Below are 57,671 nucleotides of genomic sequence, written 5' to 3' on the forward strand. Positions count from 1 at the left end.
GGCCTCCTCCTACTCGATTGCTGGTCTTCAATGGTTCTCTCTGCGGCATTTATGTCGTTTCGAAACCTGCTACTGTTAATAACAAGCGGTTTAATGATGGTGTTACAGCAAGCACTCTTTTCCTTGCTTCACTTTCTCATGTATAATTCGCGCCCTTAGATTTAGATATGATCTATTCTTGCTTCAAGTGCTGTGTAAATTCTCTAATTTACTTGGCGATGAGCGTTTTCAAAATTTTGAACATTAATGTTGTGAAAGTACTATGAAATTTATTGTTAAGCCCCATCCGGAAATTTTTGTAAAAAGTGAATCGGTGCGTAAGCGCTTCACAAGGATTCTAGAGTGCAACATTCGTAACGTTATTCAACGTCGCTGTGAAAGTGTTGCGGTATTCAACCGTCGCGATCATATTGAAGTGACGTCTGAGAGTGACCAGTACTACGCAGAAGTGTTAGAGGCTCTGACTCACACTCCAGGTATTCACCACTCTCTTGAAGTTCAACAGTCTGAATTCAAAGACTTGCACGATATTTACGAGCAAGTACTAGAACGCAGCCGTGCTGACATTGAAGGCAAGACTTTCTCTGTACGTGCTAAGCGTCGTGGTAAGCATGACTTTACCTCTATTGAACTTGAGCGCTACGTAGGCGGCGGTCTAAACCAAGCAGTTGAGTCAGCGAAAGTTCGACTTAAGAACCCTGATGTAACCGTTAAGGTTGAAGTGGCTAACGACAAGCTAAACCAAGTTCTAGCTCGTCACAAAGGCCTCGGTGGCTTCCCTCTTGGTACTCAAGAAGATCTACTGAGCTTGATCTCTGGCGGCTTTGATTCTGGTGTTTCAAGCTACCTGCACATCAAACGCGGCTCTAAGGTTCACTACTGTTTCTTCAACCTTGGTGGCCCAGCGCACGAGATTGGTGTTAAACAAGTGGCTCACTACCTATGGAATAAATACGGCTCATCTGCAAAGGTGAAGTTCATTTCTGTAGACTTTGAACCTGTGGTTGCTGAAATCCTTGAGAACGTAGAAGACGGCCAAATGGGCGTTGTTCTTAAGCGTATGTTCATGCGTGCTGGTGGTATGGTTGCAGACAAGTTCAAGATCGAAGCGTTGGTTACTGGTGAAGCACTAGGTCAGGTATCAAGCCAAACGCTAACTAACCTGCGTCACATCGACAACGTGACAGATACTTTGATTCTTCGTCCGCTTATCAACTGGGATAAAGAAGACATCATCGACCTTTCTCGTATCATCGGTACTGAAGACTTCGCTAAGGTAATGCCTGAGTACTGTGGTGTTATTTCTAAGAAGCCAACAGTGAAAGCGAAGAAAGGCAAACTGGAAGCAGAAGAAGCTAAGTTTAACTTTGAAGTGCTGGATCAAGTGATCGAGAACGCTCGTGTTATGGATATCCGTGACATCGAGAAAGAGAGCCAAGAGCAAGCGCCTGAAGTTGAACAAGTTCAAGCTGTTGCTGAGCACGCTATCGTTCTTGATATCCGTAGCCCAGAAGAAGAAGACGAAAGCCCATTAGAGATCGAGGGTGTTGAAATTAAACACATCCCATTCTTCAAGCTTTCGACTCAGTTTGGCGACCTAGACCAAGCGAAAGAGTACTTGCTGTACTGTGACCGTGGTGTAATGAGCCGTCTACAGGCACTTTACCTACAAGAGCAGGGCTTCCATAACGTTAAGGTTTACCGCCCATAGTGGTGTGTTGACCAAGCGTTAATCATTTTGCAAAGCCGTTTACTGAAAAGTAAGCGGCTTTTTTATTTTCTATTGTGAATGATTTACAGTAGTCAGACAGAGGCGTGAGTTTGGGCGTGCTATCGTCATGCTCAGCTTTGAAATTTTTGATTGATAGAAAGAGTGTGTTCTAAACGGGTTTATAAGTACCGAAGAAGTGTGAGTATCTTGAAGTATTCTGTTACTTTTTAGTGCAACTCAATGGTGCTATTTGTATGTGTTCAGTTGATTATTTGAGTGGGTGTCTGATTCTGTGATTGGCGATGAAAAATAATAAAGATTAATTAGCACAGCTATTGATAAACTTGTTGTTACATTTCTTTGCACATAAAAAAACACCGCCCATAAGGCGGTGTAAACAAATTTGACAGACAGGTCAAAATAAATACAGGAAGTACATGCCTCGTTTCAGTATAAACTGCAACAAAACATTTGGTAGAACTCTACCCAACTCGAAAAGAACGAGTTTGCAAACACAACATCGCAGGAGCTAAGCCAATTGATTCTAGAGAGAATCAAGCCGTTCAGGCTAGCTGCTGCGGGATGAAATATAGAATTTCTCTGGCTGCTAGGCAATGGACAAATTATAATGTTTCAGATAAAAAAAACTAATGCTTATTTAGAGAGTAACTATGTCTCGTCGATTACCCCCATTAAACTCGCTAAGAGTGTTTGAAGCTGCAGCTCGACACTTGAGTTTTACGCGTGCTGCAGAAGAGTTGTTTGTTACTCAAGCGGCAGTCAGTCATCAGATCAAAGCGCTTGAAGAATTCTTATCTTTGAAGCTGTTTCGCCGAAGAAACCGCTCTTTGCTGCTAACTGAAGAAGGTCAAAGCTACTTCTTAGATATCAAAGATATTTTCACATCACTAGCAGAAGCGACAGACAAAGTGCTGGAGCGAAGTGAGAAGGGCGCATTGACCATCAGTTTACCGCCGAGTTTTGCTATTCAATGGTTGGTACCAAGGCTCGCTGACTTTAATCAGCAAGAGCCTGATATTGATGTAAGAATCAAAGCCGTTGATATGGATGAAGGCTCGCTAACCGATGATGTAGACGTCGCTATCTATTATGGCCGAGGTAATTGGTCGGGGCTTAGAGCCGATAAGCTTTACCAAGAATACTTGATCCCTCTTTGCTCACCTTCCGTGCTGCTAGGAGTAAAACCATTAGAATCTCTCAGTGATTTAGCATGTCATACGCTATTGCATGATACTTCTCGAAAGGATTGGAAACAGTTCGCTAAGCAAAATGGCATCGATGGGGTAAACGTTAATCACGGCCCTATCTTCAGTCACTCAACCATGGTGCTGCAGGCAGCGGCTCACGGCCAGGGCATTGCTCTGGGTAACAACGTGTTGGCGCAGCCTGAAATCGAAGCGGGTCGTTTGATTGCGCCTTTTGATGAAGTGTTGGTGAGTAAGAACGCCTTCTATGTGGTTTGTCATGAGAAACAAGCCGACATGGGTCGTATTGCTACCTTCCGCGACTGGATGCTAGCGAAAGCGCAAAGTGAACAAGAGGACTTACTCGATGAATAACGTCATCATTGATGGTGAAGACAATCCCATCACCTTTATCTTTGCCCATGGTGCTGGCGCAGGCATGGAGCATGAGTTCATGCAGTCGGTAGCCAAAGGGTTAGCCTTTAAAGGGATACGAGTGATTCGTTTCAACTTCCCTTACATGATTAAACGTGCTGAAGATGGTAAGCGTCGTCCACCTGACAGAGCGCCTAAGCTACTTGAAGCCTATCAAGAGATTATTGAGCAGGTTGATGCCGATAAGCTTGTGATTGGTGGTAAGTCGATGGGAGGGCGTATGGCGAGCCATTTGTCTGAACTTGATAAGGTGGCCGCAATGGCGTGTTTAGGCTTTCCTTTCCACCCACCAGGTAAACCCGAGAAATACAAAGGTGAGCATCTGGCTGAGTTAGCAAAGCCATGCCTCATTTTACAAGGTGAGCGCGATACCTTTGGTAAGCGTGAAGAGTTTGCTGATTTTGATCTGTCTGATTCTATTCGTGTTGAATTTATTCCCGATGGCGACCACAGCTTTAAACCTCGTAAGAGTTCTGGTTACACCGAGCAGCAGAATATTGCGTTAACCGTTGAGAAGTTATCAGCGTTTATCAAAGAGGTACTCAATGAGAAGTAAGTATTTACTCACGTTTGCTGGCATCTCTGGTGCGGTTGCTGTGATGCTTGGCGCCTTTGCAGCTCACGGTTTGAAAGCTATCTTGTCTGAATATCTGCTAGGCGTGTTTGAGACGGGTGTTCAGTACCAATTTATCCATACTCTAGCGATATTGGCGTGTGGCGCTCTGCTGCAGATGAAACTTGGCGCTAAATCACAAAAATATTTTTTCATTGCGGCAATTTGCTTTATCATCGGCATCCTTTGTTTTAGTGGCAGCCTTTATGGCTTGGCACTGACAGGAATAAAATGGTTTGGCCCTATCACTCCGTTTGGTGGTCTACTATTTATCATTGGTTGGGGAGTCTTCTCCTTCGCTGCTTTGAATATAAAAGAGGTAACTCAGTGAAACACGTACTACTTTATTGTCGCTCTGGTTTTGAAAAAGAATGTGCTGGCGAAATTCAAGACAAGGCAACACAACTGGAAGTGTTTGGTTTTCCTCGCCTAAAGAACAATACAGGTTTTGTATTGTTTGAATGTTACCAAGCAGGTGAAGCGGACAAGTTGATCAAAGAGATCGATTTCCAATCACTGATCTTTGCTCGTCAAATGTTGGCAGTGGCTGTTGAAATTAAAGACCTGCCAACCGATGACCGTATTTCTCCAATTCTTGAGGCGCTTTCTGAGAAAGAAGGTTTCCCTCGTTGTGGTGATATCCGTATCGAAACGCCAGATACTAACGAAGCAAAAGAGCTTTTGAAGTTCTGCCGTAAGTTTACTGTGCCGATGCGTCAAGCGATGCGTGGCAAAGGCCTGATGACAGCGAAAGATAATGCTAAGAAGCCTGTGCTTCATTTATGCTTCATCGCTCCGGGTCACTGCTTTGTGGGTTACTCTTACCCATCGAACAACTCACAGTTCTTTATGGGTATCCCTCGTCTGAAATTCCCATCAGATGCACCAAGCCGTTCTACATTGAAGCTAGAAGAAGCATTCCACGTATTCATCCCTCGTGATGAGTGGGACGAGCGTCTGGCTCCAGGTATGTGGGGTGTTGACTTAGGTGCGTGTCCAGGTGGTTGGACTTACCAATTGGTTAAGCGTTCGATGTTCGTTCACTGTGTTGATAACGGCATGATGGCAGACAGCCTAATGGAAACGGGTCAAATTAAGCACCACATGGTAGATGGCTTTAAGTTTGAACCAGATCGTAAGAACGTAACTTGGATTATCTGTGACATGGTTGAGAAACCAGCTCGTGTTGCACACCTTATGGGTGAGTGGATCATCAAAGGTTGGGCGAAAGAAGCACTGTTCAACCTTAAACTGCCAATGAAAGGCCGTTACGATGAAGTACTGCAAGATATCGAGAACCTAAAAGTGTTCCTTATTGAGAACAAAGTGAAGTTTAAGATGCAGGCTAAGCACCTTTATCATGATCGCGAAGAGATCACGGTTCACATTCAGGCGCTTTCAAACATCTCACCGCACTAATATTTACGTTAGCGTGTCAGTGAAAAAATGCTCCTTTAAGGAGCATTTTTTATATCAATATCGTCGAGTCACAGCGAGTTAAACTTTCGCTTCGTAACGAATGTCTTGCAGGTTGAATCCAAGGTCAATATCGGTTTTGAGTGCAGAGACTTGCTTGCACACACGTGCTGATTCAATGTGTTCATCAAACTTCTTACGATATTTCTTCGGTAAGTCTTCCGCCTGAAAGGCCGCTTCGATATCCGGGTAAGTGGTTAAGATTTCTTTTGCAGCTTTTGGTCCTATACCTGGAATCCCCGGTACTTGGCTAGAGCTCACACCGGTTAAGCCCCAGTAATCTGCAAGCTGCTCAGGTTTAACGCCAAACTCAGCTTCGATAAAGGGTTTGTCTAGCCAGCGGTGCTGGAAGTAATCTCGGATCTGAAGCGTTGGTGACAACAGTTGGCAGTAGCCCTTATCCGTCGAGACGATGGTGACGGTTTCTCCGTGGTCAGCCACTTTCTTTGCCAGTGTTGCGACGAGATCATCCGCTTCATCGCCATCAGACAGCAGTGAATCAATGCCTAACTCCCACCAAGCTTGTTGAATAACATCAAGGCCTTTCATCAATGGTTCTGGCATCGGTTTACGATTCTGCTTATAAGCAGGAAGCACATCTGCGCGCCAGCCACGGTCTTGTAAATGGTGATCAAATACCGCGATGATGTGGGTGGGCTTTGATTCATTCAGAATCTTATTGAGAGTGCGAATTGTGGTGGTAATGGTTCTTGCTATATCGGTTGGATCCGGCTGAACAGAGTGCACGCGTCGGATGAGGTTTAAGGCATCGATAATAACAAGATGGATAGACATAAGTTTCCACTAAATAGGCAATAAAAAAGGGGCTGCTAGCCCCTTATAGTAACGTATCACTTGGTGAGTTGAAACGTTGGTAACGTAAACGCCTTAATCACGTGAGGCGATTTTATAGCAAGGCACGTAGTCGGTCCCTCCCGGTAACTTCATTCGATGTTGCTCAACAAAGTCATTCAGCAGTTGGTCCATCTTGGTCATTAGCTCTTTGTCGCCATCAATTAGGAATGGGCCGTGCTTCTCGATCTCCAGAATACCCTCTGCTTTGACGTTACCAGCCACAATGCCTGAGAACGCTTTACGTAAATTAGCGGCTAGGCTTTCTGTTTTTTGGTCCATATGAAGATCAAGCGCCGCCATAGATTCGTGTGTTGGGTCGAATGGCAGTTGGAACTCAGGCTCAATATGCAGTGACCAGTTGTAGCTGTAGGCATCACCGGTCTCTTTACGGTGAGAACGCACATCTGGCATCGCTTGTTTCATGATTTTCGCAGCGCGTGCTGGGTCATCAATCACGATCTCGTAATGTTTCTGAGCATCAGGCCCTAGAGTTTCCCCAATGAACTTATCGATTGAGCGGAAGTAAGCCTCACTCTCTTTCGAGCCCGTTAACACAATCGGCATTGGCTGTTCGGCGTTATTCGGGTGCATCATGATCCCTAAGATGTACAGCAGCTCTTCGGCCGTGCCGGGGCCGCCTGGGAAAATGATGATGCCATGTGCCATACGAACAAACGCCTCAAGACGCTTCTCAATATCTGGCATGATCACCAGTTCGTTGACGATTGGGTTTGGTGGCTCAGCCGCAATGATCGAAGGCTCGGTAAGCCCAAGATAACGATGATCGGTGTAACGCTGCTTCGCGTGACCAATGGCAGCCCCTTTCATTGGGCCTTCCATTGCACCCGGTCCACAACCGGTACAGATATTCAGTTCACGGAGGCCGAGCTCATTACCGACTTCACGAGTGTATTGGTATTCGCTGGCATTAATAGAGTGACCACCCCAACATACAATCAGGTTAGGCTCGATGCCTGGCGTCAACGCACCTGCATTTCTCAAGATACCAAACACAAGGTTAGTAATGTGAGTGGCATTAGTCAGGTTGAGCCTTTGGTTATCGGCTAAGTGCATGTTGACGTAAACAATGTCACGCAGCACTGAAAATAGGTGCTCTTGAATACCCTTGATGATTTCACCATCGACAAAGGCATGCTCTGGTGGGTTGCTTAGTTCGAGCTTAATACCACGCTCACGGCGAACGACTTCGACATCGAACGACAGATATTTGTCGAGCAACTCTTTGGAGTTGTCGGTATGGCTACCCGAGTTCAGGACCGCTAACGTACAGTTGCGATACAGTTGGTACAGATCACTAGACGCGGTTTTCTTAAGACGCTCAACCTCAAGTTGAGAGAGTAAATCCATGCTACCGGCAGGGCTGATATGAGTGATCATAGTGCCTCCTTGTTGAAAAGAGCAGGGGACGTTGAAGTGACCCTCTGGCTCGAGAGTGAGAAGCAAACGTTGAAAGTGTTTGGTTAAAGGTAGGAGAGAGTTAACCAGACGAAACGGATACGACAGCGTTGCTTGCCATTAATGCTTGTTAAGCGAATGTTAATCATTAGCTTAGCAAACATTGAGGGAAATGGTATGTGATAAGTATTTGAAAAAATGAAATAAATTAAATCTAGGGCTGGCCTAGTGCCAAACAAGTTGGTTGGTACCGCGTTGTTTTGCTTTATTTAGAGTCTTATTGAGTCGCTCTAGCACTTCTTCAGGTGTATCTGACTCTTTAAACTGAGTACTTGCCGCGCATAAAGTGATCGTGATTTGCTGGTCACGGAATTTAAAGGGCAGGCGGCTTACTTGAGTTTGAATGTTCTGAATCACCTGATGGCAATATTCATCGGTTTGCTCTGGCAGCAATAACACAAACTCTTCACCTGAAAAACGTGCCACAGTATCGGTGGTGCCTGCTTCTTTGGTAATAGTTCTTGCGATGATCTTGAGTGCTTTGTCGCCCGCGGTGTAACCAAAGCTATCGTTAATTGCTTTGAAGTTGTCGATGTCGAGCAGTACTACGCGTAGCGAGTGTTGCGCGCGGATCCAGCGGCGATACTCAAGCTCTAAGCGATCAGTAAAGGCAGTGCGATTGTAAACCTTGGTTAGAGGATCAAGCAGCATACGCTGAGCCTGATCTTCCAAGCGCTTACGGTAATCTTGCGTCACTTCATAGAGTGAATCTAACTGAGTCTTTCCGTAACTCATTCTCTCTATCAGAGCTTGTTCTTTTTGCTCTGCGTGGTTCAGCCTTTCCGAAAGAGAGGCGATTTCACTGAGTAGCGGATTAATCGACAGCTTTAAACTATCAATATCTTTCGCTTTATCTACCGAGCTTTGGCTTCTAGTGACTAGTTCATTTAACTCAGAGTTTAGACCTTGTCGGTGCTCAAAGTAGCTCTGGCTCTGGTCGGCATTTTGGTCTGCCGTTTTGATGCTGGACGCTAAAGAAGAATTAAGCTGATCGATGAATTGTTCAGACTTCTTACGTTCTAGGTTGGTGCCTTCAATAACCAGTTTGAGGATCTGAAGTGTTAGCTCAAGTAGGTTTTGTGTGGAAACACCAAGCAGCAGCTTCGCTCGAATATCGGTAAGCAGATCACCCGATTCACCCTCGAAGTCGAGTTCAGTGATCAGATGTTGTAGTTCGTTTGATAGGTCGGAAAGGAGCTCTTGTTCCGGAGAGTGCGCAGCGTCAGCAAAATGGGTGCGTGAGTTATTCGCCATAATCTTTATGGCACGCTCATAAATACCGAGAAGTTTCATGGCGTGGTCGACTTTCTGACTGCCATTGCATTCGGAGAAGCTAAGTAAGTTTCGTAGGTCGCGTTTGAGCTGTGCTGGAAGGCCAGTTATGCGCTGCAGCGTTTCCCCACTGTGCTTAATGCTATCGTCCAGATACCCGTTCTGTTTATCCATAGCCAACGTTTTCTGTTTAAGCATCCTTTCTAATACTGCCAGTTTTGGGATCATTGAGCTAATGTCTTTTTGCTTTTCTAGCTCTTCCCTAAGGGCAATGAGGTTTTCATCTAAATGGCTGTTACTACCAACACATGCATCACTTAAAGACGTGACGATACGCTTTAGAACTTTCTGTTCTCTAATAAACTTGAACGAGGTGTCTCTTTGCGTCAAACGGACCTGCTCCAACTGAGATTTCAGCTGGTGGAGTTGCGCCTGAATGTCTTTTTCAAGAATGCCCATAGATGTATTTATTAGCGCCGCGTAGACCGATCTCGATCATTTTGATGAAATTCCGTTACATCGATAATAACAAAACTAAAAATAAGGTCACGACTTGCTGCTCTTAACCGCTCGCAAATCAGTCATCTTTTAGCATTTTTTTGATGTTGTCCTCATTCTGGTACGAGGATTGTATTTTTATTAACCCTTGATTAATCGCATGTTTACACGCTTCTCTTATGTTACCAGTTGCAAGGCTCGCTGCTGGTGCATTATCGATAGCTTTTAGATAGACCCATTGGCTACTGCGCTCTTTGAGACTGATCTCACGGGCGAGATTGGTCGACATCAACAATACGTCGAGCAGCTCTTGATCGTTAATTGCGGTGTAAGCGCGTGGCAAGAATGGGTAGTCAGCGATGCCCATACGGACCGTTCGGTTGATGTTTCGCTCTGTTTCGAAGTCATTCACCCAAGACTGAATCTTTCTGAACATGTCCTCAGGCGACAAATCACGGTCCGCGTTTGGCTCGATATAAAGCAGGTTCGCATCCGAGAAGTGGTAGACACGAGCTGGGCCTTCAAGCTTAGATTTTAGGAATTCACCGAAAGCGTCTTCCAGTTCTAGACCGGCTTTGTAACCGTTCTGCGTGTACATATTGCGTAAGAACGGTAAATCAATCATCACGAAGCGTAAGCGGTCGTTGAGTGGCTCATGAATCAATTCGCCAAGTTGCCACTGTTCGAAGGTCTGGCTGGTTTGTTCTAGCGAATTGGACAGCTTGGCATTGAGCATTCTGAGGTTCGGGAGCTTAGATCGTGAGTGCGTAAATAGGTCGGTGCGCAGTGAGTCCACTTCTTTGGCTAAGGTTTGAATGAGGTAGCCACGGCGAAGCACAAAGAAGAACAAGATAATACTGAACAAGAATAGGGCGAACGATATTTTCTGGAACTTGCGATGCTCTAGTTTGTACTTTTCTAGCTCTTGCGCTTGGCCTGCGTAGTGCAGGGTTTGTTCGGCAAATTCTTTCTGTTGACGGAACGCGTCTTCGCCAACACGGTTGAGTTTTTGCTGCTCTAGAGAGACAAGGCTGTTGTATTGCTTGAGGTTTGCCAATGCTTGCTGTGGACGACCTGCCTGTTCATAACCCAAAGAAAGTAAGTAGTACGAGCGTTGTGAAAGGCGCATGTTCTCTATCTGGCGTGAGATCTCAAGTGCACGTGTCGCATGCTTTATCACGTCTTCGCTTTCTTGTAGGTGATACGCTAACCCTGCAGATAACAGTGCAGCACGGCCTTCCAGCTTTGGAATGTCGGTATATTCCAGCAGCTCAAGGGCACGGGTTAGGTACTGTTCTGCTAGAGGGTAGTTATAAAGGCGTAAGTAGGTCGCCGATAGACTTAGTCGGATATCAATGACTTGGTGGATATCTCGGTCAGTGCTTTCGTGATCAAGAACGTTGAAGAAGTGTACCAAGGCAAGGTTATATTTCCCTTGATAGAAGTACACATCCCCCATTTTCTTAAGCACTTGTGCTAAGACAGGCGAGTTTTCAAAGTTGTCATAGAAATCAGCGGCTTGAGATAGGTGTTCTAACGCTTTATCCAACACTTGGCGCTCAAAGAAAAGCTGCGCAAGTAGGCGGTTGACCTTGGCCAAACGTGAACTTAGATTGCCCTCTACTGATTTCCAGTAGCCATACAACAACTCGGATAACGCGTGGTTGTACTCTTTGTGAGTCAGATAAAACTCGCCGATGGAGATATGGTAGTCGATGGTGACTTTTTCAGAGTAACGTTGATCGAGATAGGTTTTGGCTTCTTGATAGAACTTTTCGGCTTCATCGATCTTGTTGTCGTAAGAGGCGATGTCGGCTTTCAACATGATCAAGCGATAGGTAATGCCTTCCGTTAAGCGTAAGGTTTTATTCACCGACTCTAGATTTGTTTCAATGTTAGTGAGCTCTGATTTTGCTTTGGCTGATTTTCTATCACTCAGCCAAAGTAAGCGAACTTTTAGGATCTGAAGATCTATTTTTAGGTAATCAAGCTTATAGGTTTGCGCTAGCTCGGAGGCTTTGTCGATGTGCTGAATCGCAATACGCATATTGCCAAGGTTGTATTCCGCTTTGGCTAAGATCTTATACGCATCGATACTGCTGTTTGGTGTTCGAATCGAGGAGTCTGTCTCTTCGCGAGAAATAGCTGAAGGGCTTTTCTCGCGTTGATCAGAAAGGACACGCAGCGTTAGGTAGCTGTTGGCCATTTGTTTTGCTTGGCTCGGATCGATCTCAACCAAATTATTGGCTTCATTGAGTAGCGCCGACGAATAAACCGACGCATTGACCGATGTGCTTAAGCTTAAAATAAATAGACTAACAACGTATAACCAACGCATTTCAATGTCCCTTTAAAGATTTGGTAGGTTCAAATAAGTGTGGGTGGTTCTCGCCTGATTATTGGCGAGCCATACGCTTATTGTGGCTTGGTCTATCTTGCTCTGTTGAACGGTATGGGTTGATATCCAGACCACCACGACGTGTGTAACGTGCGAACACAGTTAGCTTCGAAGGTGCACAGTATTTCATGATGTCAGTGAAGATACGCTCAACACATTGTTCGTGGAATTCATTGTGCTCACGGAAAGAAACTAAATAGCGTAGCAGAGCTTCACGGTCAATTTGCTTACCAGAATATGCGATCTCAACGCTGCCCCAATCCGGTTGATTGGTGATCAAACAGTTCGACTTCAATAGGTGGCTGTGCAGTGTTTCTTCAACGTCTTGTTCGCCAGCAGCGCCTTCAAGCAGCGACGCTTCAAAGTCGTAGCTAGTGATTTGGATGTCTTGGTTGTCGATACAGTCACCTTCCATCGTCACGATAGGTTGGTTAGTGTAGTCGGTTACTGAGTTTACATTCACAATCACCGTTTCGCCTGCACATGCCGACAAATCTTGGGTCAGGCGCTCGGTTACTTGATCCCAGTTTTCAAATTGAGTCTGGTTGTAGCTGTTCAGGTACAGCTTGAAAGATTTTGATTCAATTAAATTTGGGCTGGTTGCTGGGATGAAAACTTCACCGACAGCCACTTGTGGTAGACCATTGGTGTTTAGCCACGAAAGCTCGTACATCGTCCAAATATCATGACCAACAAAAGGCAGCTCGCCGTTTAGCGCAAGATCATCGCGATTAAGGCTACGAGGCACTGGTTGCAATAAACTTGCATCGTATTGGTTAGAGTACTCAGTTTTTTGGCCAAGGGTTAAACCCGCTAGCTCTTTTGCGTCAGAATATTTGCTCATACTTTCGTTTCAAATTCGATTAGAATGGGGTCGATTTTACTGAATCCCCCTTACCCTGTCATTAAGTCATCGCTTAATCGGCGCGGAAAGGGCTCGGATTCTATTTATTATTTTGTGTTTAGGAGATTTTCATGACTCAACGTGCTCAAGACGCACTACTTTCTTTTAGTCAGCGATACGTTGACGCGTGGAAGCAGAAACACCAAAGCTTACCTCGTAATGAGGAGTTGGTGGACATCGTATCGCCATGCGTAGAAGAAAAGAGTGGCGATGCCGTGTTGTGGAAGCACTATCCACGTGAGCAATTCGCGGATTTCACCAACGTTGAAACCGGTATTGAGTTGACTCTGCATGAAGACATCAAAACTTTCTACGGCGCACAATTCAGCGCAGATATGAACGCAACTTTCGATGGTAACGAATTGACTCTGTTACAGATTTGGAGTGATGAAGACTTCGAATGCCTACAAGAAAACATTTTGGGTCACCTAGTAACTCAGCGTCGCTTGAAGCTAAAACCAACGGTTTTCATTGCCGCGACCGATGCTGAGCTGGATGTTATCTCTATCTGTAACCTAACGGGTAACGTGATTTTGGAGCGCTTAGGTACCAAAAATCGTGATGTGCTCGCCGAGACATTGGCAGAATTTTTAGAAAAGCTACAACCAGCGGTATAAATAGATGTACGTACTAGAACTTCAATTTGAGTGTTTTGATAACACAACGGTAAGCGCTGTCGACAAGGCGGTTAATGGCTTAATGGATGCACTTCGTTATAACGGACAAGTGTTAGGTCGTGAGTTCCCAATCGTGATGGGCGATGGTGAATTCTATGTTCGCGTTGTGTGCCCGGAGCAAGATAGCTTGCACCCGCGTAATCACTCAGACTTTGTGAAAGTGTGTTTTGATCGCTTGTCTAACGCGAGCCTACTAGCGCCTAAAATGCGTTTGCTAGGTCGAGATCTGAACTCAGAAGAAGTGGCAGAAGATGAAACACCAAGCTGGCAGGTGTTATACACGACATTCGTGCACACCTGTTCACCGCTGCGCAGTGGCGATAGCTTGCTACCAATCCCTTTGTATCGCAATCCACCTACCTTCAATGGCGACCATAAAGCCGTGTTGAAATGGCAGACCGAATGGCAAGCCTGTGATGAAGTACAAATGGGTGGTGGTTGTCGCGCGGAACATGCAACGCTAACCGAGATCAGTGACACGAAGAGTGTGCTGTTTAAACGCGGTTGGGGTCTAAGAGGGCGCATTGAGTATCTGACTAAGGTTCCAACCTACTACTACTTATACCGTGTCGGTGGGATCAGCCTGAAAGATGAAAAAGAGCGCAAATGCCCGCAATGTGGTGGTGAATGGCTGCTAGATGCGCCTATCCACGATATTTTCTATTTCAAGTGTGATGACTGCCGATTGGTGTCAAACATCTCTTGGGATCACCTGAAGTAATCGACTTTGTTTCGCTTAAATCTGAGATGCTTTACTTTCTAGCAAATCTTTATCATTAAAAAAGGGGCTGACGTTATGTCAGCCCCTTCGGGTATCTATACAGTGCTGTCGTTTAGTTGATTACCAACCTTTAACGACGCCACCTTGGAAGATGTCAGAAGCTGCGTTGTACACTTCTTCAGTTTGGTAAGCTTTAACGAAGTTTTGTACGTTTTCAGCGTTTAGGTTGTCTTCACGAGAAACGATTAGGTTTACGTAAGGAGAATCTTTGTCTTCAACGAATACGCCATCTTTTTGTGGAGTCAGGTTGATAGAGCTCGCGTAAGTTGTGTTGATGATAGATAGAGCAACATCATCAAGAGAACGTGGCAGTTGAGCTGCGTCTAGTTCAACAATCGTTAGGTTCTTAGGGTTACCCACGATGTCGCGAACTGTAGCTAGAAGACCTGCGCCTTCACGAAGTTCAAGAAGACCTTGTTGCTCAAGAAGAAGTAGAGAGCGACCTAGGTTTGTAGGGTCGTTTGGTACAGCAATACGAGCACCGTCTTGGATTTCGTCTACCGATTTCACTTCTTTAGAGTAACCCGCAATTGGGTAAACAAACGTGTTACCAGCGATAGTTAGCTTGTAGCCACGGTCAGCCACTTGCTGATCTAGGTACGGTGCGTGTTGGAATGCGTTGATGTCGATAGAACCATCATCTAGAGCTGCGTTTGGTGTTACGTAATCCGTGAAAGTAACCAGTTCAACGTCTAGGCCGTATTTCTCTTTCGCTACTTTAGCTGCCACTTCAGCAACTTGCGCTTCTGCACCTGCCATTACGCCAACTTTTACTTTAGAAGTATCCACTTCTTTATCGCCACAACCTGCTAGAACTAGCGCTGAAGCTGCTGCTGCGATAGTTAGTAAACCTTTAAGGTTAAATTTCATAATAATCTCCTTTTAATAAATCTATTTAATTAGGTTCAGACGACTCTACTCTTTATGTGTGAGTCTTTATCTGTGGTCAACACGGCGAACTAATGAATCACCGATTGATTGAATAATTTGTACCAGCACAATCAACATCACTACTGTCACAGCCATGATGGTCACATCGTAGCGGTGGAATCCGTAACGAATCGCGACATCACCTAGGCCACCTCCGCCTACAGTACCGGCCATTGCTGAGTAGCTCACCAGAGTCACTAGCGTAATCGTTACTGAGTTGATGATAGTCGGTAGTGCTTCTGGAAGCAGAACCTTATTGATGATTTGTGTTGGTGTTGCGCCCATTGATTGGGCCGCTTCCACTAGACCTGTTGGTACTTCAAGTAGTGCACTTTCGATAAGTCGAGCCACGAATGGGATAGCGCCAATCGTCAGTGGAACAATCGCTGCTGTTGTACCGATGAAGGTGCCAATCAGCATCTTAGTCAGTGGAATAATCGCAACCATCAAAACTAAGAAAGGTACTGAACGACCCACGTTCACAATCGCACCTAGAATCTTGTTTACTTTGGTGTTCTCTAACAGGCCACCTTTTTTAGTCGTATGCAGAATCACGCCTAGTGGAATACCGACCGCGAAGCCAACAATGCCTGCAACAGCAACCATGTAAAGCGTTTCGCCTGTTGCGCCTAATAGAAGGTTACCGTTAAGGCTGATCCAGTCAGCAATCTCGTTGAAACTAAAGGACATAACCAAGCACCTCTACTTTTACATTGTTGTCGCGTAGGAATTGGATAGCAGCATTATCATCTGCTTCATTACCGAACAGTTCAGCGACCATCATGCCGAACTTCACGCCACCGGCGTAATCAAGGTCAGAACTTAAGATGCTGACATCGATATTGAATTTACGTGCGATTTGCGTCATTAGCGGAGCATCAACCGTTGCACCAGTAAACTCAAGACGCACCAGCGGGTAGCTGCTGTTTACGCGAGTCTCTTGCAAACGTGCTTGGTAATCTTCAGGGATCGTCAGATCCAACGTTGAGCGAATAAACTGATGCGCTAGCTCTGTCTTCGGATGAGCAAAGATGTCACCGACTGTACCTTTCTCTACCAATTCACCGCCGCCAATGATCGCAACCTCGTGACAAATGCTTTTAACCACATCCATCTCGTGTGTAATAAGCAGGATAGTGATGTTCAGCTTGCGGTTGATTTCACGCAGCAGCTCAAGGATAGATTGAGTTGTTGCTGGATCCAATGCGCTGGTGGCTTCATCACATAGCAGTACTTTCGGGTCAGAGGCCAGTGCGCGAGCAATCGCCACACGCTGCTTTTGACCACCACTTAGGTTTGCCGGGTAGGTGTCACGCTTATCAGCAAGGCCAACCAGTTCAAGTAACTCGCTGACTTTCGCTTCAATAATCGCTTTATCTTTACCAGCAAGTTCTAGAGGCAGTGCTACATTGCTAAATACAGTACGAGAAGACAGCAGGTTGAAGTGCTGGAATATCATGCCGATGTTACGGCGCGCTTCGCTAAGTTCTGATTTGCTGAGTTTTGTTAGGTCGATACCGTCAACAATCACTTCACCAGAGGTCGGAGCTTCCAACATATTTACACAACGGATCAGGGTACTTTTGCCTGCACCAGAAGAGCCGATGACTCCAAAGATTTGACCTTGAGGAATGTGGAGGTTGATATCAATTAAGGCATTGATTTCTTTAGTGCCTTGATAAAAAACCTTGTTGACTTGATTCACTTTAATCATAGAGAAACCCGTGCAGGTAGAACAGAATAATATGTCGATAGCTCGCTCGATTTACAGACGATGCTATGGTGTTCTATGATCTAAGTCAATAGATATTTTTACGTCTAGACGGCTAAACGTCGATTGTATGGCTAAGCTAGAAACAAATCGTTAACGAACGCAAAACTAAATAGATAGTGATGAAGCAAATAAAGCGTGTAATAATTAATGATTAATAGAGAGTTGATAGAGAACAAAATTTTGTCTAAACCTGCTGTTTTTTTAGATCGTGATGGAGTGATTAACGTTGATCACGGCTACGTACATGATGAGCATGACTTTGAATACATCGATGGTGTGTTTGAAGCGGCGAAAGCGTTTAAAGATATGGGTTATTTATTGGTGCTAGTGACCAACCAATCTGGTATTGCTCGCGGCATGTTTAGTGAAGACCGTTTTCTTTCTTTAACGCAGTGGATGGATTGGAACTTTGTTGATAATGGTGTCGAGCTCGATGGCATTTATTACTGTCCTCACCACGCTGAGCACGGTATTGGTGACTACAAGCAAGATTGTGAATGTCGTAAGCCAAAGCCAGGCATGTTCATTTCTGCTCGTGACTTTCTGAAGATTGATATGGCTAACTCGGTCATGATCGGCGATAAAGCGGAAGACATGATGGCTGCAGAAGCAGCAGGTGTTGGTACTAAAGTCTTGGTAAGAACGGGTAAACCCATCACTGAAAAAGGTGAAGCGTTGGCTAGCGTGGTACTTGATAGCATTAAAGACGTACCCGCTTTCTTAAAAGGCTAAACGTTTTATTTATCACTAAGGTATGGACCTATCATTAGGCACTTACATTAGGTTTGTTCGAACCTGTGAATAGGCTAAGTGTCGTTGACTATATAAAGATGAGGAACGAAGTATGAAAGCTATGTTGGTAGCATCTCTATGTACAGTAGCATTGGTTGGGTGCTCTAAATCAGCAGCCCCTGAGACTGATAGCGCAACATCGAATGATCAATTCGCGACTTATCAATGTGAGTCTGACGTCTCGTTTGATGTGTCTTACCTTGATAATGAAAAAGCGGTACTACGCTTGCCTGATAATGAATACCGCCTGACTCAAGTTCCAGCGGGCTCAGGAACCAAATACATCTTAGATGATGGCACTTCAGAGATGATTAACAGCATCACTTTGCGCACGAAAGGTGACAATGCGCGTCTAGAACTTGGTCGCGTAGTCTATCGAAATTGCCAAAAGTAAGTCATAGTAAGAACTGCTAGTATTTACAAACAGTTAAGTGAGGGAATCTACCCTCACTTTTTCTTCTCTTCCCTTTAACGTTAGACTTTTTATGAGCAAAAAACTCACTATTCTTGATATTGCAAAGCTGTCCGGTGTTGGTAAGTCAACCGTATCACGCGTTCTGACCAATGATCCAAAAGTGAAACCTGAAACCCGTGAAAGGGTGGAAAGAGTAATTCAAGAATCTGGGTACACGCCTTCAAAATCTGCGCAATCGATGCGCGGTGGCAGCCAAAAAGTCATCGGCGTGATTATCTCTCGTTTGGACTCTCCCTCTGAAAACAAAGCCGTTAGCACGATGCTGGCCGAGTTGTATCGAGCGGATTACGATGTCGTGATCATGGAAAGCCAACTTGATAGAGATAAAGCCAATGAGCACCTGCAAGTTCTAAAGCGTCGTAACGTTGATGGCATTATTGTATTTGGTTTTACTGACTGCGATATTCCGGCAATCGAAGCTTGGGAACACAAAGCGGTGGTGATTGCTCTGGATACCGAGAACGTGACGTCGATTAACTATGATAACCAACAGGTGATCAATAGTGCGTTGGTGCATTTATCGGATCAAGGGATCTCTGACATTGGCTTTATCGGGGTTGATCCTAGTGATAAATCAACCGGTGAACTGCGTCTTAAGGCTTATCTCGATTGGTGTGAAAACACAGGTTCAGTGGCAAACTATCGTACTGGTCAACTTCATCACGAAAGTGCTTATCAGCTGGTGGATGAGGTGTTAACTCCCGCGACTCAAGCGATCGTTTGTGCCAGTGATACGCTGGCTCTTGGTGTAATCAAGCGTCTGCAAGAACTACAACGTGAAGATGTGGTCGTCACTGGCGTTGGTGGTAATGATCTTCTCTCTTTCTTATTCCCACGAGTATTTAGCATTGATCCTGGTTACCAATCTGCAGGTAAGTTGGCTGCTAATCTATTGATCTCTCAGCTTTTAGGCAATTCAGAGATCTCTCATCATACGCAATCTCCTATTCTATAATCCACTCAATTAAGCGAAATTGAACGGCTTAGATTAAAATTAGAGTGTGATCTCTTTCAATTAATGGGATTGTTCCCATTTTAATTTATCATTCATACGGGCATTATAATAACCGTAATTGGGAATGTTCCCATAAATCTAAGTCTGAGTGATTATAGCTTGCATGGTTTAGATGAGTAATTGAATGAAACCAGGGTGGGGTAGTATGAGTAAGATAGCGAAGCAAGACGTTGCGCGTCTTATCGAGTTAGTCGGTGGTAATGAAAACATTGCGAGTGTCAGCCACTGTCTGACTCGACTGCGTTTTGTATTGAACGATACAGAGCAGGCCAACAAAGCTGAACTCGAAAAACTGAAGCTAGTAAAAGGCTGTTTTACTAATGCAGGCCAATTCCAAGTTGTGATTGGCACTGAAGTTGATGAAGTGTACGCACTTCTGATTGAACAGACAGGTAAAGAGGCATCATCAAAAGATGAGGCGAAGCTGGCTGCTCGTCAAAACATGAACTTCCTTGAGCGTGGTATCTCCCATTTAGCCGAAATTTTCGTACCACTGCTGCCTGCCATCATTACAGGTGGTTTGATTCTTGGTTTCCGTAATGTGATTGGCGACATTCGCATGTTCGACGGCAAAACCCTCGTTGAAATCAGTCAATTCTGGGCAACCGTTCACTCTTTCTTATGGTTGATCGGCGAAGCTATTTTCTTCTTCCTACCGGTTGGCGTGTGTTGGGCTACGGTTAAGAAGCTTGGCGGAACCCCTATTTTGGGTATCACGCTCGGTGTGACCTTAGTTTCACCACAACTCATGAACGCATACATGATAGGTAAATCGGTACCTGAGGTATGGGATTTTGGGCTGTTCGTGATTGAGAAGGTCGGTTATCAGGCTCAGGTGATCCCAGCGATGTTAGCGGGTGTGGCTTTGGCGTTCATTGAAACCAATCTTAAGCGTATCGTCCCTGCTTACTTGTACCTAGTGGTTGTGCCATTTGTATCGATTATTTTGTCTGTGATTCTAGCGCACGCTTTCATTGGCCCATTCGGTCGTATGTTAGGCGATGGTGTGGCATTCGCGGCTAAAGCTGCAATGACAGGTGATTTTGCGATTCTTGGTTCAGTGGTTTTTGGTTTCCTATACGCACCTTTGGTTATCACGGGTATTCACCACACCACCAACGCGGTGGATCTGCAACTGATGCAAGACTTAGGCGGGACACCAATTTGGCCTTTGATTGCACTATCAAACATTGCACAAGCATCGGCAGTAGTCGGCATCATTATCTTGAGTAAGCGTGAAGGTGAACGAGATATCTCGGTTCCTGCGGCAATCTCAGCCTACTTAGGTGTAACAGAGCCTGCGATGTACGGTATTAACCTTAAATACAAATTCCCAATGCTGAGCGCAATGATTGGTAGTGCTGTTGCAGCCGCGATTTGTGGCAGCGCAGGTGTGATGGCGAATGGTATCGGTGTCGGCGGCTTGCCGGGCATCCTATCGATTCAACCTCAATATTGGTCGATTTACTTAGTCGCGATGCTGGTGGCGGTTGTACTGCCGATAATGCTGACATTGTTTTTCTATAAACGAGCACAGATGAAAGGCGAGCTAGAAACCGCCAACGCGTAATGCATTGAATAAGCGATGACTCCAAAATGAGTTATCGCTTTTTCTCTTAGTTATAGCTTTTTCTTTTAGTTATAACGGCTATTCGACCATGATTCACATGGTGATTTTTATTTTATATTTTCTGGTAAGTGAGTGTTAGAGATGGCGATGACTGAACATGATGAAAGCTGGTGGAAAACCGCAACCATCTATCAAATCTACCCAAAGAGCTTCTGCGACAGTGGCAGTAAAGGTACTGGCGACATCAAAGGGATCATTTCGAAACTGGATTACCTCAAACATTTGAGTGTCGATGCGATTTGGCTAACCCCGGTTTACGCATCTCCTATGATCGATAATGGTTACGATATCTCAGACTACTACGCGATTAATCCTCAATTCGGCACCATGGAAGACTTCGACTTATTGCTGTCTGAAGCGCACCAACGTGGTATCCGTATCGTGATGGATATCGTGGTAAACCACACCTCGACAGAGCATGCATGGTTTCAATCTGCTTTGGGCGACAAAAACAGCTCTTACCGCGATTACTATATTTGGAAAGATCCCGTAGATGGTCAAGCACCAACTAACTGGCAGTCTAAGTTCGGTGGTAATGCGTGGGAACTAGATGAGGCGACTGGGCAATACTTCCTACACTTATTCGCCAAAGAACAGGCTGACCTCAACTGGGAGAACCCGGTTGTACGTGAAGAAGTGAAAGACGTTATCAGCTTTTGGGCAGAAAAGGGCGTTGATGGTTTCCGCTTGGATGTGATCAACCTGATTTCGAAGCAGCAAGACTTTCCTAATGATGATATCGGTGATGGCCGTCGTTTCTATACCGATGGTCCACGTGTACACGAATACCTGAAAGAGATCAGCGAAGCCGTATTTCAGAAGTACGGCAGCGTGACCGTAGGCGAGATGTCTTCAACCACGTTGGAACACTGCCAGCAATACTCAAACGTTGATAACAGTGAGCTATCGATGGTGTTTAACTTCCACCACCTTAAGGTCGATTACACCAATGGTGAGAAGTGGACCAATGCGCCGTTTGATTTCTTACAGCTCAAATCGATCTTTAACCACTGGCAAACGGGATTGAATGGCAAAGGGTGGGGCGCACTATTCTGGTGTAACCACGACCAACCAAGAGTGGTGAGTCGCTTAGGTAACGATCAGCAATATCGCGTTGAATCAGCCAAGATGCTCGCCGCTTCTGTCCACATGATGCAGGGCACACCTTATATCTATCAAGGTGAAGAGATTGGTATGACCAACCCTGGCTATACTGACATCAGCCAGTATCGTGATGTTGAGAGTACCAATATGTACGACATCATGGTGAACCGTGATGGTGTGGCTCATGAAGATATGATGGCGATTTTGGCGCAGAAGTCTCGTGATAACTCTCGTACACCAATGCAATGGAACAGTGAGCCTTACGCAGGGTTCTCACAAGCTCAGCCATGGCTTGATGTAGCGAATAATTACCCTGGGATTAACGCTGAGCAAGCACTGGAAGACAAAGACTCTGTTTTCTATTTCTATAAGAGTTTGATTGAGTTACGTAAACAAGTGCCAGTGATTACAGATGGCAGCTATCAAGATCTATTACCTGATCACTCATCCATTTTTGCATATGCACGTGAGAACGAAGGGCAAACCTTGCTGTGTATTAACAACTATTATGGTGAAGAGGCGGAGTGCGTTTTACCGGAACGTTTTGATATGACTAAGGCGAAGAGTCTGTTGTCTAACTATCAACAAGCGAACACTTCAGTTGCATTACATCATCAAGTGTTACGTCCTTACGAGACTCGTATTCTCTTGATTGAAGGGTAACCTTGTTTCATTTCAATGAGCCTAATTTTGATTCCCCTTAAAAGATTAGGCTTCTACAAAGGCTTTGGAGTGCTTCCCAAAGCCTTTTTTGTTTTAGTGATGGCTGGAATATCGTGCCTCGAGTCTACTTGCTAGAAGTTTGAGCATCGAGTGCCAGCAACGACAGAGCAGGTAATGAACTTTAAGACGCGTAATTCACCGAGTAGCGAGTTGGTTTGTGGTTCATTGCCAATACGATGTTCAATACTGCGGTGCCTAATACAGATACGGCAATCACCCAAGGTGACACGAAGAAGAACGATGCAAACAGAATACACGCATCAATACCCATTTGTGTTTTGCCTACCGAGATACCGTAGCGGTCTTGGATAAACAAGCACAGTACGTTGAAGCCACCCAGACTTGAGCGGTGACGGAATAGGATTAGCATACCTAAGCCCATTAGTAAGCCGCCGGCAACAGCACAATAGATCTCGTTATGAACTTCTAGCGAGATAACTAAGTATAAATGATCGGCAAACACAGACACTAAAGCACCAGAAATCGCACTGCTAATAGCAAAGCTACGGCCGAATCGTTTCCATGCTAATAAATAGAATGGACAATTGGCAACAAAGTACAAAATACCAAAGGTTACAGGCAAGAATTGACTCAAAAGCAGAGCCAAGCCAGTAGTGCCCCCGGTAAGCAGGTTCGCTGACTGTAAAAAGAAGACGCCTAACGCCACTAAAAACGTGCCAGTGAGAATCGCTACCCAATCTTCTTTACGTGAGTGTTTTTCCATCGTTTTTATAATTACCTAACCAATAAAGGCGTGCATAGTAGAGAAAAACCTTAGCTTTCGGTAGCTTGAGGGGCAAAATTAAGGTAAACCTATGTAATCTGCGTTTTACAGGGTGTAAAGCGTAAAATTGACAGTAAGCGCCATCTTTGGTTGGATAAGCCAAATAACCATGATGAATCTTATTTGTGATTATGAAAAAACTGCATGATAAAATTGCAATTAGCTCTTTATGACCTAGGTCAAATTATGTAGAATGCGTCACATCAAAACGGTGACGGAAACGTTTGCTTTCGGTCGTTGTGTGGTTTTTTTGAAACTTTCAGTACAATCTGAGTCAGGAGATACAGATGCTTAAGCGTGACATGAACATTGCTGATTACGATGCGGATCTATTCGCAGCTATCCAAGAAGAAACTCTTCGTCAGGAAGAGCATATCGAACTTATCGCTTCAGAAAACTACACAAGCCCACGTGTAATGGAAGCTCAAGGTTCTCAGCTAACAAACAAATACGCTGAAGGCTACCCAGGCAAGCGTTACTACGGTGGTTGTGAGTACGTAGACAAAGTTGAAACTCTAGCAATTGAACGTGCATGTGAACTATTTGGTGCAGAGTACGCAAACGTACAGCCTCACTCAGGTTCTCAAGCAAATAACGCTGTATACATGGCACTACTAAATGCAGGCGATACGGTTCTAGGTATGAGCCTAGCACACGGTGGTCACCTAACTCACGGTTCTCCAGTAAACTTCTCTGGTAAGCTTTACAACATTATCCCTTACGGTATCGATGAAGCGGGTCAAATCGATTACGAAGAGATGGAAAAGCTGGCTATCGAGAACAAGCCTAAGATGATCATCGGTGGTTTCTCTGCTTACTCTCAAATCTGTGATTGGAAGCGCATGCGTGAAATCGCTGACAAAGTAGGTGCTTACCTGTTCGTAGATATGGCTCACGTAGCAGGTCTAATCGCTGCAGGCGTTTACCCGAACCCAGTGCCACACGCTCACGTAGTAACTACAACGACGCACAAAACGCTTGCGGGTCCTCGTGGTGGTCTAATCCTTTCTAACGAAGGCGAAGATCTTTACAAGAAGCTGAACTCAGCAGTATTCCCAGGCGGCCAAGGTGGTCCTCTAATGCACGTTATCGCTGGTAAAGCAGTAGCGTTCAAAGAAGCTCTAGAGCCAGAGTTCAAAGAATACCAAGCACGCGTTGTTGCTAACGCAAAAGCAATGGTTGCTGAATTCCTAGCTCGTGGTTACAACATCGTTTCAGGTTCTACAGAGAACCACCTGTTCCTAGTTGACCTAATCAACAAAGACATCACAGGTAAAGAAGCAGATGCAGCACTAGGTGCAGCAAACATCACTGTAAACAAGAACTCAGTACCAAACGACCCACGTAGCCCATTCGTTACTTCAGGTATCCGTATCGGTTCTCCTTCTATCACTCGTCGCGGTTTCTCAGAAGCAGACGCGAAAGAGCTAGCAGGTTGGATCTGTGACATCCTAGATAACATGGGTGATGAGTCTGTTATCGAAGCGACTAAAGCAAAAGTACTAGAGATCTGTAAGCGTCTACCTGTTTACGCTTAATTTTTCTGGCTCAAATAGCTTAATTTCTGTGTCAAAGGTGCTCATTTACATTCGTAAGCTCCGCGTGCTCTCCTAGAATTTCAAACAACTACTTTGAAAAATATTGATACTAGAGGCTCCTTAATAGGGGCCTTTTTTGTACTTGGAAGTTTTAAAATTGTTGTCGAGCATGCTCACTTACACCCGTAATCTCTGCGTGCTCTCTTAGAATTTCAAACAACTACTTTGAAAAGCAATGATACTAGAGGCTTCTTTAAAGGAGCTATTTTTTGTATCTGGTGGCTGGTGGATTTGGGATTAAGAGTAAAGAAAAGCGGGTATTAAAAAGGGTTAATGCTTTCACATTAACCCTTTGGTATTTGGTAGTGTCGATTCTACTTTTTGATGCTAAGTAGGGTGCCTGACTTACACTTGAATGAGTAATAGTGGCGGCTCTCGTTGAATTTGCCTAAGCCTTCGCCATCGCAGTAGTCGATGTTGATATCACGCATTACTTCTAGTGTATCTTCGCTGTTCAAAGCGAATTTAGAGCCATCAGAGCAGACGATGCGAACTCGTTCATCATGGCTTACAGAGTAAATATCGACTTCAGTATTACACAGCTCAAAAGAGGCTTCGCGAAAGTTGTCTTGCTGAGTATTTGAAGCGCAACCTGCGGCTGCGATAACGGCTAAAAGTCCGAGTCTTTTCATTGTTAATCCTTCACTATCATCAAGTTGGGTGATGAGTTTTATATGCTAGTTTGGGTAGCCTATACAACAATACGCTTTGGTTCAAGGCGCGTTCGTTGACTCTAAGATATAAAAGTATAGGTGCAGACAGATAATTTATAACGGGTTTGCTGCATGTTTGCTTGTTACGTATCACCAAAAAAAAGACCAACACAGAGGTTGGCCTTTAAATAGGAAGATTTTTTTAACGACTATCGAAACTGTTTAGCTTCTGGAAGATACTCAAAACCAGCAGACGCGAGCTTTGCGATCAATGCTGCTTTGTCGATCTCGTAGAAGTTGACCACTCGATCTAAATCACCGCCGAAGTCGTCACGAAGCTTCATGTTGACGATGCTCATCAACATCACTGGATCCATTTTTTCAAAGTTAGCGAGGTTCATATTAGTCCTCGAAATCTGAAATCAGTAAGTTAGCAGCGGCAAAGGCTGCACGTTCACGAGCTTCTTTAGGAAGAGACTCATCGGCAGCAAGGTCATTCAATGTTTTTACTGCGCAGGTGATCGCTTTAGGGATATAGCCTTGGTCGCCACTGCCAATTTGAGAATACAGTTCACGCACCAAATCACAACAATCGTATACTTTCATTTTTATACCTAACCAAATGATAACTGATCTCAATATACACATAGAGATAAGCAAAAACAAAGTGGATCTGATTAAGTTCAGAGTTAGTTTGTCCTTGCTCAATATCTCACTTGGTTAGCTCGCTGCTTAGGCCGTTCTTTACGGCTTCGTTTGGTACTTGCCGATTAGCCAGAGACTTGTTGTTCAAGTTGATAGGTGACTTCATCAGCAAGATTGAGCTGTTTCGCGAGCTCTTTCAGGTACGCCTTTTCCATGAAATTCTGTTCGTCGGCCACAATCAAAGAGGCTAAGTAGATCTCACTCGCCTGTTGAGGTGACGTTGCCAGTTGAGCGATTTCGCTTGGGTCGAGTGGCTTATGCAGTTCTTCAGAGACCAATTTAGTCAGTTGATAATCAGCGCCCATATTCTCGACGGCTTGCTCTATCTTAGCCATCTCTTCTTCATCAACATGGCCATCAGCTTTAGACGCGGCAATTATCGATCGTAGAATCAGCACGCTGTGGTTTGCATCATTTTCATCAAACTGAGCCTGTTCGGCGTTAGGTGTCTGGCCTTGTTTGGACTGGTAGTCGTTGTAGACTTTATAAGCCAAAGCGCCCAGTGCTGCTGCGCTGCCAATCCCAGCCGCTTTCTTACCCATTTTCTTAGTCTTCTTAGAGCCCATTAACGCACCTAACAGTCCTCCGCCAACTGCGCCTGCACCGAAGGCTCCGAGTGTACTTTTACTGCTACTCTTGCTATTGCTGCCTTGAGAAAGGCCACTTAAACTTGAAGACCCTTGTGAAAGTTGCTGAGTACCTTGTTTTACGAGATCTGATTTAAGTGCTTGGTTCAGTAAGCTTTTGATATCCATCGATACCTCCAATGGTGAGCATGTCCAAAAAGTTGATGACACCAATATACGGATTTAAAGATGAACAGGGGATTAACTTACGTTATTTACTCTACTGATAAATAGAAGGGAGTTTGAAGCGAAATGACAGGCACAAAAAAGGCCACCTAACGGCAGCCTTTCAATGTTTATCTAGTCAGTAATCGGATTACTAAGCTAGTTGAGCCTTAAGGTGCTCGATAACCGTGTCCATTGCGATAGCTTCTTTATCACCAGTACGACGGTTTTTGTATTCGAAGTTACCTTCGTCCATGCTGCGATCGCCGATAACGATAGTGTGAGGGATACCCACAAGCTCGATATCTTTAAACATAACACCAGGGCGCTCTTTACGGTCATCGAATAAAACTTCGATACCCATAGCTGTTAATTCAGCGTATAGCTTCTCAGCTGCTTCTTTAACGCGCTCAGATTTGTGCATGTTCATTGGTACGATAGCAACTTGGAACGGCGCTAGTGCGTCTGGCCAAGTGATACCGAATTTATCGTGGTTTTGCTCGATAGCAGATGCAACAACACGTGAAACACCGATACCGTAACAACCCATCTCTAGGATTACGCTCTTACCATCAGGACCAAGCACGTTACAGTTCATTGCTTTAGAGTAAGTATTACCCAGTTGGAAGATGTGACCCACTTCGATACCACGCTTAAGCTGGATAGTACCTTTACCACATGGGCTAAGGTCACCTTCAACTACGTTACGTAGGTCTTCAACTTGAGCAAGCTCAACGTCACGACCCCAGTTGATGCCGAAGTAGTGCTTACCGTCTACGTTTGCACCAGCGCCGAAGTCACTCATTACAGCAACTGAGCGGTCAACGATGAATGGTAGCTCTAGGCCAACAGGGCCAAGTGAACCAGGACCAGCGCCAACAAGTGCACGGATTTCTTCTTCAGAAGCCATCTCTAATGGAGAAGCAACCTGTGGAAGGTTTTCTGCTTTCACTTCGTTAAGCTCGTGGTCACCACGGATGATTAGAGCAATGATATCAGCGTCTACTTCATCAGAAGCTTTAACGAATAGAGTCTTAACTGTCTTCTCGATTGCTAGACCGTGTTGCTCTACCAATTCTGCGATAGTTTTCGCATTTGGTGTATCAACCAGTTCCATCTCTTGAGTTGGTGCTGCTGCATCTTCAGTAGGAGCAAGTGCTTCTGCTTTTTCGATGTTTGCTGCGTAATCTGACTCAGTTGAGAATGCGATTAGGTCTTCGCCGCTTTCAGCAAGAACGTGGAACTCTTGAGAGCCGCTGCCGCCGATTGCGCCAGAGTCTGCCAATACTGGACGGTATTCAAGGCCCATACGGTCGAATGCTTTACAGTAAGCATCGTGCATCGCTTGGTAAGACTTTTCTAAGCCTTCTTTGTCGATATCAAAGCTGTACGCATCCATCATAGAGAATTCACGTGCACGCATTACGCCAAAACGAGGGCGGCGCTCATCACGGAATTTAGTCTGGATTTGGTACAGATTTAGAGGTAGCTGTTTGTAAGAGCTGATCTCGTTACGTACTAGACTCGTTACCACTTCTTCAGCTGTTGGGCTAAGAACAAATGGACGAGAGTGACGGTCTGTGAAACGAAGTAGCTCAGGCCCCATCTTTTCAGAACGGCCAGTCTCTTCCCAAAGCTCAAACGGTTGAACTACGGGCATCAAGATTTCAACGGCACCTGCATTATCGATCTCTTGGCGAACGATATTTTCGACTTTACGCAGTACACGTAGACCAGTAGGTAGCCAAGTATATAAACCTGAAGCTAGCTTACGGATCATACCTGCACGTAGCATCAGCTGGTGGCTGATAACTTCTGCGTCGTTTGGAGTCTCTTTCAGAGTAGAAAGAAGGTAGTTACTGGTACGCATTCTATGGTATCCGTTTCATCATTGATAAAAGAAAACTTGCTGTCGTTCGTAACCACAGCAAATCTGATATAGCCGCATATAATATCAGCCTATTTGGGATCTCAAAAGCGTTCAATGTCAGTTACATTGATGAAAAGCGTTTCAACCACGAATTTCACGTTAAGATTGAACAAATTTACCGCATATTCCTTGTTGTCAGGCTTACCTTTCTTATAGGCAGGGCGAGGATCTTGGCCTAATACTTCTTTGATCACCTGAATGATATGGCGCGCTTGTGGATGGCTTGCGAGCTTACTTTGCGCTTGCTGCGAAAAGTTAACGTCGAGCACTTCTGGTTCATCGGCGGCAAACCCTCCCAATGCATCCGGAATCGAATCTGAATAGGGGATATAAGGCTTGATGTCGATGATCGGTGTACCGTCTACTAAGTCGACGCTGCCGAGATCCAACCAAGTCTGTCCTTTCTCTTGAGACACACCTTTTAGTTCAACCGCAGACATGCCAATTCCATTTGGTCTGAATGTGGCACGTGACGCGAATACACCAATACGTTCATTCCCGCCAAGGCGAGGTGGCCTCACAGTTGGTTTCCAGCCTGCTTCAAGGTTCTTGTCGAACAGAAATAGTAACCAAACATGGCTAAATTGCTCTATATCACGAACAGACTCAAGGCAGTTTGCTGCATCAACCAATCTGACTCTTGAGGTGGATGTGGGTACCAACCTGGGCTGCCTTGGCACAGCGAACTTCTCTTTATAAGGAGACTCAATAAAGCCAACAGGTTCAATTGTGTACATAGTTGGGTGTTCTCTGATTACGATTAAGACGGAAAAATATCATAAAATCGCTTGTTTTTCTTTTGATAACAATTGTCACTTGTAGTGTTATAACATATCAAGTTGGTTATTTAAGGGGAATACAATGAAACCGAATATCCATCCAGATTACCGTCCCGTGGTTTTTCATGACACCAGTGTCGATGAGTACTTCTTAATCGGCTCAACGCTAAAAACAGACCGTACTATCGAATGGGAAGTCGGCAATACTTGCCCTTACTTCACGATTGAGGTGTCGCCAAAGTCGCATCCTTTCTATACGGGCAAACAACGAGTGCTACATAAAGAGGGACGCGTTGCGAACTTCACTCGTCGTTTTGGTCAATTAGGTAAGGGAGCTAAATAATGAAAGTTGTTAAATCACTTAAAAGTGCGAAAAGCCGTCACCCTGATTGCCAGATAGTTAAGCGTAGAGGGCGTCACTATGTGATCTGTAAATCCAATCCAAGATTTAAAGCGGTTCAAAAATAACCGTCAATATGATGTGACATGTGTGTAAAAACGAGGGGAAAGTCAAACTTCATTCATTTGTCTGTTTTTCTTTTCCTTCGAGAGGAACTTAACCGGATATCGAGTGTACATTTAACGTACGATGTATTTTATTTTCAAGTGAATCAATGGGTTATATTGTGAGTTATATTTCTAGTGAATGCGTTGTTGTAAATTATAAATCTAGTTTTTGTGTTTAATATAGATTTATTTGCTAATTAATTGTTCAAATAGAGTTAAAAGTCGTCGTTTGTTACACACTTTGTAACATTTTGAATTTCTAATTGATATTTTTGTCGCGTACCCTTCGCTGGCAATTTGAACATCTTTGTCACAATTGCACAGGAATCACTACACAAGGAGGGAACAGATGAGTTCATCTGCTTCAATAAAAAACAACGCACCAAAAAAACCTATTTTCACACGCTTTTTAGACAGCGTTGAATATTTGGGGAACCTTTTACCCCACCCAATCACTCTTTTTGCTATCTTCTGTGTCGCAATCCTAGTTTCTTCAGGTATTGCTGGTTACTTTGAAGTGTCTGTCATGGACCCTCGCCCTGAAGGTGCTAGTGGTCGTGCTGCTGATGGTATGATCCACGTTGTAAGCTTACTTAATGCTGAAGGCTTACAACTCATCGTAACGAATCTAGTTTCGAACTTTGTTGGCTTTGCGCCACTTGGTACTGTACTTGTTGCAATGCTAGGTGTTGCGATTGCTGAGCACTCAGGTCTATTATCTGCGGCAATGCGCGGCATGGTAATGGGCGCATCTCAGCGCATGGTTACTGTAACCGTGGTATTTGCCGGTATTATCTCTAACACGGCTTCAGAGCTGGGTTACGTAGTACTTATCCCTCTTGCAGCAATGCTTTTCCACTCATTGGGTCGTCACCCATTAGCAGGTCTAGCGGCAGCATTTGCTGGTGTATCTGGTGGTTATTCTGCAAATCTACTTATCGGTACGGTTGATCCACTGCTTTCTGGTATCACAGAAACAGCAGCACAAATGCTTGATCCATCTTACTCTGTTGGCCCTGAATCAAACTGGTACTTCATGTTTATTTCGACCTTCTTTATCTCGATTGCCGGCGCATTGGTAACAGAAAAGATTGTTGAACCTAAACTGGGTAAATACAATGTCGAAGACGCGTCTGAAGATCTTTCAAATGACTCAATGGGTAAGCTTACTGCTATTGAGAAGAAAGGCCTTAGATTGGCGGGTGTCGCTGTATTAATCGTGAGTGCGCTTTTAGCTTGGACTGTTGTTCCTGCTGACGGTGTTCTACGTTCAGAGGCGGGCACGATTTCAGGCTCTCCATTCCTGAAAAGTATCGTCGCGTTTATCTTTGTATTCTTTGCTATTCCTGGTTTTGTTTACGGCAAAATTACCGGTTCAATGAAGAATGACCGTGATGTGATTAATGCAATGGCAACGTCGATGTCTTCAATGGGCATGTACATCGTTCTTGTATTCTTTGCTGCACAGTTTGTTGCTTTCTTTAAGTGGACGAACTTTGGTCAAGTGGTTGCTGTAGGCGGCGCAACATTCCTTCAGGATATCGGCCTAACGGGTCCAATGTTGTTCTTCGCATTCATCCTAATGTGTGGTTTCATTAACCTGATGATCGGTTCAGCTTCTGCACAGTGGGCAGTAACAGCGCCAATCTTCGTTCCAATGCTAATGCTAGTAGGCTACGCACCTGAAACGATTCAAGCGGCTTACCGTATCGGTGATTCAACAACCAACATCATTACACCAATGATGAGCTACTTCGGTCTTATCCTTGCCGTAGCAACTCGCTACATGAAGAACCTAGGTATCGGTACACTGATCGCGACAATGTTGCCTTACTCAATGGTATTCATGTTTGGTTGGAGCATCTTGTTCTACCTATGGGTATTCGTATTCGGTCTACCAGTAGGTCCAGGCGCTGCAACGTACTACACGCCTTAGTTGTAGAGTAGGGGAAACCTTCTTCTAATTGATATTAAAAAAACCTGCATTGTTTGCAGGTTTTTTGATTTTTTATGGAGAGATAGAACTAGGTTAAGCTCGGATGAGCCAGCTAGCGTTTGGCTAGAATTCTATCTAAGTGGTTTGCGAACTCACGACGGTCGGTTTGAGAAAGGGCACTTGGTCCACCCGTTTGGATGCCACTTGAGCGCATGGTATCCATAAAGTCACGAATGTTCAGACGCGCTTTAATGGTCTCTTTGGTGTAAAGCTCACCACGAGAGCTGAGTGCTTGCCCACCTTTAGTGATCACTTCGTCAGCCAGAGGGATATCGGATGTAATCACAAGATCGCCGGGTTCAGTGCGCTTTACGATTTCATCATCAGCAATATCAAACCCGCTTGGCACTTGAATTGAGTGAATGTTATTGCGTTTAGGAACGGGAACCAGATGGTTTGCCACAAAGGTACATTCAACCCCTGTGCGCTCAGCTGCGCGTACGATTGTTTCTCGGATAACCTTTGGACAAGCGTCCGCATCAACCCATATCTTCATAGTGTTCTATTTCTCTGTTAGCTTATTTATCGGTCAACTTATTGCTCAGTTGCCTTATTGATCAGTTAGTTTAGCTTCAAGCATGGCAACGCGAGCAGTGAGTTCAAGGATTTGCTTTTCCAGTTGGCTAACACGATCAAGTGCTGGCTCTTCTTGTGTCGCGACTTCAACTTTAGGAACACGATTTGCGCTTTTCCAGCTCTTGATGGTCGTGATTAAAGCGGGCATCGGAACGGATGTGCTCATACGAGCCTTAACTAAAGCAACTGTCGGCTCTTTCCCTTGCGCTTGCAGTCCTTCAAGCACTGATTTCAACTCTTCAGAAACATCTTTTGTCAGCATGTTGATCTCCATTTTTAGTCTTTAGTCATTTTACTCGCTCTGGTGAATGATAGCGAATCATAAAACCGCCCATGGCTTGTGAGAGATCTCTTACAAAGGTTGTGAGATAACACGAATACATCGCTAGAGAGATTGATGTGCACATGGTTAAGTTGTTGAATTTTAATTGTTTCATATAATTAACAACTTTCTTGAATTCAAAATGTGATGCAAATCTATTGTCCGAAATCCTAAATCGCGTAAATTAAACCTTGTCGGAAGGATTCTGACACGGAACAGGAAAGCACCAAGGATTTGGTTATCTTCAGGATGAAGATTTGGTTACTTAGGATTGAGTGATCAAGCATGGAGCGTAAGGACATTGTAGGGATACAGTCAGTTAACAGGAAGTTAGCTGCAACGGAATGACAATGGACACCTTTAGGATTAAAGGGTTGGATTAGCATCAGGACGATGTAAAGGACACCGCTCACGGAACAAGTGATGTGCGCTAACTAGGATTGTTAGCTTTCAGGATGATTGGACACCGCTAGGACGGCGAAGTAAAGGAAAGAGCTGAAGGATTACAGCCACTATTATGGATGATGCATGGAGCATTAATTAGTAGCCGGACTGCTGCGAGTAAGACCCTAGCCCTGACACTTCGGTGTCGGGGCTTTTCTTTTCCTAAGGCTTTTTCTCTATCTAGGGGCTCTCTTTAATTCAGGAGCTTTTATCTAAGCACGCGACATCTGCTTTTCTGCTAATGGTCAACACAAGGAGTGTTTTATGACGATAGCAACCTCAAGAACGCTGTTGGTACCTTATACCGAGCAGTTAGAACATGACTTTATCAAGTTGAATTGCTGCCCCATCAATCGTGCTGAAATGAACGGGCCGCATTCTATTGCCTCTGCAAAACACCTATTTCAAGAAATACTGAACGACAACGTTGGTTTTTGCCGAGCCATTATCCACAACCAAACCCGCGAATACCTCGGGCATTTGTTTGTTTCGTCTGAAGAAGGGAAGCATGAACTGGGATTTATTCTGGACAAGGAGTTTTGGAATCAAGGCCTTGCTAGTGAAGTGCTAAAACCTTTCTTTAGTTTGGTTTGTTTTGAAGAACACCTAACGAATGTTGTCGCGACCGTTAATGTTGGTCATAACCCATCAATTAAGTTACTTGAAAAGTTAGGCTTTGCATTTAAAGAGACCAAACAAGATCAGTTTGGCCCTTATCATGAATATAGTTATACCGCGTATTGCGACGTTACATTCTATGAGGCTGTAGCTCAAACCGCATAGAACGGAAGCCCACCATGGTCAGTTTCCCTTGGTACAGGTCATCACCTAACGCTGAAAACTCAAATTGATACACGGTGTGCCAGCGCCAAATGGTGGTGAGCTCATGGCGCATCTTAAGTTTATGACCACTAAAGGCAACACTTAATAGCTGTAAGTCGAGCTCTTTACATTTTCTCGCAATGGCAGCTTTCGCAAGCTCGGATTGCCTGCGCTGTTGCCAAAACAGAAAGCAAAAGAAGCACAGAAACAAAATAGCCAATAAGTTATCTATCATTTAATCCATACTTCCTTTTATCTCTTTCTTCCAATTGTGACTTTAGTGTTAGGAGCTATTGAGTAGATCTACTCTTTAGTTAGTCTACTGTTGAGCTTTAGTTGCTTGTTGCAATTCAACCAATGCATTAGCAAGCTCTGGTGATGGATTCGAGTTCAACAATGGTAAAAATACCATTCTTAGTGTCGGAATCATCACTAAATCTGCAAATAGCTGATTGAATAGGTTTTGATTACCTGTTTGTGCGAGACGCAGCAAAAATTGCTCAGCAATAGTTGGATCTTGTAGGGCACTCCAACTTCGACCAGCTAAACCAATTAATACTTCTTGATGACTTAAACGTGGGCTAGCCAAAACTTGGGTAATCACAGCATTCGTTGTATTTTGCTCTGCACCTGAAAGGGCACGAACTAATGCTGAAAGTAAAAACAGATCCGGTTCTTTACTTGAGATTTCATTCTCTGCCATCTCTTGCAAGCGTTGAGCTAGCTTGTCATTGATTTGCGTATGCTCAAGCGCTCCTAGTGTTGCATAAAGAGGCTCTGATGGCAGTTTATGAAGAGCCTTACGAATAGTGACACCGTTTTGCTGGCTGCCTAAGCGAGCACACATATCTGTGATACCCTGCAAGCCAACCGTTTTCCAGTTGTCCCAACCGAGTTCACCTGTGAAGTAATGTTGAGCGTGTTCGTAGTATTGGCTCGTCGCAAGATCTAAACCTGATCTTACTTGGCTATGGAACACGGCCATCTTGTCTTCAGAAGGCTTGAAGGTATATGGGTTGTTAGACAGCTTTTGTTGTTGCGCTTCGGTGATCTCGCCGTTCAAACGAGTGCCCATTGCTTCAATAACAAACTTTAGGAAGTTACCCACATCTCCTTGATGCAATAGGCCTCTTTCATCCAGTTTAAATTTTAGGAACCAAATCCAAGGTTGCTTGTGTTCGTTCCAGTAGCTAATCGCTAAGTGAGCTTGTTTCTGCAGTGGAAATGGGTACGGCTGTTTCCCCTGCTCAACATCAGAGAATAGGTTGTTGTCGATCTTTTGGATACGACGACCTAGATCGTAGATATCATATTGGCAACCGCTATTCTTTAGCAACTGAGTGAGCGTGTGAATGGTTTCCATAGTAATAAAGCTCCTAACTTTCTTTCCTAAATAGATGGTACTCTATGCCCCAATTTCAAGGTCACTAGATAAATAACTTGGTGAAAAATGACAACAGCCACAAAGTTACCTCTTTTACTTCAACAATTAGAACAACAAATGCGCCAATGTTCCCTATGGAGCGATGTTTCACCTTCGGATGAAGCTCTGGCGAGCGTTGAGCCTTTTGCGATTGACTCGCTACAGCCAGAAGAGTGGTTGCAGTGGATCTTTATCGTAAAGATCAACGCAATGATGGATGCACAAATGAGCCTACCGAGAGGCTTTGCGATTCATCCTTATTTTGGTGAAGTATGGAAAAATGAGGCAGATAAAGCTGAACTGCTAGTGACGATTCAGAGTATTGATGAGGTGTGTGCGTAATGTTAGAGATCATTTATCAAGATGAGTACTTTGTCGCGGTGAATAAGCCAGCCGGCATGCTAGTACACCGCTCATGGCTCGATAAACACGAGACTCAATTTGTTATGCAGACACTGCGAGATCAAATTGGTCAGCATGTATTTCCATTGCATCGCTTAGACAGACCGACATCTGGTGTGTTGGTGTTTGCGTTGTCGAGCGAGGTTGCTTCACAGGTGATGCCGATGTTCGCTAACCATGAGATGCAAAAAACCTATCATGCGATTGTTCGTGGTTGGATAGAAGAGGGCGACACGCTCGATTATGCACTCAAGGTCGAGTTGGATAAGATCGCAGACAAGTTTGCAAAAGAAGATAAAGAACCACAAGAAGCTGTCACCGTTTACGAGCCGTTAGCGAAAGTCGAAGTGCCGTATTCAACAGGCCGTTTTCCTACTAGTCGTTATTGCTTAGTTGAGATGATGCCTAAGACAGGACGTAAACATCAGCTGCGTCGTCACATGGCTCATCTAAGACATCCAATCGTTGGCGATACTTCACATGGTGATGGTAAGCACAACCGACTGTTCCGCGATGATTTAGATTCGCACCGTTTGTTGTTGCACGCTTCTGAGTTGCGTTTCATTCATCCTTTTACAAAGAAAGAATTAGTAATGAAGGCCAGCCTAGATGAAACGTGGCTAAGGTTGTTTGAAACCTTTGAGTGGGATACCAGCTTGGTGAATGCTGAAGTACGGTCGTCTAAGTAAAGACCAGGCGTCTAGTAAACATAGAAAATAGAATAAAAATAAAGGGCTGATAGTGATATCAGCCCTTTTTGTGTCTATGCAATCTTAGCGGTAAAACTAATGTTAGTTAGTCGCTCATCGCGGGATCATTTCAGTTTTTCTAGATCGGCTTCGATCTCTGAGATCTTACTTGATACAACCTTCTCTAAGTGGCGTAAGTCGGTAAGGATCTTCTGCTTCACATCGACCTCAGCGGTTGGCGTCGGTTTGGTGATCTTATTGAGCTCATCAATCACAAGAGTGAGGTTGCGGTTAATCTCAGTCACTTCTTTGTATTGATTATTGCCACCGCTAACAAGCACACTTTTTACTTGTCGTGGGTACTTAAACTTAACGCTTTTCGCGAACAGTTCACCTTTCTGCTTACGAAAGTAAATCTTCAGGATATCTTTATGAGCTTCTTGGCGAAGGGAGTAACGTTCAATCTGTTTAGGTTCGTGGATACCTAAGCCAGTGAGGTTTGGATACATAAGCGACCTCTAGGTTATGAATGTAATACTTTTATGTAATTGACTTGATCAATGTAGCAGCCTAACGACGAGCTAGATAGTTGATATCTGTGAATTGATTGTAAGTTGTGGGCAAGATCGCTCTCTATCTTTGCCCACACTTATTTGGCTATTAAAGCTATTCCTAGAGCTAAACTTGTTTCCTAGTAATAACTTACTTCTAGCACTAAATTAGCTTTCTAAGGTGCGAGTTCTGAAACATGCTCAGTTAACCTTTCTCTTAGCGCTTGTTCCTGTTCTTCAGACAGTCTTCCTCCCGCGTCACTGGTCAGAATAAACAAATCTTCAGCTCTCTCACCTATGGTGGTGATTTTCGCACCGTGCAAGTTAATGTCTAATTCTGCAAAGGTTGCACCGACTTGAGCCAACAACCCTGGTGTATCAAGAGCTCTTAACTCCATCAAGGTACGTTTCTTGCTCTTGGTTGGTAGGAACTCAACTAAGGTTTTGACCTTAAAGTGTTGCAAGTTACGTGGCGTGCGACGCGTCTTAATCTTAGTCGGGCGGCCATCAGTCAATACATGAGTCAGATGTTTAGCAACGGCTTTGTGTCTTGCTTCATCAATCGCTTCGCCGTGCTGGTCTAGTACGATAAAGGTATCCAAAACATGACCATCTTTGCTAACCATGACCTGCGCGTCATGAACGTTAAAGTTACGTCTGTCGAGTTCGGCAACCACGGTCGCAAACAGTGCTGCTTGGTCTTTACAATAAACGAACACTTCTGTGCCACCGCGCGTCGCTTTCTTACTGATCAGCACTAACGGTTGGCTTGGGTCTTCTAGGCGAAGTAAGTGCTCACAGTGCCAAGCGATTTGTTTATGTGTGTGACGCAAGAAATAATCGGCCTTAAAGCGTTGCCACAACACTTCAATCTCACGAGCGGTGAAGCCTTCTTTACGCAGCAGTGCTGATGCCATTTGTTGGTTGTGACGAATACGGTCTCTGACATCGACAGGGTTTTCCAAGCCGCGGCGCAGTGCTCGCTGCGTTGAGTGGAACAGCTCAGCTAACAGGGTTCGTTTCCAACTGTTCCATAGCTCAGGGTTAGTCGCACAGATATCGGCAACGGTTAAACAAACCAGTAGCTCGAGTGATTCTTCATCACGCACTTTTTTGGCGAATTCGGTGATCACATCTGGGTCGTAGATATCACGACGTTGAGCCGTTACTGACATCAATAGGTGATTTTGTACCAACCACGCGACTTGTTTGGCTTCAGGCTTCGATAGCCCGTGTTCAATACAGAAAGAGTAAGCCTCAACCGCACCTATCTCAGAGTGGTCTCCGCCGCGGCCTTTGCCGATGTCATGGAAGATAGCGGCAAGGATCAGCAACTCTTTCTTCTGTACTCGAGGATAGACTTCACAGCAGATAGGGTGCTTATCGTGGTTTTCGATTTGACCAAAGCGGTTGATGTGCTTGAGCAGGCGGATACTGTGCTCATCCACGGTGTAAACATGGAATAGGTCAAACTGCATCTGACCAACGATCTGGCTCCACTGCGGTAAGTACGCAGAGAGCACGCCCAATTTGTGCATTAAGCTAAAGGCTTTGTGCAGGGCATTAGGGTGGCGAACTAGATCCATGAACTTGTCACGAGCTTCAGGAATGGTATGCAGGAATCGGTTCAATCGACGGCGTGCCGTACGCAGTTGTCGCAATGTTGGTGGACTTACCCCTTCGATAGTCGAGTCATTGGCGATATGGATGAACATATCGAGAATGGTTTCTGGTCTTGCTTGGAATAGGGCAGGCTTGCGCGCTTCGATCAACGAACCTCGACGTTGGAAATCACTATCGAGAATTTCAGCGTCTTGGGTTTGACCGCCATTGATGATCGCTTGATCGAACAGCTTAAGCAGCATCTTATTCAGTTCAGCAACACGACGAAGGGTTCGGTAGAACTCTTTCATCATCATCTCAACACCACGGTTTCCTTCACCCGTATAACCCAGATGTTCAGCGACTTGAGCTTGATGCGCGAACGTTAAACGGTTGTCGTAACGGCGCAGTTCAATATGCAATGCAAAGCGAACACGCCATAAAAAATCTTGGCACTCAACGAGCTCACGATATTCAGCATCGGTCAGAAAGCCGTATTTGCTCATCTCTAACAAAGAGGTCGCGCCGAAGTGGCGACGCGCAACCCAGCTCAGGGTATGGATGTCTCTGAGCCCTCCCGGAGTCGATTTGATGTCCGGTTCTAAATTATAGGTGGTGTCGTGGTAGCGAGCATGACGCTCTCTCTGTTCTTGAATCTTGGCTTTGTAAAACGTCTCACTTGGCCAAAATGAATCGGAATGAATCTTCAGTTTTAGTTCTTGGAAAGTGTCTTCACTACCACATAACAATCGCGACTCTTGTAGGTTGGTCGCGACGGTTAAATCATCGGTGCCGATATCGAGACACTCAGTAATAGTTCGCACAGCATGGCCAACTTCGAGCTTTAAATCCCAAAGTAGAGTAATGAATTGACTGACCTTTTCACCAAGAGCTGGTGGTAGTGTTTTTTGCGAGACAATGAGAATATCAATGTCAGACAAAGGATGCAGTTCGCCACGACCATAACCACCCACTGCGACAAGTGAAATATGAGGCAGTTTGTTGAATCCGAAATTTTCCCACAAACGATTGAGAAGTAAATCCATGTATTCGGAGCGCAGTAGAACCAAATCGGTGACGGGATGGTGGTTCAGAAATTCATTTTTTTGATACTGCGTGAAGATCTCGAGCTGATTTTTTAATTCGCAGATTTCAATTTGTTCGTCATTGAACGTAAGAGGGCATTGATAAGGCATAGTCTGCTATCCGTGCAAGCAAATGAGAATAGTAAACAATTTAACAGAAGCTGATGGAAAATCGAAATTGAGTGGATAAAAAATATCCTCGACAATGCGAGGATATTTTTAAAAGGCTGATGCGCTCAGTTCGGTGAACTAAGCGTTCTTCATGATACGTGGGATTGTATCATCGCTGCGCAGTGTTAGTACTTCACAACCAGTATCAGTTACAACCAGAGTGTGCTCCCATTGAGCCGAGTTCTTGCTGTCTGCTGTGTATACTGTCCAGCTATCTTCGTCATCAAGACGACAGCCAAACTTACCCGCGTTGATCATTGGCTCGATAGTGAAGCACATGCCTGCTTTTAGCACGGTGCGATCGCTGTTCTTGTAGTGAACTACTTGTGGATCTTCGTGGAATTCAGAACCAATGCCGTGACCACAGTAATCTTTAACAATAGAGAACTTAGCGCGTGGGTTGTTCTTGTTGTTTGTTTTGATGTACTTCTCGATAGCAGTACCGATTTGACCAAGTTGAACACCTGGCTTAACTTGGCGCATGCCTTCGTAAAGTGCTTCTTGAGCAACCATGCACAGACGCTTGTTTGCAGGTGAAACCTCACCCACTAGGAACATCTTAGAGGTGTCACCGTGGTAGCCTTGAGGGCGAGTACTAAGATCGGCATTTGCGTCATCAGGGATGATAACTGTGATATCAACGTTCAGAATGTCGCCATCTTTGAGTACCGCAGGTTTGAATTGACCTGTGCTACCTGTCTCGTCTTGTGACGCGGGAATGCCGTGACACACAATATGATTGATAGACGTACAGATAGACTTAGGGAAACCGTGGTAATCGAGTGGCGCAGAGTATGCACCTCTTTCTAGAGCGTACTCATGACAAAGCGTATTGAGCTCTTCCGTCGTGGTACCCACTTGGATGTGAGGTTCGATCATCTCAATAATGTCAGCGGCCAGCTTGCCGGCGACGCGCATTTTTTCAATTTCTTCAGCAGTTTTAATTTTTACAGCCATTGCATATCTCTTAATTTGGTAGCACCTAAGTGTGCATATTGGGGCTATTCTATCAGTGCAGCAATTTAGCGCAACATTACCATGCCCATACATTGCTGGTGGATACTGCTCAACGTGAGTGAATCGTGATCAATTTATTGAGACAGAAGTGAATGAATAGCGACACTATTTATAGGTGAAATTCGCCGATAGGGATCAGTATAGCAGTCGCCATTTTTAGAATTTTTTCTAGCCATAGATAGACAAAATATGGTATAAAGCGCGCCGGACATCAGGACTGTTTTCTCCAATTGGCGAAACAAGCTTTATGTCCACTAACTTATTTCTTTAAATCACACACATTCCGACACATGTTCCGGGGTGCCTCAACAACACAGATAACGGCTGAAAAGTGGTTAGTTGTTAGGGGTCGGATTCATGGGGGATGTGGAGGCCTAACCCCATAGAGGATTTTAAAATGGCAACTGTATCAATGCGCGATATGCTTAAAGCTGGTGTTCACTTCGGTCACCAAACTCGTTACTGGAACCCAAAAATGAAGCCATTCATCTTTGGTGCTCGTAACAAAGTACATATCATCAACCTAGAAAAAACTGTACCAATGTTCAACGAAGCTCTAGCAGAAATCGCTAAAGTTGGTGAGAAGAAAGGTAAAGTTCTTTTCGTTGGTACTAAGCGCGCTGCATCTGAAGCTGTTAAAGAAGCTGCTGTAAACAGCAACCAGTTCTACGTTAACAACCGCTGGTTAGGCGGTATGCTAACGAACTACAAAACTGTTCGTCAGTCTATCAAGCGTCTGAAAGAACTTGAAGCGCAAGCTCAAGACGGTACTTTCGACAAGCTAACTAAGAAAGAAGCTCTAATGCGCACTCGTGAAATGGAGAAGCTAGAGAAGTCTCTTGGTGGTATCAAGAACATGGGCGGCCTACCAGACGCTCTATTCGTAATCGATGCTGATCACGAACACATCGCAGTTAAAGAAGCAAACAACCTAGGTATCCCAGTTTACGCTGTAGTTGATACTAACTCTAACCCAGACGGCGTTGACTTCGTTATCCCAGGTAACGACGATGCAATCCGTGCAGTACAGCTTTACCTAAACGCTGCTGCAGACGCGGTTAAAGAAGGTCGTAACAAAGACGTTGCTGCTGTAGCTGCTGAAAAAGATGGTTTTGTAGAAGCTGAATAATAGCGGCTCTGAATCACGCTTGGCTTAGCTAATATAGATTTTGAAATCTTTATTAAATGTAAGCTAAGTTATAGTTAGATTGGGGGCCTCATTTTGGCCCCTGATTTTTACCTTATTTTCGAATCAACCGAGGAATAGAGAATGGCAACTGTAACTGCTGCTCTAGTTAAAGAACTTCGCGAGCGCACTGGCGCTGGCATGATGGAATGTAAGAAAGCGCTTGTAGAAGCAAACGCTGACATCGAACTAGCAATTGAAAACATGCGTAAATCTGGCGCAGCGAAAGCAGCTAAGAAAGCTGGTAACGTTGCTGCTGAAGGCGCAATCATCATCAAAGAAGAGAACGGTGTAGCTGTTCTTCTTGAAGTTAACTGCCAAACTGACTTCGTAGCAAAAGATGCTAGCTTCACTGCGTTTGCAGAAGAAGTTGCAGCTGCAGCAGTAGCTTCTAAAGCTTCTGTAGAAGAGCTACAAGCACAGTTCGAAGAAACTCGCGTTGCTCTAGTTGCTAAAATCGGCGAAAACATCAACATCCGTCGCGTAGCTTACGTTGAAGGTGCTGCACTAGCTTCTTACCGTCACGGTGAGAAAATCGGTGTTGTTGTAGCTGGTGAAGGCGAAGCTGAAACTCTTAAGCACGTTGCTATGCACGTTGCTGCTTCTCGTCCTGAGTTTGTTAACCCAGAAGACGTACCAGCAGACGTAGTTGCTAAAGAGAAAGAAGTTCAAGTTGAAATCGCTATGAACGAAGGCAAGCCTCAAGAGATCGCTGAGAAAATGGTTATCGGCCGTATGAAGAAATTCACGGGCGAAATCTCTCTAACTGGTCAAGCTTTCATCATGGAACCTAAGAAAACTGTTGGCGAAATCCTTAAAGAAAAAGGCGCTGCAGTATCTAACTTCGTACGTCTAGAAGTTGGTGAAGGTATCGAGAAAGCTGCTGAAATGAGCTTCGCTGACGAAGTTGCAGCGGTACAAAAAGGTTAATCCTTAGCGTATTGTTTGAAAAAAGACCGTGGCAAATGCTGCGGTCTTTTTATGAATAGTGAACTATTTTTGAAGGCAACGTTAGTGGTTATGAATGCAAACTGACTTACTCAGTTTTTATCCATGACTGTTAATCATCAACTCTTTGGAAGGTAAACTCCATGACTACGAACCCTAAACCAGTGTATCAACGTATTCTGTTAAAACTTAGCGGTGAAGCGCTACAAGGCGAAGAAGGTTTTGGTATTGACCCAACGATCCTTGATCGTATGGCTCAAGAAGTAAAAGAATTGGTTGAACTAGGCGTTCAAGTTGGTGTTGTTATCGGTGGCGGTAACTTGTTCCGTGGTGCTGGTCTTGCTGAAGCTGGCATGAACCGCGTTGTTGGTGACCACATGGGTATGCTTGCAACGGTAATGAACGGCCTTGCAATGCGTGACGCTCTTCACCGTGCTTACGTAAACGCACGTGTAATGTCTGCAATCCCTCTTAAAGGTGTGTGTGACGACTACAACTGGGCAGATGCAATCAGCCAACTACGTCAAGGTCGCGTTGTGATCTTCTCTGCTGGTACGGGTAACCCATTCTTCACTACGGATTCTGCTGCATGTCTACGTGGTATCGAAATCGAAGCTGACGTAGTTCTAAAAGCGACAAAAGTAGATGGTGTATTTACTTCTGACCCTGTAGCAAACCCAGACGCAGAGTTGTATGATACGTTGTCTTACAACACGGTTCTTGATAAAGAACTTAAAGTAATGGACTTGGCTGCATTTACGCTAGCACGTGATCACAAAATGCCAATCCGTGTATTTAACATGAATAAACCAGGCGCACTACGTCGCGTGGTTATGGGTGAAACTGAAGGTACATTAATCAGCGACGCTGACTAATTTTTCGGGCTTACTGAGGTGTTGTACCTTGGTAAGCTTATCCTTATCACTCCAAATAAAAAGCTTTCTTGAAGAAAGAACATAATCAAGGTGAAATTGTGATTAACGAAATCAAAAAAGACGCTCAAGAGCGCATGGTAAAAAGTGTTGATGCACTAAAAAACAGCCTGCAAAAGATTCGTACAGGCCGTGCGCACCCGAGCCTACTTTCTGGTCTTACTGTTGAGTACTACGGTGCTCCAACGCCTTTGACTCAAGTAGCTAACGTTATCGCTGAAGATGCACGTACACTAGCTATTACAGTGTTTGATAAAACACTGACTCCTCTAGTTGAAAAAGCAATCCTGACATCTGACCTAGGCCTAAACCCTATGTCTGCTGGTACGGTTATCCGTGTTCCACTTCCACCGCTAACGGAAGAGCGTCGTAAAGACCTAGTTAAAATCGTTCGTGGCGAAGCTGAAGGTGGCCGTGTTGCTATCCGTAACATCCGTCGTGACGCGAATGGCGATCTAAAAGCACTTCTTAAAGATAAAGAAATCTCTGAAGATGAAGATCGTAAAGCACAAGACGAAATTCAAAAGCTAACTGACGCTGCGGTTAAGAACGTAGACGAAGTTCTAGCTGTTAAAGAAAAAGAGTTGATGGAAGTTTAATTTTCCATATTCTTTTCTTTCCGGAAAAACGCTGTACTCACGGTGCAGCGTTTTTTTATGCTACTCTGTTCGACTATTAGAATTTGATTCACTCTTTTATGCATAATTCTCAAGCGTTCACAGACTCTCTTCCTAAACACATTGCTATCATTATGGATGGTAATGGTCGCTGGGCAAAAGCTCAGGGCAAGCCTCGCGTCTTTGGCCATAAAAACGGTGTTCAAGCCGTTCGTAAAACTATCTCTTCTGCAGCCAGACTTGGCATTAAAGCCGTTACTCTTTTTGCATTTAGTAGCGAAAACTGGCGTCGTCCTGAAGAAGAAGTCGGTATCTTAATGGAACTGTTTATTTCAGTGCTGTCGAGTGAAGTTAAAAAGCTTCATAAAAATAATCTACAACTTCGTGTTATTGGTGATAAAAGTCGTTTCAATGATCGACTACAAAAGAAGATAGAAGAAGCGGAAGCTTTGACTAGCACCAATACGGGTATGGTTATTAATATTGCAGCTAACTACGGCGGTAAGTGGGATATTCAACAAGCAATGACCTCTATTGCTCAACAGGTAAAGTCTGGTGATATTAATGTAGATGACATTGATGAAGCTATGATTACACAGCACCTGACAATGGCAGATATTCCTGAAGTCGATCTACTTATCCGTACCAGTGGCGAATGCCGCATTAGTAATTTTATGCTTTGGCAGTTGGCTTACGCCGAAATGTATTTCACTGAACAATTCTGGCCAGACTTTAATGAAGACAGCTTAGTAGAAGCTGTGACTTGGTTTGTTAACCGTGAGCGTCGTTTTGGATGCACCGGTGAGCAAATTAAAGCTCTGATGGACAGTTAATAAGGATTTTTTGGTTTGAAACAACGAATTATTACGGCGTTGATTTTAGCTCCCCTAGTTATTCTAGGTATTTTCGAGTTATCACTTCCTACATTTATTCTTTCACTAGCGGTAATCTCGCTATTGGGTTTTTGGGAGTGGACTCAGTTTGTTGAAAGCAAATCGCGTTATTTAGCGTTGATTCCAACGGTTGTGGTAAGTGCTGCAAGTTTTGCTTTTATCCCTTTTGATGCATTTAGCCTTAATAACTTGTCTACTGCTCACTACGCCATTCTAACGATTGGCTCGATTTGGTGGGTAATCGCGAGTGGCATGGCGGTGACTTATCCTAAGTCTATGCCTGCATGGAAAGACTCTTCTCTTCTTCGTCACGCCTTTGGTGTGCTGACTCTGCTGCCATTCTTCTGGAGTGTGGTTATCCTGCGTGCTAACGGTATCGATGCTGATCCTTACCACGGTGCTAAACTGGTGATGTTTGTTTGCTTGCTTGTTTGGGCTGCAGATAGCGGCGCATACTTTTCAGGAAAGAGTTTTGGTAAGCGTAAAATGGCACCAGCGGTAAGCCCTAATAAGACGATTGAAGGTCTTATCGGTGGCATTATTACTGCGGTGATCGTGGCTTGGATCTTTGCTGACTTGTTTGACATCCAATTCACAAGCCCACTTCACATGATTGTTATTACCCTTGTGACCGTTGTTATTTCTGTTCTAGGTGACCTTGTTGAAAGCATGTTTAAGCGTGTTTCTGGGGTGAAAGACAGCAGTAATCTGATTCCTGGTCATGGTGGTATACTAGATAGAATAGATAGCTTAACGGCTGCATTCCCTGTCTTTGCTCTGCTTTATTTAGCATTCTAATAAAAAAGGGCAGTGATTCTGCCCTTTATTACATTTCTACGGTCATATGTGATGCGAAATCTAACTATCCTTGGCGCTACCGGCTCAATTGGTGCAAGTACACTAAAAGTCGTTGAGCAAAACCCAGATCTCTATTCAGTGGTTGCACTGGCTGCAGGCTCGAATGTTGAAAAGATGCTGGCGTTAGTTGAAAAGTGGCAACCAAGCTATGTTGCTATGGCTTGCTCTGATGCAGCGTCTCAACTGACTGAAGTGTTGTCCGTGAGTTACCCTAACGTAAAAGTACTTTCAGGCACTGAAGGCATGTGTCAGGTTGCTTCTCTAGAGGAAGTGGACACGGTAATGGCCGCGATTGTTGGTGCCGCTGGTTTACTTCCTACTATGTCTGCGGTTAAAGCGGGCAAGCGTATCTTGCTTGCAAACAAAGAAGCTTTGGTGATGTCTGGGCAGTTGTTTATTGATGCGGTAGCAAAGTACGGTGCAGAACTACTTCCAGTCGATAGTGAACATAATGCTATCTTTCAATGTTTACCTCAAAGCGTACAAACTAACCTAGGTCGTTGTGATTTAGAAGAGAACGGTATCAACCATATTCTTTTGACTGGTTCTGGTGGTCCTTTCCGTTATACCGATGTGGCTGAACTCGAATCAGTGACTCCTGAACGCGCAATTGCACACCCTAACTGGTCTATGGGGCCTAAGATCTCTGTCGATTCTGCGACTATGATGAATAAAGGGCTAGAGTACATTGAAGCGAAATGGCTATTTAATGCTTCTCAGGAGCAGTTAAAGGTCATCATTCACCCGCAGTCTGTGATTCACTCGATGGTTCAGTACAAGGATGGCTCTGTGCTTGCTCAAATGGGCGAACCAGATATGGCAACGCCAATCGCTTTGACGATGTCTTACCCTAATCGTACCGAGGCGGGTGTTAAGCCTTTAGACTTTACTAAAGTGGGTGAGCTTACCTTCTTAGAACCAGATTTCAGTCGTTACCCGTGTTTGAGGTTAGCGATTGAAGCGTGCTACTTAGGTCAGCATGCGACAACAGCCATTAATGCAGCAAACGAGATCGCGGTCGATGCTTTCTTGAACAATCAGGTGAAGTTTACCGATATTGCTGTCATTAACGAACACGTTATGAGCAAAGTATGTGAACAACATAACTCTGAGGGCTTAGATAGCTTGGAAAGCCTTCTCGAGCTCGATAATATGTCTCGTCAAATAGCCATTCAATTTATTAAAGAGCAGCTAGCATGAGTGGAATTCTGTGGAACTTCGCATCCTTTATTGTAGCGCTTGGTATTCTGGTCGCTGTCCATGAGTTTGGACACTTCTGGGTCGCTCGTCGTTGTGGTGTGAAAGTTGAAAAATTCTCGATTGGTTTTGGTAAATCAATCTGGAGTAAAGTGGGCCGTGATGGTACTGAATACAGCTTGTCAGTGATTCCACTGGGCGGCTACGTTAAGATGCTCGATGGTCGTGTTGACGATCTTTCTGAAGATCAACAGCAATACGCTTTCGACAAGAAGCCGCTTTGGAAACGAACGGCGATTGTGGGTGCAGGCCCTGCATTCAACTTTATCTTTGCGGTGTTCGCGTATTGGTTAGTATTTTTGATTGGCGTACCCGCGGTTAAGCCCGTGATTGGTGAAGTCACTCCACAATCTATTGCTGCACAAGCCGGAATTGAAACTGGAATGGAACTTAAATCTATTTCAGGAATCAAAACCGCAGATTGGGAATCAGTCAATATGGGGTTGATATCGCACATTGGTGATCAATCCATGACAGTGACGGTTGCTTCTCAAGACGACATCGGCTTTGAGCAACAAATGACATTGGATATTTCAGACTGGTCGTTCAACCCAGAAACTGAATCTGCAATGACAACGCTGGGCTTTAGGCCGTATTCTCCAGAGATATCGACCGTACTGGCTCAAATCATTGATGATGGCGCTGCATACGATGCAGGTCTTGAAGCTGGCGATAAAATTGTTGAGATTAACGGGCAACCTATTGAACAGTGGCAGTCGGTTGTTGAGTTAATTCGTGCTAATCCAATGACATCATTGGACTTGGTCGTATTGCGAAATGGTGCCGAGCAGTCATTGGTTATGACACCAAAAAGTCGAGAGCTTTCTGATGGTTCGACAATCGGCTATGCAGGTATTGCTCCGGAAGTCGCAGAATGGCCAGAAGATTATCGCTTTGAGTTACAATTTGGTGTAATTGAGTCTGTAGGAAAAGCATTTGATAAAACAGGTCAAATCATTGGATTGACACTGACAATGCTTAAGAAGCTCATCGTTGGTGATGTTGGCTTAAACAACTTGAGTGGCCCTATTTCAATCGCTAAAGGTGCAGGTACAACCGCCGATTATGGTCTGGTTTACTTCTTGGGCTTTTTGGCTCTGATTAGTGTTAACTTAGGGATTATTAATTTGGTTCCGCTGCCTATGCTTGATGGCGGACATTTGCTGTTTTTCGCTATTGAGGCCGTTACTCGTAAACCGGTACCTGAGAAAGTTCAGGAAATGGGATACAGAGTGGGAGGGGCAATCCTCTTCTCATTGATGGCTCTGGCAATATTTAACGATTTTACTCGTCTGTGAATGGTTTCTCACAGGCATTGGTAGTAGCAAGGAATAATTAGAATAAGTATGGCGATTAAGCAAATTCTGTTCGCAAGTCTATTGGCCACTAGTGTGGCTGCGAACGGAGCACAAAACTTTGTAGTTCAAGATATCAAGATCGAAGGTTTACAGCGTGTTGCACTTGGTGCAGCTCTACTGAAAATGCCAGTACGTATTGGCGATGAAGTGGATGAAAGCGATGTGTCTGAGATCATTCGTGCATTGTATGCTTCGGGCAACTTTGAGGACGTTAAAGTACTTCGTGATGAAGGTGTATTGATTGTTCAAGTTCAAGAACGACCGACCATCGCAAGCATCTCATTCTCTGGTAATAAAGCGATTAAAGAAGAACAGCTTCAGCAGAACCTAGATGCGTCTGGTGTTCGTGAAGGTGAAGCCCTTGACCGTACTACGCTGAGTAACATTGAAAAAGGCCTTGAAGATTTTTACTACAGTGTTGGTAAGTACAACGCGACAGTAAAAGCGGTTGTGACACCTCTGCCACGTAACCGTTCTGACCTTAAGTTTGTGTTTACTGAGGGCGTATCCGCTAAGATTCAGCAAATCAACTTTATCGGTAATGAAGTCTTCTCTGACTCTGAACTGCTTAGTCGTTTCAATCTGAATGTTGATGTTGCATGGTGGAATTTCCTTGCGGATGAAAAATACCAAAAGCAAGTATTAGCCGGTGATATCGAAGCGCTGAAATCTTACTACCTTGACCGTGGTTACCTTAAGTTTAAGGTTGACTCTACGCAGGTGGCGATCTCTCCAGACAAAAAAGGTGTTTACATCACGCTTGGCCTCGATGAAGGCGAAGCCTACACCGTTAAAGATGTCTCTTTCCGTGGTGAATTAATCGGTCGTGAGGCTGACTTCGAAGCGTTAGTGCCATTCGAAGACGGCGATACGTACAACGGTTCTTCGGTAACGTCTTTGGAAGAGAACGTAAAACGAATTCTTGGTGAATCTGGCTACGCGTACCCACAAGTTCGCACGATTCCTGAATTTGACGATGAGACCAAAGAAGTGTCGTTGGTTATCAATGTAGAAGCGGGCAGCCGTATCTATGTTCGTGATATTCGATTCACGGGTAACAACTCAACGAAAGACGAAGTACTGCGTCGTGAAATGCGTCAAATGGAAGGCAGCTGGCTTAACTCTAAGTCCATTGATACCGGTAAGAGCCGTCTTAACCGTTTAGGTTTCTTTGAAACGGTTGATGTACAAACAGTGCGTGTTCCTGGCAGTGAAGACCAAGTTGATTTGGTTTACAACGTTAAGGAAGCGAACTCAGGCAGTATCAACTTTGGTGTTGGCTACGGTACTGAATCAGGTGTTAGTTTCCAAGTTGGTTTGCAACAAGATAACTTTGCAGGTTCAGGTAACCGTGTTGGCGTAAGTGCCATGATGAATGATTACCAAAAGAACGTGAGCTTAGACTACCGTGACCCATACTGGAACCTTGATGGTGTGAGCTTAGGCGGTAAGATCTTCTACAACGAATTTGAAGCCTCTGAAGCGGGCATCGTCGACTATACCAACCAAAGTTACGGTACCAGCCTAACATGGGGCTTCCCTATGGATGAGCTGAACCGTATCGAGTTTGGTGTGGGCTATACGCACAACAAGATCGGTAACGTACCGACTTATATCCAAGTTGAACAGTTCGCGAGAAGTATCGACCAATACGGTGACGAGCACATCTTAACCGATGACTTCGATATCAATATTTCATGGACGCGTAACAATTTGAACCGTGGTTTCTTCCCAACTGAGGGTAACCACCAACGTGCTTTCGCTAAAATGACGGTACCAGGCTCTGATGCTCAGTACTTCAAAATGCAGTACGATGTAAAACATTACATCCCGCTGACCAAAAAGCATGAGTTCACACTATTGATGCGTGGCCGATTAGGCTATGGTAATGGTTATGGTCAAACAGATGGTAACGATAACTTGTTCCCATTCTACGAGAACTACTACGCAGGTGGTTTTACAACCCTACGTGGCTTTGGTTCTAACTCAGCTGGCCCGAAAGCCGTTTACGGAAGCAGCACAGGTAACAACCCAACCTATGATACCGCTACTGATGATTCAGTAGGTGGTAACGCGGTTGCTTTGGCAAGCTTAGAGTTAATTGTACCAACACCGTTTGCTTCTGATGAAGCGCGTAGCCAGATTCGTACCAGTGTCTTCTTCGACATGGCAAGTGTGTGGGACACAGAGTTCGTAGACCGTGGTGCACCGAATAGTGGTGGCCAGTACTACTACGATTACTCTGATCCAACAAATTACCGTTCATCTTATGGTGCAGCCCTTCAATGGATGTCACCGATGGGCCCACTGGTTTTCTCTCTAGCGAAACCAATTAAAGTTTACGAAGGTGATGATGAGGAATTCTTCACATTCACCATTGGTAGAACTTTCTAATATTTAAAGGACAATATTTTGAAAAATATGATTAAAGCAGCAGGTTTAGGCCTTGTAGTTCTTAGCTCTTCTTTCTTTGCAACAGCTGCTGAAGCTGCGCAAAAAGTGGGTTATGTAAACACTGCACAAGTATTCCAGGCTCTACCTCAGCGTGAAGTTGTTCTTCAAAAAATGCAGGAAGAGTTCAAAGACAAAGCAGCTGAGCTACAGAGCATTCAAGCTGAAGCTAAAACGAAGATTGAAAAGCTTAAGCGTGATGGCGAGCTACTAGGTCCTGACGAAGTTGAGAAGCTACGTATCGAAGTAGGCCAACTAGACAGCAAGTACAAAATCAAAGCTCAAGCACTAGAAAAAGCAAGCCAACGTCGTGAAGCACAAGAGAAGCAGAAGCTATTCAAAGTGATTCAAGATGCTGTAACGAAAGTTGCAGAGAAAGAAGGCTACGACATGATCGTTGATATTCAAGCTCTGCAATACGGCAAGCCAGAATACAACATCTCTGAGAAAGTAATTAAAGCACTGAAATAAGTTTTATGAAGAATCTGACTTTAGCCGAATTGGCAACGATTACCGGGGGAGAGCTACACGGAGATGGTACGATTACCGTTTCAGCAGTCGCTCCGATGGATAAAGCGCAAGAAGGTAACATTACGTTCCTTTCTAACGTGAAGTACAGCAAGCACCTAGGTGACTGTAAAGCATCCGCTATTATGGTTAAAGAGAGTGAGCGCGAACTGTGTAAGACTAACGTGATTGTGGTTAGTGACCCTTACGTTGCTTTTGCTAAGGTTGCTCAAGCGCTTGATACTACTCCTGCTCCCGCAGCGGCTATTGCTGATTCTGCTTCAATCTCTAGCGATGCAATCATTGGACAAAATGTGTCTATTGGTGCCAACGCAGTGATTGAGTCTGGTGTAGTACTTAGTGACGATGTGATCATCGGTGCTGGTTGCTTTATTGGTAAAAATACAAAAATTGGCACAGGCACAAAGCTGTGGGCTAACGTAAGTGTTTACCATGAAGTTGTGATAGGTGAAGCATGTCTGATCCAATCAAGTACTGTTATTGGCTCTGATGGCTTTGGCTATGCGAACGAGAAAGGTGAGTGGGTTAAGATCCCGCAAGTGGGTTCTGTTCGCATTGGTAACCGCGTAGAAATCGGCGCGTGTACTACCATTGACCGTGGTGCATTAGATGACACAATCATTGAAGATAACGTTATCTTAGATAACCAACTTCAAATTGCTCACAATGTTCACATCGGATATGGTTCTGCTCTTGCGGGTGGTACTATCATCGCAGGCAGCACGACGATAGGTAAGTACTGTATTATTGGTGGCGGCAGTGTGATTAATGGTCACATTGAAATCGTTGATGGCGTTACAATCACCGGTATGGGGATGGTAATGCGCAGCATCACTGAGAAAGGCATGTACTCTTCAGGTATTCCTTTACAGCCAAATAAAGATTGGCGTAAAACAGCAACGCGTGTTCATCGAATTGATGAAATGAACAAGCGTTTGAAAACCGTTGAAAAACTTATCGAGAAGAGCGCGGAATCATAATTCCAGCATTTCTAATAAAAGGCTCGCGTACAGCGAGTCTTTTTCGTTTATAATCCTTCTAATTAAATAAAGAATATATATAGGAATACGACTTTGACTACTGAACAGACAACGATGAACATTACTGAAATTCAGGAACTATTACCTCATCGCTACCCATTCTTAATGGTTGATCGTGTGACTAGCTTTGAAAAAGAAAAAACACTGACTGCGATTAAGAATGTCTCTGTTAACGAACCTCAGTTCACAGGCCACTTCCCACAACTTCCTGTATTCCCAGGCGTGTTGATCTTAGAAGCAATGGCACAAGCAACAGGCCTTCTAGCATTTAAATCTTTTGGTGCGCCTTCTGGCAACGAGCTTTACTACTTTGCAAGTGTTGATAAAGCAAAATTCCGTAAGCCAGTAGTACCTGGTGACCAACTGGTTATTGAAGTTGAATTCTTAAAAGAGCGTCGTGGTATTGCATCGTTCAACGGTGTAGCGAAAGTTGATGGCGACGTTGTATGTTCAGCTGAACTTAAATGTGCTCGTAGAGAGTTTTAATATGATTCATGAAACAGCGAAAATTCACCCGGCAGCAGTAATCGAAGGTGATGTAACTATCGGTGCTAACGTGACGGTTGGGCCTTTCACTTACATTGCTGGTAACGTGACCATTGGAGACGACACTGAAGTGATGTCGCACGTTGTGATCAAAGGTCACACAACCATTGGTAAAGAAAACCGTATCTTCCCACACGCTGTTATCGGTGAAGAAAACCAAGATAAGAAATACGGCGGCGAAGACACAACAGTTGTGATCGGTGATCGCAACGTAATTCGTGAAGCGGTTCAAATCCATCGTGGTACGGTTCAAGACAAAGCAACCACAGTGATTGGTGATGACAACTTACTTTGTGTTAATGCTCACGTAGCGCACGATGTTATTGTTGGTAACCACACTCACATTGGTAACAACGCTATTCTTGGCGGTCATGTAACGGTTGGCGACTACGCTGGTGTTATGGCACTTTCTGCGATTCACCCATTCTGCTCAATTGGTGCTTACGCATACATTGGTGGCTGTTCTGCAGTTGTTCAAGATGTACTGCCGTACGTGCTTGCACAGGGTAACCACGCGGCTCCATTCGGCCTTAACCTAGTAGGCTTGAAGCGTAACGGATTTGAGAAACCTGAAATTCGTGCACTACAGAAAGCGTACAAAGAGCTATACCGTTCAGGTAAAACACTTGAAGAAGCGAAAGCGGCTTTAGTGGAAATGGCAAAAGAGTTTACTTCGGTAGTTCCTATGCTTGAAATGCTAGAGAACTCTGAGCGCGGTATTATTCGTTAATACTCGATGTGGTTATGTACCAATCCGCGTAAGTATGACAATAATTACTTAATCAGATTGGTATAACAAAAAGATCGCTAATCATTAGGCGATCTTTTTTGTTTTAGGCAAGAAGGGAATTGGAAAACTATGGCACAGCAAGAAACAGCAACCAACAGCACGGACTTTGTTTCGAATGAACCACTGCGCGTAGGCATCGTTGTCGGAGAACTCTCTGGTGACACGCTTGGCGAAGGTTTTATCAAAGCAATCAAATCGCAGTACCCGAACGCTGAATTCGTGGGTATTGGCGGACCAAAAATGAAGGCGCTTGGTTGTGAGTCTCTTTTCGAGATGGAAGAGCTGGCTGTCATGGGCTTAGTTGAAGTACTTGGCCGTTTACCTCGCTTATTAAAAGTGAAAGCAGAGCTGGTAAAGTATTTCACTCAAAACCCGCCAGATGTGTTTGTGGGTATCGATGCGCCTGACTTCAACCTAAGACTTGAACTCGATCTTAAGAACGCCGGCATTAAAACGGTTCATTACGTGAGCCCTTCCGTGTGGGCTTGGCGTCCTAAACGTATCTTTAAAATCGACAAAGCAACCGACTTGGTTTTGGCCTTCCTGCCATTTGAGAAAGCGTTTTATGATAAATACAACGTTGCCTGTGAATTTGTTGGTCACACGTTAGCTGATGCTATTCCTTTAGAACCAAGCAAACAAGATGCACGTGAGCTGTTAGGCTTAGATCAAGACAAGCAATGGTTAGCTGTATTGCCGGGTAGTCGTGGTGGTGAGATGGGTTTGATTGCTCAACCATTTATCGAAACTTGCCAACGTATCAAGCAGAAGTATCCGGATATCAATTTTGTTGTTGCGCTCGTTAACGAACAGCGTAAAAAGCAGTTTACTGAAATCTGGCAATCGACCGCACCTGAGCTTGAATTCACGTTAGTCGAAGATACGGCAACCAACGTGATTACCGCCGCTGATTCTGTGCTCTTGGCTTCAGGTACCGTGGCTCTTGAATGTATGTTGCTTAAACGCCCTATGGTGGTTGGTTACAAAGTAAATAAGCTGACGGGTTACATTGTTAAGAAATTGGCGATCACTGAGTTTGTGTCACTGCCGAATATTTTGGCTGGTGAAGAGATCGTGAAAGAGCATATTCTTGAAGAGTGCCACCCAGACTTTTTGTTCCCGTCTGTCGATAAAATGCTATCAGCCGATAACAGTGCCTTGATCGAACGCTTTACCGAGATGCATCACTGGATCCGTAAAGACGCAGACAAACAAGCCGCTAACGCAGTATTGAAATTGATTGACCGACCTTTTGTTGAAGCATAAAGCGCTTACTTACAGAATATTAAGAGATTAGTTATGGCAGTAAAAGAGAAAAAAGAGCTTCCTCCATTTGAATACCCGCAAGGCTACCAGCTGTTTGCTGGCGTGGATGAAGTAGGACGTGGCCCTTTGGTTGGCGACGTGGTGACTGCTGCGGTTATCCTCGATCCAAACAACCCAATCGAAGGCTTAAACGATTCAAAAAAACTGTCTGAGAAAAAGCGCCTTGCTCTGCTTCCTGAAATTAAAGAGAAAGCATTGGCGTGGTCGGTTGGTCGTTGTTCACCACAAGAAATTGATGAGTTGAACATCCTGCAGGCAACCATGGTCGCCATGCAGCGCGCTATCGCTGGGTTGAGCGTTCAGCCTGACATGGCACTGATCGATGGTAACCGTGTTCCTCAACTTCCAATGGACGGTCTGGCTATTGTAAAGGGCGATTTACGAGTAGCAGAGATCAGTGCGGCGTCTATTATCGCTAAAGTGGTTCGCGACCAAGAGATGGAAGAACTCGACAAACTGCATCCAGAGTTTGGTTTTGCTAAGCATAAAGGTTACCCGACCAAAGCGCATTTCGAAGCGATTGAAAAACATGGTGTAACCGAGCATTACCGAAAGAGCTTTAAGCCAGTAAAACGTATTCTTGGCATAGACTAGAGCTTTACGTTAACTAGAGCTTAGCATCGAATAAAGTTGCTAACTTGTATTAGAAAAAAATAGAATACACACAGTTGTAATCCTAGGCTCAAACCTAGAACTCAGGAAAAATAATGTCAGATCCAAAATTTGTTCACCTACGCGTACACAGTGACTTTTCGATGGTGGATGGCCTATCCAAGGTGCCACCATTAGTTAAAAAAGTCGCTGAAATGGGTATGCCTGCTCTAGCATTGACCGACTTTACCAACCTGTGTGGTTTGGTGAAGTTTTACGGTACTGCCCATGGGTGTGGGGTTAAACCTATTATTGGTGCTGACTTCTTGATGCAGTCTCCGGAATTCGGCGACGAGTTGACCAAGCTCACCGTTATCGCAACGGACAATAAAGGTTATAACAACCTAACGTTACTCATCTCAAAAGCCTACCTTCGTGGTCATGTTCAGCATCAGCCTGTTATTGATAAAGAGTGGCTAATTGAGAATGCAGAAGGCCTGATCATTCTATCGGGCGCGAAGGAAGGTGAGATCGGTAAAGCGTTACTGAAAGGTAACCGTGAACTGGTTGCAAGCAATGTCAAGTTTTACAAAACATACTTCCCTGATCGTTTTTACCTTGAGCTGATTCGTACCGGACGTCCGGATGAAGAGTCTTACCTGCACTTTGCGTTGGAACTGGCTGAGCAGGAAGACTTGCCTGTTGTTGCAACCAACGAAGTAGTATTCCTAACTGAAGACCTGTTTGATGCCCATGAAA

General features: G+C 44.5%; 57 protein-coding genes (1 of these 57 running past the window's edge). 35 read left to right on the forward strand and 22 right to left on the reverse strand.

Annotated features, from left to right (window positions below):
* Nucleotides 1–262: 262 nt before the first annotated feature.
* The 5 genes from thiI to rlmM all read left to right on the forward strand — a co-directional run bounded on the left by thiI (nt 263) and on the right by rlmM (nt 5,383).
* On the forward strand, nt 263–1,711 hold the full coding sequence (thiI, locus tag AB4167_RS15900) for a tRNA uracil 4-sulfurtransferase ThiI (protein WP_029235325.1): 1,449 nt from the start codon (nt 263–265) through the stop codon (nt 1,709–1,711).
* A 671-nt stretch (nt 1,712–2,382) separates the two neighbouring features.
* Nucleotides 2,383–3,291, forward strand: coding sequence for a transcriptional regulator GcvA (locus AB4167_RS15905; protein ID WP_012604639.1), 909 nt, complete (start codon nt 2,383–2,385; stop codon nt 3,289–3,291).
* Nucleotides 3,284–3,907, forward strand: coding sequence for an alpha/beta fold hydrolase (locus tag AB4167_RS15910; RefSeq protein WP_102319949.1), 624 nt, complete (start codon nt 3,284–3,286; stop codon nt 3,905–3,907). The genes AB4167_RS15905 and AB4167_RS15910 overlap by 8 nt, the downstream gene beginning before the upstream one ends.
* A complete protein-coding gene (locus tag AB4167_RS15915) occupies nt 3,897–4,295 on the forward strand; it encodes a DUF423 domain-containing protein (RefSeq protein ID WP_102319950.1) in 399 nt (132 codons plus the stop codon). Before AB4167_RS15910 ends, AB4167_RS15915 begins: the two co-directional genes overlap by 11 nt.
* Entirely contained in the window at nt 4,292–5,383 is a 1,092-nt protein-coding gene (rlmM, locus tag AB4167_RS15920; protein WP_136981665.1) for a 23S rRNA (cytidine(2498)-2'-O)-methyltransferase RlmM, read from the forward strand. Before AB4167_RS15915 ends, rlmM begins: the two co-directional genes overlap by 4 nt.
* A gap of 78 nt (nt 5,384–5,461) precedes the next feature.
* On the opposite strand, the gene xni is transcribed toward rlmM, so the two are convergent.
* From xni to queF, 5 genes are all read right to left on the reverse strand, one after another.
* Entirely contained in the window at nt 5,462–6,235 is a 774-nt protein-coding gene (gene xni / locus AB4167_RS15925) for a flap endonuclease Xni (RefSeq protein WP_136981666.1), read from the reverse strand.
* 93 nt (nt 6,236–6,328) lie between these two features.
* Nucleotides 6,329–7,693 carry a nucleotide 5'-monophosphate nucleosidase PpnN gene (ppnN, locus tag AB4167_RS15930; RefSeq protein WP_017060771.1) on the reverse strand — a complete coding sequence of 455 codons (1,365 nt, stop codon included), beginning with the start codon at nt 7,691–7,693 and terminating at the stop codon, nt 6,329–6,331.
* 243 nt (nt 7,694–7,936) lie between these two features.
* Nucleotides 7,937–9,502 (reverse strand): GGDEF domain-containing protein, encoded by a 1,566-nt coding sequence (locus AB4167_RS15935; protein ID WP_017069497.1) that lies wholly within the window; start codon nt 9,500–9,502, stop codon nt 7,937–7,939.
* 118 nt (nt 9,503–9,620) lie between these two features.
* Nucleotides 9,621–11,879 (reverse strand): tetratricopeptide repeat protein, encoded by a 2,259-nt coding sequence (locus AB4167_RS15940; protein WP_136981668.1) that lies wholly within the window; start codon nt 11,877–11,879, stop codon nt 9,621–9,623.
* A gap of 58 nt (nt 11,880–11,937) precedes the next feature.
* Nucleotides 11,938–12,783 (reverse strand): NADPH-dependent 7-cyano-7-deazaguanine reductase QueF, encoded by an 846-nt coding sequence (queF, locus tag AB4167_RS15945; protein ID WP_017060768.1) that lies wholly within the window; start codon nt 12,781–12,783, stop codon nt 11,938–11,940.
* Between the two features lie 131 nt (nt 12,784–12,914).
* Between queF and syd the strand changes: the two genes are divergently transcribed.
* Nucleotides 12,915–13,460, forward strand: a complete 546-nt coding sequence (syd, locus tag AB4167_RS15950) for a SecY-interacting protein (RefSeq protein ID WP_017063346.1) — start codon at nt 12,915–12,917, stop codon at nt 13,458–13,460.
* 4 nt (nt 13,461–13,464) lie between these two features.
* The gene (locus AB4167_RS15955) at nt 13,465–14,241 is read left to right on the forward strand and encodes a Zn-ribbon-containing protein (protein ID WP_017060766.1); all 777 of its coding nucleotides are present in this window, start codon (nt 13,465–13,467) and stop codon (nt 14,239–14,241) included.
* 120 nt (nt 14,242–14,361) lie between these two features.
* Here the strand turns inward: AB4167_RS15955 and AB4167_RS15960 are convergent, their stop codons facing one another.
* The 3 genes from AB4167_RS15960 to metN form a co-directional block, all read right to left on the reverse strand.
* On the reverse strand, nt 14,362–15,171 hold the full coding sequence (locus AB4167_RS15960) for a MetQ/NlpA family lipoprotein (RefSeq protein WP_017060765.1): 810 nt from the start codon (nt 15,169–15,171) through the stop codon (nt 14,362–14,364).
* A gap of 66 nt (nt 15,172–15,237) precedes the next feature.
* On the reverse strand, nt 15,238–15,921 hold the full coding sequence (locus AB4167_RS15965; RefSeq protein ID WP_017060764.1) for a methionine ABC transporter permease: 684 nt from the start codon (nt 15,919–15,921) through the stop codon (nt 15,238–15,240).
* Nucleotides 15,911–16,945 carry a methionine ABC transporter ATP-binding protein MetN gene (metN, locus tag AB4167_RS15970; protein WP_372136746.1) on the reverse strand — a complete coding sequence of 345 codons (1,035 nt, stop codon included), beginning with the start codon at nt 16,943–16,945 and terminating at the stop codon, nt 15,911–15,913. The genes AB4167_RS15965 and metN overlap by 11 nt, the downstream gene beginning before the upstream one ends.
* Nucleotides 16,946–17,152: 207 nt before the next feature.
* Between metN and gmhB the strand changes: the two genes are divergently transcribed.
* The 5 genes from gmhB (at nt 17,153) to treC (ending at nt 22,684) form a co-directional block, all read left to right on the forward strand.
* Nucleotides 17,153–17,737 carry a D-glycero-beta-D-manno-heptose 1,7-bisphosphate 7-phosphatase gene (gmhB, locus tag AB4167_RS15975; protein ID WP_017060762.1) on the forward strand — a complete coding sequence of 195 codons (585 nt, stop codon included), beginning with the start codon at nt 17,153–17,155 and terminating at the stop codon, nt 17,735–17,737.
* A gap of 112 nt (nt 17,738–17,849) precedes the next feature.
* Entirely contained in the window at nt 17,850–18,191 is a 342-nt protein-coding gene (locus tag AB4167_RS15980; RefSeq protein WP_017060761.1) for an MliC family protein, read from the forward strand.
* Between the two features lie 91 nt (nt 18,192–18,282).
* Nucleotides 18,283–19,227: a trehalose operon repressor TreR gene (gene treR, locus AB4167_RS15985; protein WP_372136747.1), complete on the forward strand. Its 945-nt coding sequence runs from the start codon at nt 18,283–18,285 to the stop codon at nt 19,225–19,227.
* Between the two features lie 205 nt (nt 19,228–19,432).
* Nucleotides 19,433–20,857 carry a PTS trehalose transporter subunit IIBC gene (treB, locus tag AB4167_RS15990; protein ID WP_372136748.1) on the forward strand — a complete coding sequence of 475 codons (1,425 nt, stop codon included), beginning with the start codon at nt 19,433–19,435 and terminating at the stop codon, nt 20,855–20,857.
* Between the two features lie 141 nt (nt 20,858–20,998).
* A complete protein-coding gene (gene treC, locus AB4167_RS15995) occupies nt 20,999–22,684 on the forward strand; it encodes an alpha,alpha-phosphotrehalase (RefSeq protein ID WP_372136749.1) in 1,686 nt (561 codons plus the stop codon).
* 181 nt (nt 22,685–22,865) lie between these two features.
* Here the strand turns inward: treC and AB4167_RS16000 are convergent, their stop codons facing one another.
* The gene (locus AB4167_RS16000) at nt 22,866–23,468 is read right to left on the reverse strand and encodes a YitT family protein (protein WP_017060757.1); all 603 of its coding nucleotides are present in this window, start codon (nt 23,466–23,468) and stop codon (nt 22,866–22,868) included.
* 347 nt (nt 23,469–23,815) lie between these two features.
* Between AB4167_RS16000 and glyA the strand changes: the two genes are divergently transcribed.
* Nucleotides 23,816–25,066, forward strand: coding sequence for a serine hydroxymethyltransferase (gene glyA / locus AB4167_RS16005; RefSeq protein ID WP_017066387.1), 1,251 nt, complete (start codon nt 23,816–23,818; stop codon nt 25,064–25,066).
* 374 nt (nt 25,067–25,440) lie between these two features.
* Here glyA and AB4167_RS16010 read toward each other — a convergent pair whose 3' ends face one another.
* From AB4167_RS16010 to tsaA, 6 genes are all read right to left on the reverse strand, one after another.
* Nucleotides 25,441–25,758 (reverse strand): hypothetical protein, encoded by a 318-nt coding sequence (locus AB4167_RS16010; RefSeq protein ID WP_136982691.1) that lies wholly within the window; start codon nt 25,756–25,758, stop codon nt 25,441–25,443.
* Nucleotides 25,759–25,988: 230 nt separating this feature from the next.
* Nucleotides 25,989–26,180, reverse strand: coding sequence for a DUF4250 domain-containing protein (locus AB4167_RS16015; RefSeq protein ID WP_004738555.1), 192 nt, complete (start codon nt 26,178–26,180; stop codon nt 25,989–25,991).
* 1 nt (nt 26,181) lies between these two features.
* A complete protein-coding gene (locus AB4167_RS16020) occupies nt 26,182–26,385 on the reverse strand; it encodes a YaeP family protein (RefSeq protein WP_008222923.1) in 204 nt (67 codons plus the stop codon).
* A 164-nt stretch (nt 26,386–26,549) separates the two neighbouring features.
* Nucleotides 26,550–27,239, reverse strand: a complete 690-nt coding sequence (locus tag AB4167_RS16025) for a tellurite resistance TerB family protein (protein ID WP_372083583.1) — start codon at nt 27,237–27,239, stop codon at nt 26,550–26,552.
* A 190-nt stretch (nt 27,240–27,429) separates the two neighbouring features.
* Complete coding sequence (locus AB4167_RS16030) at nt 27,430–29,145, reverse strand: proline--tRNA ligase (RefSeq protein WP_102428248.1); 1,716 nt, start codon at nt 29,143–29,145, stop codon at nt 27,430–27,432.
* A gap of 101 nt (nt 29,146–29,246) precedes the next feature.
* Entirely contained in the window at nt 29,247–29,942 is a 696-nt protein-coding gene (tsaA, locus tag AB4167_RS16035) for a tRNA (N6-threonylcarbamoyladenosine(37)-N6)-methyltransferase TrmO (RefSeq protein WP_017063354.1), read from the reverse strand.
* A 124-nt stretch (nt 29,943–30,066) separates the two neighbouring features.
* On the opposite strand from tsaA, the gene AB4167_RS16040 reads away from it, so the two are divergent.
* The 3 genes from AB4167_RS16040 to AB4167_RS16050 all read left to right on the forward strand — a co-directional run bounded on the left by AB4167_RS16040 (nt 30,067) and on the right by AB4167_RS16050 (nt 32,427).
* On the forward strand, nt 30,067–30,327 hold the full coding sequence (locus AB4167_RS16040; RefSeq protein WP_136982694.1) for a type B 50S ribosomal protein L31: 261 nt from the start codon (nt 30,067–30,069) through the stop codon (nt 30,325–30,327).
* The gene (gene ykgO, locus AB4167_RS16045) at nt 30,327–30,452 is read left to right on the forward strand and encodes a type B 50S ribosomal protein L36 (protein WP_010436457.1); all 126 of its coding nucleotides are present in this window, start codon (nt 30,327–30,329) and stop codon (nt 30,450–30,452) included. Before AB4167_RS16040 ends, ykgO begins: the two co-directional genes overlap by 1 nt.
* Nucleotides 30,453–30,840: 388 nt before the next feature.
* Complete coding sequence (locus AB4167_RS16050; RefSeq protein ID WP_010436458.1) at nt 30,841–32,427, forward strand: AbgT family transporter; 1,587 nt, start codon at nt 30,841–30,843, stop codon at nt 32,425–32,427.
* A 112-nt stretch (nt 32,428–32,539) separates the two neighbouring features.
* On the opposite strand, the gene AB4167_RS16055 is transcribed toward AB4167_RS16050, so the two are convergent.
* Together AB4167_RS16055 and AB4167_RS16060 are read right to left on the reverse strand one after the other, a co-directional pair.
* A complete protein-coding gene (locus AB4167_RS16055; protein WP_017063355.1) occupies nt 32,540–32,983 on the reverse strand; it encodes a YaiI/YqxD family protein in 444 nt (147 codons plus the stop codon).
* A 54-nt stretch (nt 32,984–33,037) separates the two neighbouring features.
* The gene (locus tag AB4167_RS16060) at nt 33,038–33,325 is read right to left on the reverse strand and encodes a hypothetical protein (protein ID WP_017069390.1); all 288 of its coding nucleotides are present in this window, start codon (nt 33,323–33,325) and stop codon (nt 33,038–33,040) included.
* Nucleotides 33,326–34,093: 768 nt separating this feature from the next.
* Between AB4167_RS16060 and AB4167_RS16065 the strand changes: the two genes are divergently transcribed.
* Nucleotides 34,094–34,612, forward strand: a complete 519-nt coding sequence (locus tag AB4167_RS16065) for a GNAT family N-acetyltransferase (RefSeq protein ID WP_017060749.1) — start codon at nt 34,094–34,096, stop codon at nt 34,610–34,612.
* Here the strand turns inward: AB4167_RS16065 and AB4167_RS16070 are convergent.
* Together AB4167_RS16070 and AB4167_RS16075 are read right to left on the reverse strand one after the other, a co-directional pair.
* Nucleotides 34,578–34,886 carry a DUF3301 domain-containing protein gene (locus tag AB4167_RS16070; protein WP_019821602.1) on the reverse strand — a complete coding sequence of 103 codons (309 nt, stop codon included), beginning with the start codon at nt 34,884–34,886 and terminating at the stop codon, nt 34,578–34,580. The two genes, AB4167_RS16065 and AB4167_RS16070, sit on opposite strands and share 35 nt — an antisense overlap.
* 84 nt (nt 34,887–34,970) lie before the next feature.
* Nucleotides 34,971–36,014 (reverse strand): DUF3549 family protein, encoded by a 1,044-nt coding sequence (locus tag AB4167_RS16075; RefSeq protein WP_372136750.1) that lies wholly within the window; start codon nt 36,012–36,014, stop codon nt 34,971–34,973.
* Nucleotides 36,015–36,101: 87 nt separating this feature from the next.
* Here AB4167_RS16075 and AB4167_RS16080 point away from each other — a divergent pair, with 87 nt between their 5' ends.
* Together AB4167_RS16080 and truC are read left to right on the forward strand one after the other, a co-directional pair.
* The gene (locus AB4167_RS16080) at nt 36,102–36,416 is read left to right on the forward strand and encodes a YqcC family protein (protein ID WP_102533635.1); all 315 of its coding nucleotides are present in this window, start codon (nt 36,102–36,104) and stop codon (nt 36,414–36,416) included.
* Nucleotides 36,416–37,165, forward strand: coding sequence for a tRNA pseudouridine(65) synthase TruC (gene truC / locus AB4167_RS16085; protein ID WP_004734355.1), 750 nt, complete (start codon nt 36,416–36,418; stop codon nt 37,163–37,165). Before AB4167_RS16080 ends, truC begins: the two co-directional genes overlap by 1 nt.
* 125 nt (nt 37,166–37,290) lie before the next feature.
* On the opposite strand, the gene AB4167_RS16090 is transcribed toward truC, so the two are convergent.
* From AB4167_RS16090 to map, 3 genes are all read right to left on the reverse strand, one after another.
* Nucleotides 37,291–37,674: a DUF3461 family protein gene (locus tag AB4167_RS16090; RefSeq protein ID WP_102533637.1), complete on the reverse strand. Its 384-nt coding sequence runs from the start codon at nt 37,672–37,674 to the stop codon at nt 37,291–37,293.
* Nucleotides 37,675–37,892: 218 nt separating this feature from the next.
* Nucleotides 37,893–40,514: a bifunctional uridylyltransferase/uridylyl-removing protein GlnD gene (gene glnD, locus AB4167_RS16095; protein ID WP_372112407.1), complete on the reverse strand. Its 2,622-nt coding sequence runs from the start codon at nt 40,512–40,514 to the stop codon at nt 37,893–37,895.
* A 138-nt stretch (nt 40,515–40,652) separates the two neighbouring features.
* On the reverse strand, nt 40,653–41,531 hold the full coding sequence (gene map, locus AB4167_RS16100) for a type I methionyl aminopeptidase (RefSeq protein WP_017060743.1): 879 nt from the start codon (nt 41,529–41,531) through the stop codon (nt 40,653–40,655).
* A gap of 457 nt (nt 41,532–41,988) precedes the next feature.
* Between map and rpsB the strand changes: the two genes are divergently transcribed.
* The 16 genes from rpsB to dnaE form a co-directional block, all read left to right on the forward strand.
* The gene (gene rpsB / locus AB4167_RS16105; protein WP_032546326.1) at nt 41,989–42,720 is read left to right on the forward strand and encodes a 30S ribosomal protein S2; all 732 of its coding nucleotides are present in this window, start codon (nt 41,989–41,991) and stop codon (nt 42,718–42,720) included.
* A 141-nt stretch (nt 42,721–42,861) separates the two neighbouring features.
* Entirely contained in the window at nt 42,862–43,707 is an 846-nt protein-coding gene (tsf, locus tag AB4167_RS16110; RefSeq protein ID WP_017063361.1) for a translation elongation factor Ts, read from the forward strand.
* Between the two features lie 161 nt (nt 43,708–43,868).
* Nucleotides 43,869–44,600, forward strand: a complete 732-nt coding sequence (gene pyrH / locus AB4167_RS16115; RefSeq protein ID WP_017060742.1) for a UMP kinase — start codon at nt 43,869–43,871, stop codon at nt 44,598–44,600.
* Nucleotides 44,601–44,698: 98 nt separating this feature from the next.
* Nucleotides 44,699–45,256 carry a ribosome recycling factor gene (gene frr, locus AB4167_RS16120; RefSeq protein ID WP_017060741.1) on the forward strand — a complete coding sequence of 186 codons (558 nt, stop codon included), beginning with the start codon at nt 44,699–44,701 and terminating at the stop codon, nt 45,254–45,256.
* Nucleotides 45,257–45,354: 98 nt separating this feature from the next.
* Nucleotides 45,355–46,107: an isoprenyl transferase gene (locus AB4167_RS16125; RefSeq protein WP_017063364.1), complete on the forward strand. Its 753-nt coding sequence runs from the start codon at nt 45,355–45,357 to the stop codon at nt 46,105–46,107.
* A 15-nt stretch (nt 46,108–46,122) separates the two neighbouring features.
* A complete protein-coding gene (locus AB4167_RS16130) occupies nt 46,123–46,965 on the forward strand; it encodes a phosphatidate cytidylyltransferase (RefSeq protein ID WP_048612218.1) in 843 nt (280 codons plus the stop codon).
* 51 nt (nt 46,966–47,016) lie between these two features.
* The gene (gene ispC / locus AB4167_RS16135; RefSeq protein ID WP_017066402.1) at nt 47,017–48,225 is read left to right on the forward strand and encodes a 1-deoxy-D-xylulose-5-phosphate reductoisomerase; all 1,209 of its coding nucleotides are present in this window, start codon (nt 47,017–47,019) and stop codon (nt 48,223–48,225) included.
* Nucleotides 48,222–49,580, forward strand: a complete 1,359-nt coding sequence (gene rseP / locus AB4167_RS16140; RefSeq protein ID WP_017060736.1) for a sigma E protease regulator RseP — start codon at nt 48,222–48,224, stop codon at nt 49,578–49,580. The genes ispC and rseP overlap by 4 nt, the downstream gene beginning before the upstream one ends.
* Nucleotides 49,581–49,628: 48 nt before the next feature.
* A complete protein-coding gene (gene bamA / locus AB4167_RS16145) occupies nt 49,629–52,034 on the forward strand; it encodes an outer membrane protein assembly factor BamA (protein ID WP_017069384.1) in 2,406 nt (801 codons plus the stop codon).
* A 27-nt stretch (nt 52,035–52,061) separates the two neighbouring features.
* The gene (locus tag AB4167_RS16150; RefSeq protein WP_017056311.1) at nt 52,062–52,562 is read left to right on the forward strand and encodes an OmpH family outer membrane protein; all 501 of its coding nucleotides are present in this window, start codon (nt 52,062–52,064) and stop codon (nt 52,560–52,562) included.
* Between the two features lie 5 nt (nt 52,563–52,567).
* Complete coding sequence (gene lpxD / locus AB4167_RS16155) at nt 52,568–53,599, forward strand: UDP-3-O-(3-hydroxymyristoyl)glucosamine N-acyltransferase (protein WP_372136751.1); 1,032 nt, start codon at nt 52,568–52,570, stop codon at nt 53,597–53,599.
* A gap of 93 nt (nt 53,600–53,692) precedes the next feature.
* Complete coding sequence (fabZ, locus tag AB4167_RS16160; RefSeq protein WP_048661224.1) at nt 53,693–54,145, forward strand: 3-hydroxyacyl-ACP dehydratase FabZ; 453 nt, start codon at nt 53,693–53,695, stop codon at nt 54,143–54,145.
* A gap of 1 nt (nt 54,146) precedes the next feature.
* Nucleotides 54,147–54,935, forward strand: a complete 789-nt coding sequence (gene lpxA / locus AB4167_RS16165; protein ID WP_017069381.1) for an acyl-ACP--UDP-N-acetylglucosamine O-acyltransferase — start codon at nt 54,147–54,149, stop codon at nt 54,933–54,935.
* Nucleotides 54,936–55,064: 129 nt separating this feature from the next.
* Nucleotides 55,065–56,261: a lipid-A-disaccharide synthase gene (gene lpxB / locus AB4167_RS16170; RefSeq protein ID WP_017069380.1), complete on the forward strand. Its 1,197-nt coding sequence runs from the start codon at nt 55,065–55,067 to the stop codon at nt 56,259–56,261.
* Between the two features lie 33 nt (nt 56,262–56,294).
* Entirely contained in the window at nt 56,295–56,915 is a 621-nt protein-coding gene (gene rnhB, locus AB4167_RS16175) for a ribonuclease HII (protein ID WP_017069379.1), read from the forward strand.
* Nucleotides 56,916–57,028: 113 nt separating this feature from the next.
* A protein-coding gene (dnaE, locus tag AB4167_RS16180; protein ID WP_017063372.1) for a DNA polymerase III subunit alpha crosses the window boundary here: on the forward strand, nt 57,029–57,671 show its beginning. Its footprint extends 2,837 nt past the window's final position; the window shows 643 of its 3,480 coding nt (coding positions 1–643); the start codon lies at nt 57,029–57,031; the stop codon falls past the right edge of the window.

The sequence above is a fragment of the Vibrio sp. 10N.286.49.E11 genome (assembly GCF_041469505.1).
In the GTDB taxonomy this organism is placed as follows: Bacteria; Pseudomonadota; Gammaproteobacteria; order Enterobacterales; family Vibrionaceae; genus Vibrio; species Vibrio crassostreae_C.

Coding starts and splice junctions, on each gene's coding strand:
- thiI (WP_029235325.1), top strand. CDS start 263: ATGAAATTTATTGTTAAGCCCCATCCGGAAATTTTTGTAAAAAGTGAA.
- AB4167_RS15905 (WP_012604639.1), top strand. CDS start 2,383: ATGTCTCGTCGATTACCCCCATTAAACTCGCTAAGAGTGTTTGAAGCT.
- AB4167_RS15910 (WP_102319949.1), top strand. CDS start 3,284: ATGAATAACGTCATCATTGATGGTGAAGACAATCCCATCACCTTTATC.
- AB4167_RS15915 (WP_102319950.1), top strand. CDS start 3,897: ATGAGAAGTAAGTATTTACTCACGTTTGCTGGCATCTCTGGTGCGGTT.
- xni (WP_136981666.1), bottom strand. CDS start 6,235: ATGTCTATCCATCTTGTTATTATCGATGCCTTAAACCTCATCCGACGC.
- ppnN (WP_017060771.1), bottom strand. CDS start 7,693: ATGATCACTCATATCAGCCCTGCCGGTAGCATGGATTTACTCTCTCAA.
- AB4167_RS15935 (WP_017069497.1), bottom strand. CDS start 9,502: ATGGGCATTCTTGAAAAAGACATTCAGGCGCAACTCCACCAGCTGAAA.
- AB4167_RS15940 (WP_136981668.1), bottom strand. CDS start 11,879: ATGCGTTGGTTATACGTTGTTAGTCTATTTATTTTAAGCTTAAGCACA.
- queF (WP_017060768.1), bottom strand. CDS start 12,783: ATGAGCAAATATTCTGACGCAAAAGAGCTAGCGGGTTTAACCCTTGGC.
- syd (WP_017063346.1), top strand. CDS start 12,915: ATGACTCAACGTGCTCAAGACGCACTACTTTCTTTTAGTCAGCGATAC.
- AB4167_RS15955 (WP_017060766.1), top strand. CDS start 13,465: ATGTACGTACTAGAACTTCAATTTGAGTGTTTTGATAACACAACGGTA.
- AB4167_RS15960 (WP_017060765.1), bottom strand. CDS start 15,171: ATGAAATTTAACCTTAAAGGTTTACTAACTATCGCAGCAGCAGCTTCA.
- AB4167_RS15965 (WP_017060764.1), bottom strand. CDS start 15,921: ATGTCCTTTAGTTTCAACGAGATTGCTGACTGGATCAGCCTTAACGGT.
- metN (WP_372136746.1), bottom strand. CDS start 16,945: ATGATTAAAGTGAATCAAGTCAACAAGGTTTTTTATCAAGGCACTAAA.
- gmhB (WP_017060762.1), top strand. CDS start 17,153: ATGATTAATAGAGAGTTGATAGAGAACAAAATTTTGTCTAAACCTGCT.
- AB4167_RS15980 (WP_017060761.1), top strand. CDS start 17,850: ATGAAAGCTATGTTGGTAGCATCTCTATGTACAGTAGCATTGGTTGGG.
- treR (WP_372136747.1), top strand. CDS start 18,283: ATGAGCAAAAAACTCACTATTCTTGATATTGCAAAGCTGTCCGGTGTT.
- treB (WP_372136748.1), top strand. CDS start 19,433: ATGAGTAAGATAGCGAAGCAAGACGTTGCGCGTCTTATCGAGTTAGTC.
- treC (WP_372136749.1), top strand. CDS start 20,999: ATGGCGATGACTGAACATGATGAAAGCTGGTGGAAAACCGCAACCATC.
- AB4167_RS16000 (WP_017060757.1), bottom strand. CDS start 23,468: ATGGAAAAACACTCACGTAAAGAAGATTGGGTAGCGATTCTCACTGGC.
- glyA (WP_017066387.1), top strand. CDS start 23,816: ATGCTTAAGCGTGACATGAACATTGCTGATTACGATGCGGATCTATTC.
- AB4167_RS16010 (WP_136982691.1), bottom strand. CDS start 25,758: ATGAAAAGACTCGGACTTTTAGCCGTTATCGCAGCCGCAGGTTGCGCT.
- AB4167_RS16015 (WP_004738555.1), bottom strand. CDS start 26,180: ATGAACCTCGCTAACTTTGAAAAAATGGATCCAGTGATGTTGATGAGC.
- AB4167_RS16020 (WP_008222923.1), bottom strand. CDS start 26,385: ATGAAAGTATACGATTGTTGTGATTTGGTGCGTGAACTGTATTCTCAA.
- AB4167_RS16025 (WP_372083583.1), bottom strand. CDS start 27,239: ATGGATATCAAAAGCTTACTGAACCAAGCACTTAAATCAGATCTCGTA.
- AB4167_RS16030 (WP_102428248.1), bottom strand. CDS start 29,145: ATGCGTACCAGTAACTACCTTCTTTCTACTCTGAAAGAGACTCCAAAC.
- tsaA (WP_017063354.1), bottom strand. CDS start 29,942: ATGTACACAATTGAACCTGTTGGCTTTATTGAGTCTCCTTATAAAGAG.
- AB4167_RS16040 (WP_136982694.1), top strand. CDS start 30,067: ATGAAACCGAATATCCATCCAGATTACCGTCCCGTGGTTTTTCATGAC.
- ykgO (WP_010436457.1), top strand. CDS start 30,327: ATGAAAGTTGTTAAATCACTTAAAAGTGCGAAAAGCCGTCACCCTGAT.
- AB4167_RS16050 (WP_010436458.1), top strand. CDS start 30,841: ATGAGTTCATCTGCTTCAATAAAAAACAACGCACCAAAAAAACCTATT.
- AB4167_RS16055 (WP_017063355.1), bottom strand. CDS start 32,983: ATGAAGATATGGGTTGATGCGGACGCTTGTCCAAAGGTTATCCGAGAA.
- AB4167_RS16060 (WP_017069390.1), bottom strand. CDS start 33,325: ATGCTGACAAAAGATGTTTCTGAAGAGTTGAAATCAGTGCTTGAAGGA.
- AB4167_RS16065 (WP_017060749.1), top strand. CDS start 34,094: ATGACGATAGCAACCTCAAGAACGCTGTTGGTACCTTATACCGAGCAG.
- AB4167_RS16070 (WP_019821602.1), bottom strand. CDS start 34,886: ATGATAGATAACTTATTGGCTATTTTGTTTCTGTGCTTCTTTTGCTTT.
- AB4167_RS16075 (WP_372136750.1), bottom strand. CDS start 36,014: ATGGAAACCATTCACACGCTCACTCAGTTGCTAAAGAATAGCGGTTGC.
- AB4167_RS16080 (WP_102533635.1), top strand. CDS start 36,102: ATGACAACAGCCACAAAGTTACCTCTTTTACTTCAACAATTAGAACAA.
- truC (WP_004734355.1), top strand. CDS start 36,416: ATGTTAGAGATCATTTATCAAGATGAGTACTTTGTCGCGGTGAATAAG.
- AB4167_RS16090 (WP_102533637.1), bottom strand. CDS start 37,674: ATGTATCCAAACCTCACTGGCTTAGGTATCCACGAACCTAAACAGATT.
- glnD (WP_372112407.1), bottom strand. CDS start 40,514: ATGCCTTATCAATGCCCTCTTACGTTCAATGACGAACAAATTGAAATC.
- map (WP_017060743.1), bottom strand. CDS start 41,531: ATGGCTGTAAAAATTAAAACTGCTGAAGAAATTGAAAAAATGCGCGTC.
- rpsB (WP_032546326.1), top strand. CDS start 41,989: ATGGCAACTGTATCAATGCGCGATATGCTTAAAGCTGGTGTTCACTTC.
- tsf (WP_017063361.1), top strand. CDS start 42,862: ATGGCAACTGTAACTGCTGCTCTAGTTAAAGAACTTCGCGAGCGCACT.
- pyrH (WP_017060742.1), top strand. CDS start 43,869: ATGACTACGAACCCTAAACCAGTGTATCAACGTATTCTGTTAAAACTT.
- AB4167_RS16125 (WP_017063364.1), top strand. CDS start 45,355: ATGCATAATTCTCAAGCGTTCACAGACTCTCTTCCTAAACACATTGCT.
- ispC (WP_017066402.1), top strand. CDS start 47,017: ATGCGAAATCTAACTATCCTTGGCGCTACCGGCTCAATTGGTGCAAGT.
- rseP (WP_017060736.1), top strand. CDS start 48,222: ATGAGTGGAATTCTGTGGAACTTCGCATCCTTTATTGTAGCGCTTGGT.
- bamA (WP_017069384.1), top strand. CDS start 49,629: ATGGCGATTAAGCAAATTCTGTTCGCAAGTCTATTGGCCACTAGTGTG.
- AB4167_RS16150 (WP_017056311.1), top strand. CDS start 52,062: ATGATTAAAGCAGCAGGTTTAGGCCTTGTAGTTCTTAGCTCTTCTTTC.
- lpxD (WP_372136751.1), top strand. CDS start 52,568: ATGAAGAATCTGACTTTAGCCGAATTGGCAACGATTACCGGGGGAGAG.
- lpxA (WP_017069381.1), top strand. CDS start 54,147: ATGATTCATGAAACAGCGAAAATTCACCCGGCAGCAGTAATCGAAGGT.
- lpxB (WP_017069380.1), top strand. CDS start 55,065: ATGGCACAGCAAGAAACAGCAACCAACAGCACGGACTTTGTTTCGAAT.
- rnhB (WP_017069379.1), top strand. CDS start 56,295: ATGGCAGTAAAAGAGAAAAAAGAGCTTCCTCCATTTGAATACCCGCAA.